We start from the raw sequence: 53,500 nt of genomic DNA on the forward strand, positions 1-53,500 counted from the left end.
CCGTCTTCCGGTTGACCGGAAGGCTCGTTTCGCGGTTCGAATTCGATGGAATCTGGCATCTTTTGGAGGGTATCGAACTGTGTCCGATAAGGCAAGCTTATCACACGTTTTTGTAACTTCACAAGGCGTGCGCTTTTTGTCCATATAGTTGGCATAAAGCGCAAAGCTTCTCTATCTTCCAGAACGATGCGCGCTCCAGATTCGACGCCCGTTCAAACCTATGAGCCACCCGCCGTGCCCGGCTGGGCGGTCCCGCGCGGGCCGGTGACGAGCGACGTCGAGGCCGCCTTCCTGGCTGGTGCTGCGTTGAATTCGCTCGACAATCTCGTGCGCTCCGATCCGCTCTGGATCGGCGCGTGGCGCCAGCGGCTCGCCCTCAAATGTGCAGCCGCGGCCGTCGCGCTGGCCGGACGGACCGAGACCGAAGCGCAGTTGCGCGACGCCTGGCATCTGCGGCAGCCGGGAGCCGAGCCCGGGCCCGCCGGCAACATCTTCGCGGCCTGGCGTCGGATGGCTGCGCGGTCGACTGTCGTCGATGCGGCGGCGCTGCGTGCGGCCGTCGATCTGCTCGGCCTGCGCTGGAGCGAGGATCTCGCGGCGTTGCCGGAACGTCTCGACGACATCGTCCGGACAGGCCGGCCGGCGCCGCTGGTCGCCGCGGCGATCGTCACAGAGGTTCAGCGCTGCCGGCCGGAGGCGAGCCTCCTCGGCTGGTGGCTCGCCGACCAGGCCCTGGCGCGCCGGATGCGCTGGCCGGTGGCGGTGCCGCTGCTGGCAATGCAGGCGCGCGGTTCTGCCTTCCGAAGCCTGAGCGATCGCGGCCGGATTCGTCCGGGAGGGGAGGGGTTCGAGCGGGCGAGCTGCGTCGCGCTCGCGCTGGCGGCGACCGAGGCCTGCCGGATCGCCGGCGACATTGCGCCGCGCGCGGCGCGGCTGATCGAGGTCGCGCCGAAGTTGCGCGCCAAAGGAGCAGGGGAGGTGATCCAGTTTCTGCTCGACGACGACGCGATCTCTGGCACGTTACAGACGAAAAGCCTGACGCGTTGGGGTTCACGCCGGTTGTTTGAGCGGCTGACCGCGCTTGGCGCTGTACGTGAGCTGTCTGGCCGTGCCAGCTTCCGGCTCTACGGGCTCTGACCATGGCGCGGTCGACCCAGACCGAAGAGCTGTTCGATGTCGAGCTCGCCGACCTGCCGCCAGACATGCGCTGGCGCGAATGGATGGGCCGGGTCGAGGCGGTGATCTTCGCCTCGCCCAAGCCGGTCGGCCGTGAAACCCTGGCCCGGGTCGTCGGGCGCGACTGCAGCCTCGACCTGCTGATGGCCGATATCCGTGACGAATTGCGCGGACGCCCCTACGACCTCGTTTCGGTCGCCGGCGGCTGGCAGCATCGGACCAAGAAGAGGTTTGCGGTCGCGATCCGCACCGCGACCGGGCTCGGCACGTCCGACCGAAAGGCGTTGTCGCAAGCTGAGAGCCTGGTGCTGCTGTGCATCGGCTATTTCCAGCCGATCACCCGCGCCGAGCTCGGCGCCGTGTTCGGCAAGGAGATCAGCCGCGATACCATCGGCCATCTGCGCAAGCTCGGTTTCATCGCGGCCGGGCCGCGCAGCCCGCTGCCGGGGGCACCTTACACCTATGTGACGACGCCGGCCTTTCTGTCGGAATTCGGGTTCGAGACCCTGCGCGATCTGCCGGATTTCGAGAAGCTCGAGGATGCTGGACTGCTCAGCAAAGACAGGCTGCTCGCCGGAGAGCTCATGCCGTCTTTCTCAGGAGAAGAGCCGGTCGAACGCGAGCCTGATGACGATCTGAGAGAGGCTTCTGTCGACGAAGACTGAGCCGGGGAGCGAAATAGACCAACGCGCACCTCGAGCCGGTACCGTTGAAAACGTCGGGGTTGCTGCGGGTATGAAGTTCTGATTCAGCCGCTTCTGGATGGAGGGCAGCGCGATGATGAGCGAGCGAACTCAATTCAACCAGCTGGCGCGGGCCAGCGCCTGTGAAGGTCGTCGATGACGATGGTGTGCGAATGGTGCCGGCCATGCTCCACCAGATGAGGGTGGTCACGGGGTAGCTCGGGATGCTTGTGCTCTGCTGCGTCCGCAGTCCCCGCAGGCCAGAGCCAAACGGCGGCCGCTGTCGCGGCCAACGTCGCCAAGCAGAACAACCCCGCCAGCGTTGCCAGGGGCAGGCTGGCCCCGAGCCAGCCGGCAAGCGGATAGGTGATCAGCCAACAAGCATGCGACAGCGCGAACTGCGCGGCGAACACGGCGGGACGATCTTCGGCATGTGCGGATCTGCGCAGAAGACGGCCGGACGGGGTCTGCGTCGCCGAGTAGCCGATGCCGAGCAAAGCCCAGGTCAGGAGCAGTGTCAGCCAACCGGCTGGGGTCGCCGCGGGTGCGAATGCCCAGCCCTCGGCCAGTAGCAGGGCGGAAAACCCGCCGAGGACGACGGCCAGCAGACTTGCGGCAGTCAGCATCACTTTCCGGTCTGCGACGCGCTCCAGGATGCGCGGCAGCGTCAGGGCCGACAGCATCGAGCCGCCGCCAAAGCAGGCCAGGGCCAATGCCACGGCATTGTCGTCGTAGCCGAGCCGCCCCTTCACGATGACGACGGTGTTGACGATCACGAGCGCGCCGCCCATCGCGACAGCCATGTTCAAGGCAAGTAGCCCCCGCAGGCGTGGCGTTGCCAGGTAGATTCGCATTCCGTGTGTCGTCTTGTCATAGATGCCGCCTTCGCGAGGCTTGGCCGGAGACACGGGGAGCGTGACGGAAAGCACCAGCGCGGCCGAGACCAGGAAGCCGACGACTGTTCCGGCGAAGAGCCAATGAAAATTGATGAGTGTGAGCAGGGCAGCGGCGAGCATCGGGCTGACGATGCTCTCAAGGTCATAGGCCAGCCGCGAGAGGGACAAGGCGCTGGTGTAGTCGTCCTCTTTCGGCAGCAAATCCGGGATCGTTGCCTGAAAGGTCGGCGTGAACGCGGCCGAGGCTGACTGCAATAGGAAGACAGCCAGATAGACCTGCCAGACCTCGGAAATGAAGGGAAGCATCAGTGCAATCGCCGCGCGCACCAGGTCCATCGCGATCAGGAAAGCCCGCCGCGGCAGCTGCGCCGAAAAGGCGCCCACGATGGGAGCCACCGTGACATAGGCGATCATCTTGATCGCCAGCGCCGTCCCCAGAACCGCTCCGGCGCGCGCTCCGGCGATGTCGTAGGCGAGCAGCCCGAGCGCGACTGTGAGAAGGCCGGTCCCCACAAGGGCGATGATCTGGGCAGTGAAGAGGCGTCCATAGACGCGGTTCGACAGGACCTTGAGCATTTCTCGGCCTCAGAGGAATTTACTGATCAGCTTGAACTCGTCGATCGGCCGGCGCTGCTCGGGCGGGAGCTCGCCGACGACTTCGTCCAGGCAATGGTCGAGATGGTCCTGGACCAGTGTTCGCTTTGCCTGCGCAATTGCGCTTTCGACCGCCTGCAACTGCGTGGCGATGTCGAGGCAGGAACGCCCGGTTTCGATCATCTCGATAACCTTGGCGAGGTGTCCGCCAGCTCGCTTTAGACGCTTGGCGATGGCGGGGTGGCTGGCGTGGCGGTGGGGCTCCGGCATTCGCTTCCTATATCCCCCTCGGGGGGATATGGATAGCCGGGGTCTTTGCGCAACGCGACGTCCGTAGAGTGCTCTGACATCGGCTTCCGGAGCGACGGCGAGCGTTGAACAATTGGCAGGTCCCACTCCAGCGCTGCTGATATCGCTTCGTGCTCAGTCCTGCGATCCGCGACAACGGATCTGCTGTTGGCCGTACAATATTCTGCATACCAGCGGATGGTGGTTTCGCCGGCGGCAATACCTGAGGAGATCTCTATCCACGCATCGGCAATGGCGTCGTCTCCCATAGCGCCATCTGCCTCGCTCACCGATGGTCGGACCTCAATCGTGCGGCCACGAGCCTCGCAATGGCCGCCGGCGCCTCGTCTGGTATGGCGAAGACCGAGCTGACATTGATCTCGCAGAGCACGTAGGTGTCATCGCCCGTGGCCGTGTGCGGCCCATAGAGGAAGTCCGCATCCCAGATGATGGGCAGGGAGGCTGCGTCGAGACCAAGGACCTCCATCATCTGAGGCGTCCATTCCGCCTCCATCATCGACCGCAGCTTCTGAAACGGCTCGGCCTCCGCCCCATGCATGATCCGAGGGCCAGGCTGCGCCGCTTCCGAATCCGGCCCTTCGGGCGGCGGCGGAACGAGCGCCTTGATGAGTTGATGGCCGAAGCCGACGACCTTATCCGAGCCCATGTAGCAGCGGATCATGCCATCCGGCAGACGAGGCTGAAATGGCTGATCGACGATGCAGCCACCGGCCGCGAAATAGGCTTCGCAACGCGCCATGAAGTCCGGGAGGGCGAGTTCTTCCGGCATGCTCCCCCGTTGCGCATGCAACACCTGCACGCGCTCAGAGCCCTCCGCTCCGCCGATCAGCTCGACCTTCCAGACACCCTGGCCACCATTGCCGCGGTTCTGCTTGAGCACGCGCGGTCCCGCCGTCCTCAAGCGCGCCGGAAACTCCTCTCCGAAGGACGCTGCGGATCGATAGAGATGCGTATCGGTGCCCCATCCGAGATGCTTCGTGCGGTGCAGGACCTCTTTCACCCCCATCTTGAGGATGGTGTCGGGATGGGCGCTGACCCAAGGCCCGCGGGCCGCGACTTCGCGAAGCAAGGCATCGAGTTGATGCCGCGTCTTGCCCGCGTGCAACGGGTCGACCCAGACAAGGACCCCGTCCGCGGCCAGGAGCTGATCACGAACTTCATCCGAGAAGGCCTCGTCATAAACGGCGGGTTCGGCATCGATGCCGATGGCGCTTAACTCTTCGAAGATGCGATGGAAGCGGTTGTTCCGCAGTGTCGCGGTGCTTCTCGCTTCCCTATCGCCTCGCCAAACTATGGCGACCTTGGGCTTTGCAGTCGCCATGCTTTCACCTCGGCGCGGATTGGGTTGACTTCGAAGAAGCTCGGTCAGCCAGTCTATGTGGAGGCGGGGCGGTTCCCGAATGTGGGGCATCGATCAGGACCCCCTCGAAGGGAAAGTCCGTCGAGCCCGGGATCCTCATCTGGATTGCGCGGCCGGATAGCCAGACATCGAAGCAGGCGCTTCCGCCGCCCTCGGGATAGGTTTTGCAGAGCTGGTTCTTCATGATGTGCCAGGAGCCCACACGCGTGTTGCCCATCTCGTCGCTGACGAGCCGTCCGTTCGGCTGGTAGATCTCGCCCCAATGGGATTCGTCGGTCAGTTGCCTGCCGACTAGCTTGGCTCGGATCTGGGCACCGCTGAGCTTCTGGAACACCTCGGCGCCGGCAGCGGTGCTGAACCCGATCGCGATGGCGATCACGGCAAGGATGGGTGCGCGCTTCATGGTTCGCCTGGGCCCTTAAGTTCGTTGGCAGGCATCGGTCAGCGCCGCGCCATGGGCCGCTGAACGATGCCCTCTTCGTAGATGTCGAAGCCAGGCTCCTGGAGCCGGTAGGTCTTTCCCGAGTGCAGGACGGCGTAACATCGCTGCTCACCGGGCGAACGATCGAGGCAAAGCTGATCCCGCTTCACCTGCCAGCGGCCGAGGGTCTTCCTGCCCATTCCCGTGTTCGTGAGGGTTCCGTCCTGCCCGAACAGAAGCACCCAGTGGACCTCGTCGGTGAACTCCATGCCGGTGAACCGGCTGCGGATTTCCGATCCCTTGAGCGGTCGAAAGGTTTCCGCGTAGACGGTGCCTATTCCCAACAGAGCCGCCAGACCCAGGATCGCGCCCGCAGTCGCCGAAGCGCGATGCCAAATGGTGATCATCACGCAGCGGTCGCCTTCGACATCCGCGGCCAGTTATGCGTCTCGCCCTTGCGACGGGACGCCCAAGCGTAGAGCGCGTCGTAGATGATGAACCCGCGCTTCAGCACCTCGTGATCATCTGGCGAGAGATCGCGAAGCCCCATCGAGATCGCCAGGAGCCCGGCCGATTGCGGCGTCAGGTCATGCCTGTCCGTATCGGCGCCGCGAACGATGGCAGCGATCGTGGCGATGGCCGGGTCCTTGGCGAGGTTGTGCTTCTCGACGAAGGTGTCGAAGCTGCATCCCTCGCCGACATGCGTGTATTCGACACCGGGCACGTCATAAGGGATGGCGCCGGTTTCCTCGGCCACCTTCCGGACCTGATCCGGCGGCACGAACAGGAACTCCGGCTCCTTGTCGATGAACCGCGTGATCAGCCAGGGACAGGCGATCCGGTCGATGACGGGGCGTTCACGTGTGACCCATTTCATGGTGTCGGCCTCCCTTCAGCGGTGACAAGTGGAACGGTCGGGGCGCCGATCGCGTGCCAGGCGGCGATGCCGCCCGCGAGTGAATGGGCATCGAGGCCGCGGCGGCGGAGTTCGGCGACGGCGTCGCCGCTGACCTGGAAGCCGTAGACGCAATAGGCGACGATCGGCTTGTCCTTCGGCAGCTCCTTAGCCCAATCGGCGATCAGCTCGGGCGCGCGCAGCTGCGCTCCCGGGATCATGTCGCTGCGCTTCGCCAGGTCTTCTGCCAGGCAGACATCCAGCAAGACAAGATCATCCCGGCGTTGCAGGCGGGCAAGCAGGTCCTCGGCGGCGATACTGTCTCCGGCAGGGACAGGTGCGGCTGCGCCGGTCACAAGACCGCTCATGGCGAGTCTCTGGAAACGGGCGCCGACCCGTTCCCAATGGATGTTCTTCATGAAGGCGTCGACATAGGCGCCGGCCTTCGCCCCGAAGTCGATGTGATAGGCATGCTCGTACATGTCGAGTGCCATGATCGGGATGCTGCCGGCGAGGCAATTCGTATGATCCTGCCCCCACTGGATCATCAGGCGCTGATGCCGTTCCGACCAGACCAGCAAAGTCCAGCCCGAGCCGCCTGCCTGCGCCTTGGCACATGCCGCAAACTTCGAGCGCCAGCCGGCGACGCTGCCGAAGTCGCGCTCCAATGCCAGCGCCAAGTCGCCCGCAGCATCGCCGCTACCGCCGAGGCCGTCGAAATAGATCTCATGCAGGATCGCCGAGTTGGCGGCAATGAGTTCCTCCCGCTTGAGGCCATTGATGTCGAAGACCGGGGCCTGGCTCCAGTCGAGTTCGTCGAGGCGGCGCTCGATGGCGTTGAGGCGCCGCACGGCGCCTCCGTAATTGTTCTCGTAGTGGCTCGCCAGAAGCCGCTCGGAGAGCCCGTCAAGGCGCGGCGGCTTGAAGGGCAAGGGCATGATCCGATGCATGGCATCCTCGTTCGGGATACGTGATGGCAGCGGACGCTACGCTCGAATTTAAAATGATACAAGTGTTGCTTTTGACAGTTTTGATGATACGGTGACGACATGAGCAATGATGCCCCCTCGGCAGAGCAGCGCTGGCTGCTGCTGATCCACCAGTTGCCGAGCAAGCCCGCCTACTTCCGGGTGAAGGTCTGGCGCCGCCTGCAAGGGATCGGGGCCGTCGCGGTGAAGAGCACGGTCTATGCGCTGCCGGCGAATGCCGAGACGCAGGAGGATTTCGAATGGCTGCTCAAGGAGATCATTGAAGGCGGCGGCGAGGCCATGGTCTGCGAAGCCCGTTTGATCGACGGCCTTTCCGACGCTCAAGCGCGCGCGCTCTTCGACGCGGCCCGCGACGAGGACTACGAGGAAATCTCCAAAGAGGCGCGAGCCCTTTCGGCCCGTCCAGTCCAGGACTCGCAGGCGGACGCTGCCGCGGAACTCCGAACCCAGATCAACCGCCTGCGCAAGCGCTTGGCGGATATCGCGGCCATCGACTTCTTCGCGGCGACCGGCCGTCTCACCGCTGAAAGCCTGATCGCGGAACTTGAGCGCAGGCTCGCAAAGGATAACGACATGGCCGAAACGCCAAAGGAAGCTCCACCGCAGGCCGCACCAGACTTCAGAGGCCGGGTTTGGGTCACGCGCCAGGGTGTCTTTGTCGATCGGATCGCCTGCAGTTGGCTGATCCGACGCTTCATCGACCCCAATGCCATCATCCGCTTCGTTCCGGGCAAGAGCTACGAACCCAAGCCTGGAGAACTGCGCTTCGACATGTTCGAAGGCGAGATCACCCATGAGGGCGACCGCTGTAGTTTCGAGGTCCTGCTGGTCCGTGCCGGCCTTGCCGATCCCGCGCTCCAGGCCGTCGCCGAGATCGTCCACGATATCGACCTGAAGGACGGCAAGTTCGGGCGAGAGGAAACGACGGGTATTGCGAGCCTGATTTCGGGCGTCTGTGCTGCCAACCCGCAGGATGAAGAGCGCATCGCGCAGGGCGCGGCGGTCTTCGACAACCTCTACCAGTACTTCAAGTCCAAGCGTGCCTGATCGCCGGGAGGCGCCCATGAACAAGATCGAGGCCATCCAAGCCGCGCCGATCGGCCAGAAGGCCGCCCCTGAGCATGGGGTTTCGTTCGGCGAGGCTGTGCGTGTCTGGGCCCGTGTCGCGGCGCTGAGCTTCGGCGGCCCTGCTGGGCAGATCGCGGTGATGCACCGCATCATCGTGGAGGAGAAGCGCTGGATCGGCGAGACGCGCTTCCTGCACGCGCTGAACTACTGCACGCTCCTGCCGGGACCGGAAGCGCAGCAACTGGCCGTCTATATCGGCTGGCTGATGCACAAGACCAAGGGCGGCCTGGTTGCCGGAACCTTGTTCGTGCTGCCCGGTGTCATCGCCATCATGGCGTTGAGCTGGATCTACGCGATCTTCGGCAATGTCGGGAGCGTCCAGGCGCTGTTCTTCGGCCTGAAGGCGGCGGTTCTCGCGATCGTGCTGGAAGCCGTGCTCCGGATCGGCCGACGCTCGCTGAAGAACGGCGTCATGATCGGCCTCGCTGCAGCGGCCTTTCTGGCCCTCGCCCTGTTTCAGGCACCATTTCCGCTCGTCGTGTTCGCCGCAGGCCTCATCGGCTATGTCGGCGGTCGTGCGGGCTGGTCCGCCTTCCTGGCCGGAGGTGGTCACGGCAAGGTCGGAGGCAAGCAGGTCGCCGACGTCGACTCGGCACTTGGCGAGGGCATTCCCGCGCATGCCAGGCCGCCCTTGAGCTGGTCGCTGAAGGTTGCGGCCGTCGGTGCCGTGATCTGGTTTGGCCCGATCATCGTCCTATTGGCGACGCTCGGCCGCGGCGACGTGTTCACCGAGATCTCCATCTTCTTTTCCAAGATGGCGATGGTGACCTTCGGCGGGGCCTATTCGGTCCTGTCCTATGTCGCCCAGCAGGCTGTTGATCACTATGGCTGGCTGAAGCCCGGCGAAATGCTGGACGGCCTCGGCATGGCCGAGACCACCCCCGGCCCCCTGATCATGGTCACGCAGTTCGTCGGCTTCATGGGCGCCTATCGCGCGCCAGGTTCGCTGAGCCCGCTGCTGGCTGGTACGCTCGGCGGCCTGCTGACCACCTGGGTCACCTTCGTGCCCTGCTTCCTCTGGATCTTCCTCGGCGCGCCGTTCATGGAGACGATGCGCAACAACAAGGCGCTGTCGGCTGCGCTCGGGGCCATTACGGCCGCCGTCGTCGGCGTGATCCTGAACCTCTCGATCTGGTTCGCGCTGCATGTCCTGTTCGCCGAGGTTCACCAGGTTCGGGCTTATGGCATGGAGCTCGATGTGCCGGTCCTGAGCACCGTCAACGTCGCCGCATCGCTGCTGACGATGGCAGCCATGATCGCCGTCTTCCGCTTCAAGGTTGGGATGATCCAGGTCATTGCCGCCTGCTCGGTCGCCGGATTGCTCTATGGCTTGGCCACCGGGATGGTCTGAAGCGGGGCGCGTTGGCACGGGGAGCTGACAGATTTCCGGATTGTTGGATCCGTTCGACGGCGATGAATCTGACGACGACAGCCGCGGTCAGGTTTTCGCCGGGCGCGATCGCTCGCCCGTCGGTCGAGCCTGCGGCCGGCTCGCGATGGCCGCATAGGCTTTCACCAAGCCATGGAGATTGGCCTGCGGCAGTGGCAGTGGCGTCTTGGCGAGCGCGACAATGCGCGGCCTGGCAAAGGTCAGGCAGCGGGCTCGCATCAGCACCGAAAGCTGCGTCAGCGGCCGGGAGGCGGGCGGATCGAGCTCCAGCGGCAGTGACAGGATTTTGGCGCGATCACCGGGATCCGCCATGTGGCCGGCGCGCTCGAGCATCAGTGCGGCGCGCAGGGTCGACGCCCCCAGCCGCGGTGCAGACGCCAGGCGCAGATCCTGACCGCAAGCCGTGCAAGTGATGAACGGAGCCAGCGAGGCTGCGTCACAAACCGCAAAGCCCTGGCGGCAGGCCGGGCAGCGGTCGATCAACCGCCGGCCGTGATGCTGGCAGATCAGCTTGGTTGCAAGCCGCCAGCTGCGGCGAAGATAGGGCGCTTCGTCCCCTTCGAGGCAGTGCGGACAAAGCTGCAGCCAGGTCGCTTGGCGCCGGCCCATGGGTGACGTCGAGACGGTCACCCACGGTGCCAGCATCAGGGCCTTGTCCGTTATCGGATGGACGAGTGTCAGCCATGAAGCGGTCGACAGCGCACTTGCCGTCTCGATGGCGCCGGCGATCGCTGGCGATAGCCCGAATTCGATATTCACGGCCCAATTGCCGCTTCCCAGGCCCAGCAGTGCTCCAAGAGCGCGCGCCGGAACGCCGTTGGCCGCACCAAACCGGATCAGCCAGCCCGGCAGCCATTCGTCGGGGTAGGGAACGACCATGATGGGCCAGTGACCCGATGGCGCCGACCGATAACGCGGCTGCAACGCGATCTCGATGGGCGCGGGTCTCATGCCAGTGCCTCGCGGATCACGGTCTGGCGTCGTTGCGACAGTGGGATGTAGCCGAGATCTCGCAAGCTATTGCGGCTGATGTGTTCGGCTCCGGACCTCACCGCGGCGACCGCGGCCGCCGTGACGATCGCGACGGTCTCGCCGATCAGCCCCTCCGAGAGCTCGAAGATCAAGCGCGCCATCGGCTCGTCGGACAGTCCGGAGGACTTGGCGAGTGGCAGTGCGCCTTCAAGGCTGTCGAGCAGCGAGAGATAGGCCTCGTCATAGCTCCAGCGTGGCACGGGCGCGAGCTGGAAACGGCTCGCCATCTCAGCTGTCACCATGATGTGGTCGAAGATCGTCAGCTCGCCAACCAGCACCGGCGAAAGATCATAATCGCGCCCGAACCGCCGCAGCACCGCGAAGATCGCCTCGATGTCGCGGTTGCGGCCGCGCAAGCAATTATGGAACTCGTCGAAGACGATCACGCGCGGCTTCAGCTGCCGCAGCAGATGGTCGAGTTGTTCGGCCTTCGCTGCGGTGTCGCGCGTTCGGATGAGCGGCGCCTCCAGCGCGGCCAGAATCCCGGCGTAGAAATTGACCAGGCCAGAGCCTTCGCGGGTCTGCACCAGCACGACGCGTCGCGCGTTTCGCTCGGTTTCCGCGCGGCGACGGTCCATGATCGCGAAGCGTTCCGCGATCATGCTCTTGCCGTTGGCGTAGGGGCCGATCAGCATCACCCCGCGCGTGCGCAGCGCCGGCGCGCGATCGAGGCACGCCTGCAGCAGGTCGAGCGCGTTCCGCGCCGCTTGCGTGCCGATCCAGCGTGGCGCCTGCAGATGCGCGATGCGCGCGGCGGCAGGTTGTTGCAGCCAGGGTCGCAAGCTCTCGGCCAGGTGCTCGCTCATGGCTCACCAGTCCTCGACCGGGAGCGGGTTTCGGGCGCGGGCAGGGTGGGGCGCCGGAGGCGCGGATGGCGAAGCCAGCGCCTGATGCGGTTTTGGAGCCGCTTGCGCCAAGGCCGTCCGCGCCGCCTGTCGCCTCTCATGCTTGCTCAGCTTTTTCGTATCGGCCCCTGCACTCGGGCGCGTCGCGCTGTCGGCGATCGCCCGTATCGCCCGCCGGAGCGCAATCCTCGATTCAGGTCCGCCAGCGAGGCTGCGCCGCAAGGCGCGAGCCCGCTCATGCTCCCACAGCGTGATCGCGTCTGTATGACCATCGCGCCGCCCAACCGCCAGAAAAGCGCCGGTGTCGGGATGGCGCAGATAGATGTGGCTCAGATCGCGCGGATCGGTTCGCATCGCGAGTTTGCCGATCCGGTCGCGCCGCGGCACGAGCTCGCCCAGCCATGGCGCATAATAGTCGATCGCATGCACGCTGACGCCCTGGGGCGTGAGCCGCCGGTCTCCGCCAGGCAAGAACGCGATCAGCACCTGGTCGGGGTCGTCCCGACGCGGAAGCAAGGCCGCAGCATGAGCGCGCCAGATCTGATCGGGTATGTCCAAACTCTTCTCATTCGGCTGGGCGTTGTGCTCAAGCACGGCGAGTGCGACGCAGCGTTCGAGTTCCGCGAAGCTGAGGCGGGCGCAGGCCTCGGAAGGATAGTGGTCGCGATCCGTGACTGAGCGGCCGGTCTGGCCCGGCAGCGTCCGCAGCACCATGTTGAGCGTGCCGAGCAGCCGTTCGATCACGCCGCCTTGATGGACGTTTCCCTTGTGCCGCCGCCGGATCGTGATCCCAAAATCATCGCAGCCTCGGGCGAAGGCATGGCCCGTGAACTCCTTGGCGCTATCGACAACCAGGACACGCGGTCGACCGAACATCGGCCAGGCGTGAGCGCCAAGACCATGCGCCGCGAGCCATGGCACCTTGGGCGTCAGCGCTTGCTGCAGGCAGAGCGCAACCGAGAGTGAACTCGGCTTCTCCAAGGTCAGGCAAAACCCCAGAATGGCACGCGAGAAGACATCAACCGCAACCGTGAGATAGGGCCGTCCGGCCACAACGCCGACACTGTCGATCACCTCGACGAACTGAATGTCGGCCGGCGTATGGTCGATTTGGCCGATATCGAGCAGGCCATTCGCTGAAATGTAGCCCGGACGCGCTTTCAACCGCCGCGCATGCGCGAGGTTGGAGGAGCGGCCCTTGGCGATAGCGAGATCGTCGAACAGGATCGGGATGCGTCGCTGCACTGCGCGATACGAGGGCAGGCGCTCGCCGGCCTCGCAGCAGCGCGCCCGGATCTCGGTGACGACGGGACGAAGCTCTGGCGCCTCCTTGACCAGCCACTGCTGACGCAGAACGCCGGCGATGATCGCCTCGACGGCCGCGGTCAGCCGTGTCGCGCGCTGCCCATCCCGCCGCGGCAACAGCACTGTGATCCGCCGCTCCGGCTCATAACGCTTGAGCAGATTGTAGACGTGCCGGGTCGTGAGCCCAAGCTCAGCCGCCGCCCGCGCGATCGACACGTGCCGCGGAGCAGACCCGTCAAGTATCCGATCGAGCTCGCGAGCCTGGCGCTTCGCCTGCGCCCAGGCATCATCTCGCGCGATCGCCACGCGACCAGAAGCCGATGTCGCCATGTGACGTTCCTCACGCGACAGGTCGAAATCGTAAGGGGAAAGTCGAGCCCCAGATTCAGGCTAAACCTCGGCAAGGACGTGACGATCCACAATTGAAATCGGCAAGGGAAAGCGACAGCCGAGGCCGCGGCGATCGCGCTCTCCCGCTGCGACGAGCGCCTGGCCCGGGCCACGCCCGATCTGGCCGAAGGCGTGCGTCAGCGCGGCCACGCCTTCGAGGCCCAGGCCCTGATCGCGCTCGCCGGCGGCCTCTGCCCGCTCGAGGATCTGATCCTGCACGACGCCGGCATGGATGTGCGCAGCCCGACCCGTGAGATCACCCGCGCTGCCGCCATGCTTGACGAGCGCCGGCGCCTGGCGCGGCGCGAGCCGACCGGGATTCTGAGCCCCGATGCCGTGCGGGGGCGGCTCGGGCTCACGCAACCGCGGCGACCGGAAGGGAGCGGGCGATCTGGGGCCGCGCTGGTCTCCACGGATAGGATCTCAGCGCCATGGGAGGAGAGCTATCGCGGTGAAGACGATGATGATCGGATCGGCGAGGACCAGGAGCTGGAGGATGATACCGATCCCGCCACTGACCCGGCCTTCGCCGAGATCGACGCCTTACTGGCGCGCACCCGCAACAAACTCGACAGCTGGAACGACTTGTCCTCCGACGCGGGCCGAAAGAGCCTGACCCTGCGCGATCCTGCCTATGACGGCGCCGGGCGCTGCCAGCGTTGGCTCGCCGTCCTGGAGGAGGGGAGGGGGCTGCCGGCGACGCTCGCGGCCGCGCTCGCCCTCGATGCCTGGCTGGCGCTCGAGCCGTCGGAACGGGCCGGCGAGCTCGGCTTTGCTCTGGCGGCGATCGTGTTGCGTCAACGGGGTCTGGCTCAGGCGCATCTGCCGACCCTCGGGCTCGGCTTGAGGCTAGGACGCTTCCGCTGGGGGCCGCACCAGGCGCTCAGTGTCCGGGTCGGTGGGTTGCTCGGCGCGCTGACGGAGGCGGCTGCCTTCGTTCAGGCGGATTGCGATCGGCTGTCACTGGCGCGGGAATTGATGCTGCGGAAGTGTGAAAATCGAAGGGGGAATTCGAAGCTGGCAGAGCTCATCGTGCTGTTCGTGTCGTCGCCGCTCGTCACCGTGCAACTGGCCGCAGCGAGGCTAAAAGTGACGCCGCAGGCGGTCGAGGCGATGCTGAAAGAGCTCGGCGCCAGCCTGCCGCGCGAGCTCACCGGCCGGAAACGCTATCGGGCCTGGGGGATCGTCTAGGCTTGTGCCGATCGGCGCGATCCGCAGGGGCGCGGCGGCAGGCGATCCCATCCTTGGTCGAGCCTGCAATGGCTATCTTGCGATCCGGATCGGCAGCGAGGCTCGGCCGGATTGCTGGTGGCTTCGCGCTGGAGTCCGCTGCGAAGCGATCGCCTCGTTAAGCCGACAACCGGGCAGTGTCCTATCCCAGCGACGGCTTGCTAAACCCCTCCGACGCATGGGGGGCGGGGAGGACAAATCCGGGCCTGGCGCTCACCGGAACGCTCACCCCGTGGTGCAGCTTCATCGACCGGACAAACCGATCCCAGGCATGAGCCGGCTCCACGTCATGGAAGCAATCGAGACACTGGATTCCCGTCGCGACCTGGTCGGGGCCGGTTTTGTGGACATCCACGCCCCGCCGGGTGAACCGACCGATACAGCAGCCGGTCTCGTCGTTGACCCAGACGCTGCGTCCATCCCAGATGATTTCGTGCTTCGAGCTCACACTGATCATGCTCCAGCGGTGCAGGCGCTGTTGGCGGGGAGCCCGCTCTCATCCGCAGTGACAGTGCTTAAGGTAGATTTGGATCTCGGCCAATTCGGGTGCTTCGGCGGCTGCTCAAATTCAGGAGGAAACCGTGAGCTAGAGACTGAAGCGCGTCCGGCAATGCGCGAAATGCCCCTGGAAGGTTTCGACCGACCGCACGACATCCCTCATGGCTACAGCGAAGACCAACATCGCACGCTCGCGGCCACCATCGCGAGCCCGGGATGCCTCGTCGGGACCGGCAGAGCCATGGCTTGCCACGAACATCCGCCGGGCGATGAGGCTCACTGTGTCGGTTGGTTGATGAACCAGCTTGGTCCGGGCAACAACATCCCGCTGCGGCTGCAGGTGCGGGACTGCGAGAATATCGGCGCGGTTGTGCTTGACGGCCCGCAACACGAGTGTTTCGAGGACACGCTTCCTATCCCGGCCGATGAAGGCGGCTGAACCGCGACCTCGAGCAAATCGACGCTTCGATTGGCCGAATGGATCCCCGTCCCAATCTACGCCAATTCTGTCGAAGGCAAGAGCGACATGCTGCTCATCTGGTCTCGACCCCGGTCCCACCACAATGCAGGGCCTTTCGGCGCCCCTTGCCTCGGCGACACCCGACCGTCGCATCACCGGCTCGGCAACTGCCCGCCGTTGGTGAATCGATCCAAGACGTCGGGCTCTTCCTCTTCCCCTTGGAAGCGCGGGCCCTCGGACTCAAATTGGAGCAGGGAGATCTCCTGATCGTATCGATCGGAGCGAAAGCACATTTCATGCACCGGCTCAGGAAACCACACGCCCGCGGTCTGCATCGTTCCCGTGAGAGCACTGTCCGAGTAATCGCCGCGAGCGGCGAAGGCCTGGGCGGGCAGCTCGAACACGGTGTTCTTCGTACGGATGAACCGTCCTGACTTCAGCGCACGGTCACTCGGTTTTGCCCAATGGGCAAAACCCTCGTTCGAGACGACCACCATGGCCCGCGTTTCCGTGTATTCGAGCCAGCGCAGGATCGCGGCGGTCATGGAGACGCCATAGCGCTTCGCGAGGCGCCCGAGGATGTCGAAATCGACGCGAGCGTTGGCAGGGTGCTGCCGACGGAAGTCGTGAAGCGGCATCAACAGTGCCGCCGCGAACTCGTCCGCCTCCTGTTCGATACCGGATCCACCGCGGCGGACCACAGCGTTCTCATCGCAATAGATGCCGCCGTCGAAGCGCCCGTCCTCCTCGATCAGCTGCCGATGGAGAATGTAGTGGGCGAACTCATGTCCGACCGTGAAGGAGCGGCGGCCGTTGGACTGGCCGACATGGTACATGATCGCCCATTGGCGCGGTCGCGCCTCGCCATAGACCAGGGCGCCGACGCAACCGGAGATGTCGCGCTCGACGACCTCATGGATAGGGCTTTGCGGCGCAATCTTCCGTGAATATTCCAGCGCGAGCCCGACCATGTCGACCGGCGCGCGATCAAAACGGTCCGCTCCGAGGACCAGGTCCAGCATCTGGGTGATGCGAGCCGCCTCTTTCAGCGGCCGGAGGCGGCTTGGCTCGTTCATTTACGCGGCTTGGTATCGAGGATGCGAGCCATCTCTCGGATCTGGCGGCGGGTCTCCTCCGGCAAGCCGCTATATTGCCGGAAGAAGGCGGTATCCTCTGCGTCACTCAGGGTCTGGGTGTCGGCGCCGATCAGATAGTCGACGGTGACCCCCAGGGCACTCGCAATCGAGGATAGCTTCTCGGCAGACGGTCTAGGGGGATTCTTGTTTTCGAGCTCCCAAATGTAGCTCTTCGAGGACGCGGTTTCCTGGGCGAGCTGATCGAGCGTCAGGCCTTTCTGAGTTCGTAACTTCTTGATCCGCTCACCAAATTTCATAACCGGCCCTTCCAAAATCGTACCTCCGACGCCTGTTCGGAGTAGCGATAGTCTACGACCCTTGACAGGCGCATTCAAGCTTCCCATCTTGTTCGGAGTAGACGGACAGAGACTCGTATCATCCCGAACATCGCGCGGGCGGTGACGAGATGCACAGCACAGATGCAATCCGAGCCGCCACGGAGATCGATATGAACATGCAGCTTGCGCCGACCGGTCTCAATCCGTTCGACGATCCTCTCGACCGCATCCTCGCGGAGATCGCGCTCAGCATTCAGCTGCCGCCTTCGCTGCACGACAAGGCGAAATCGCGCTACGACGCCGTGCGACGCCACCTCGAAGGCACGGCAGCCTTCTTCGACCAGATCGAGCATTTCTATCCGCAGGGCTCCATGGCGATCGACGCCACGATCTCGACGCGTGGCACGGACGACGAATACGATCTGGATATCGTCTCACAGCTGGGCGGGCGTTTTCGCGGGATGACGCCGCTTCAGATCCTGATAGAGCTGGAAACGGCCCTCGCCGACTATCCCGTCCAGAAGGTGTTGCGGCAGACGCGCTGTGTCACCCTCTACTATGCTGACAAGATGCACCTCGATGTGACGCCTTCGCTGCGCGTCATTGGCACGCTCGATCGCGAGAGCCTGATCACCCACGCCAAGGGGCCGCATCGCTCCGCCGACGATAGGTTCGTCGACATGAATGCCTATGGCTTTGCGCAATGGTATGCGAGCAAGACGCCGCTCGAGCCGCGCATGGCGCGCGAATTCCACCGTCGGTGGCTCGACCATGCCGGCCTTGCCGCTCGTGCGGACGCCGAGGTCGATGACGTGCCGGATCAGTGCCACTTCATCGTCAAGAACACCGCGACGCTTGCCCTTCAGCTCCTCAAGCGGTTCCGCAATATCCGCTACGCGGCCGACAGCGGGCGCATCCCGCCGTCGGTGATGCTCTCCTACTATGCCGGGCTCGCCGCGCAGCCGAACATGTCGCTCAGCGCCATGCTCGCGCGCATCGCCAGCTGGATCATCCGCGAAATCGAACAGGCTTCGCTCTACGGTCGTCGTCTGCATGTCGCCAACCCGGTCTGCGAGGATGATATCTTCACGGATCGGTGGCCTGAATCGATCGCGCAGCAGAACGAGTTCGCCGACCATCTGCGCGACCTCGTCCGCTCGCTCGACGCGATGCGCAAGGGCGAAATCTTCCCCAACACCATGATGGAGATGCTGCGCAGCGACTTCGGCGACCGCGTCGTCACCCGCGCCGCCGATCAGATCGCAATTGAAATCGGCGGGGACATTCAGCAATCGCGCCAGCTCTATACGCGGCGTGGCGGCGTGCTGTTGCCGAGCGCCGCGGCCGTCGCCGCGCCGCTGGTCGTGCCGTCTGTCGCGGCCGCGCGGCCGCACACATTCTTCGGCCGCAAGATCTGATGAACACGCTGATCCTTTCCATCGACGCGCAGGTTGCCGCAATGAAGGCGACCTGGCCGCTGTTCGCCGCGCGTCGGATAGACCGCCGCGCGCAGCAGGCACGATGGGTGGGGAGCGTGAGGCCGCAATATGCGAGCTACTCCCTGGAAATCCGCTACGAGCTCGGCTCATGTCCCGAGGCGCGCGTGCTCGCCCCCGAGCTGGTCCGGCTGCCGGGAAACGTCGAGGGTCAGTTGCCTCATGTCTACCCGCCGGCCGAGGATCCGACCCTTTGCCTGTTCGATCCGCGCGAGCAGGAATGGACGGCAGCGATGACCATCGCAAGCACGACAGTACCTTGGGCTCTCGATTGGCTTGTTTGCTACGAACTCTGGCTCATGACCGGGCGCTGGACCGGGGGGGGCCGGCACCCGGAACCCCCGCCACCCGAAGCGATGGAGACGACGCGATGAACTACATTCCGCCGCGCCGATCGGACGGCACGATCCAGCATGCGCGCGTGAAGCAGCCGTGGCCACAGGGTCGCCCGTTCCGCATCCTGTCGATCGACGGTGGCGGCATTCGGGGAGTTTTCCCGGCCGCCGTGCTGGCGGAACTCGAGTGCCGCTTCCTGCGCGGTGCCTCGATTGCCAATCATTTCGATATGATCGCCGGCACTTCGACAGGCGGCATCATCGCGCTCGCTCTTGCGCACGGCATGACAGCGCGGCAGGCGCTGGACATCTATCTCGAACGCGGCGAGCGCATCTTCCCGCCGGCGGCTGGCTTCAGCGGGATCGCAAGGGCGCTGCGCTGGCTGTTCAAGCCGAAGCATAACCAGGCCGTTCTCAAGGATGAGCTGCTCAGGATCTTCGGCGACAAGGTGCTCGACGATGCCGTCACGCGCCTGGTGATCCCGAGCTTCGAAGGACGTCACGGCGAGCCGTTCCTCTACAAGACGCCCCACCACCCGGACTACCAGAAGGATCGCCACAAGAGATTCGCGCATGTGGCGCTTCACACGACCGCGGCTCCCTCCTACTACCCGGGCGTCGAGGATGATGGCTACGTGATGATCGATGGCGGCATCTGGGCCAACAACCCCGTCATGAATGCGCTGGTCGATGCTCTCGCCTGCTTCGACATCGCCCGTGACGACGTGCGCATCCTGAGCCTGGGCACGGGGCAGGCCACCTTCAACGTGGATGAACGGGCGCGCAACGGCGGCATCAAGGATTGGGCATTCCTGCGTTCGTTCAATGCGGCCGCCCGTGCACAGTCGCACAACGCCCTCGGCCAAGCCTATCTGCTGGTGGGCAAGAACAATGTTTCGCGCATCGATGTGCCAGAAAGCGACGCGCCGATCGCGATGGATGACGTGCAACGGTCGGTCCGGGAACTGCCGATGGTGGCACGCAGTCTCGTCGAAGGAGCCGGGCATCACATCGAGCGCGTGTTTCTCGACGGCGCCGTCGAGAAATTCATCCGCTGCCCGATGGCCTGAGCTTCGAGTGGCCCGGGCTGGCTATCGAGCTGTCAGCAAGCGGCACGCAAGCTCACGCTCGCCCCAGCGCGTTGAGAAGGTATCGGAGATATCGAACCAGGTCCCGTCGCTGCCGGTGCCATGGTTGGCTCCCATGCAGGAGCACTGGCATTCGTGTCCGACGGCTTCCCGACAGGCTCGCGCGCAGATCTCCTGCTCGCGATAGGGCTGGATGATATAGACCTTGCCGTAGCGCCGCAGGGCTCGATCAACGAAGTCGTTGAACCACGATTTAGGGAGCTCCCAGTAGGACTCGTCGCCGCCGAACCATTCGGGTGGCGTCCGCCGTGCGTTCTGAAGCCATTGCCGATTGTCGTCCGCGAATGGCAGCCGCACTCGTAGCTTCTCGCCACGTCCGTCGCGACGGAGAATGACCGGCACCTGCTTCTGCTTCCAGACGTAGCGAAGACCGGGCTGATCCATCTGCCGATAAGCCCTCAGGTGGCCGGCGCTATCGATTTGCTGCCGCGATCGAGGATCGTCGCGACTTCATGCAGGACGCTTGCCGAATTCGTCGCACCGTCTGCCGCGGAGTCAATCATCGCACGATAGCCAACTCAAAATCGTCGATGATCCCGGCCATCTCCTCGCGGCGCTCCATCATCGGCCGCACATCGCTGACGCCCAGCTTTGAGAGCGCGCGATCATAAACGGCAATGTTGGCTTCTCCGTTTAGCCGCGACTCGTAGATGATGCCGTCCGGCCGCGCATCATTGAGCCAAAAGGCGCGCGACCACTGCTGGCCAAGGCGATGGTCGCGCGCCCGCGCGGCGTCGGTCGGCATGCGCATCTGAACGAGACCATCGCCGCGCAGATCGACGAGATAAAGGTCCGTCGTCACCACGACCTCGGCGCAGGCGTAGCGCTCGAGCTCGCCCATCTCGAACGGAATGAGCCCCGACATTCCAACGCCGGCATCGCGCAGGATCGCTTCGGCGAAGCACACTTTCATGCTGCTACCGAAATAGACCACGCCGAAGCGATCCACTACAGCCGATCCGGCCTCCGGGGCGCTGAATCGGCTCGATCCATACCCGAAGCCGAGAGCATCCGGGTGCCGGCTCTCATAAAGCCGATACCACGGGCGCCCGGGGCCGAGCGTCGTGAGCTTGAGCCTGCGCGATGCGAAGTCGAGCGGTGGCAGATCGTGCGGTGCAGCAGTCAGGAGAAGTCACCCCTGCCGGTCGCCTTGGCGACCTCAACCGCTTCATCGACCCGGCCGGCCCGCACCGCAGCAAGGCCCGTGCTTCCGTCGAGCTCGCGATGGGCCTGCACCAGGAACCGGTACACGGCCCACGGATGGTCACCCACCGCCTGGAAAAGCTTCGGCAAGTCCGCAAGCAATCGGCCGCTGTCGTCGAGCTGCCAGCGAGGGAAACGCAGACCGCGCTTTGGTCCTTCAAGGCCAAGGACCTCATGCCGCTTGCGCTTTCGATTGACCGTCTCGCGGGTAGCTCCGATCTCCTCGGCGAACTGATCGGCTGACAGCATCTGCGGATCCTTCAGGATCTCGGCGACGCGCTGTGCGCCGCGAGCTGCCGCGCTGGCGAGCGCCCGATCGAGCGCGTCGCCTGTGGCCGGCGCAGCATCTTCGACCTGGACCTCAGGCGCCATCCCCGTCGATTTTAAGGTGACGGTCATCCGGACCGGCTTGCCGGTATCCTCGAACCGTTTGATCGCCTTGGCATAGGCAGACAGCACGCGCTTGGTGCGCGGGATGCTTGTCTCGGTGAACAGCGGCTCCAGCGAGGTGGCGAGGCCGACCGTCAGGTACTTTCCGCTGCGCTCGCTTCTCCTGCTGGCGGCGCTGCCCTTCTTGCGTGTTGCTGGCATGGTGCACCTCCTGACCCGAAATATGGAGACACCCGTCACGTTCGTCAACTTCGTCAGATGCAGGCGAGGGCGAATTGCGCGAGCGGATCGCACGCATGGAAGGTGTAGGGGTCCGTGTCGTTTCTTGCTCATTGTATCGTGGGCAGCCGGTCGAGATAGCCAGTGTCGGCTAAAGTGGCTTCAAGTTGGAGATCCGGTGACGTACCGCTTTGTTCATGCTGCCGATATCCATCTCGACTCACCGCTGCGCTCCCTCGCGCTGCGCAATCCCGAGTGTGATTCAGCACCGAAGCTTCAACGCGATTTGACACACGAGTCGAGCGAGACCACGCAAATCTATCTTCATGCTCACATCGCACTTAAAGAGGCAGCATTGGCAAGAGTCACGCCGATGAGCGGGCAAGGCGGCATCCGCTTTGAGCCAGACGACAAATTGCAGGCATTCTTGAACGGGCTCTGATCGCTCAACGTCGGCTCCGGGGCGCCGATAGGTCGGGTGTCGAGCGCTTCGTGGACAAATAGTCGTGAGGTCACTGGACTCCCTCAAATATGTCGATTAGTCTCGACATATGGAAAATGAACAAGTCATCCTCGCCCTGGCGGCGCTGGCGCAGAGCACGCGCCTCGATGTCTTCCGCTTGCTGGTGACTGCGGAGCCGGAGGGTCTGCCCGCCGGTGAGGTCGCGCGCCGTCTCGAGGTTCCCCACAACACGATGTCGTCGCACTTGAGCATTCTCAGCCGGGCAGGACTCGTTCGTTCGGAGCGCTTCAGCCGCTCGATCGTCTACCGGGCCGATCTCGACGCGCTTCGATCGGCCATCGCCTTCCTCCTCAAGGATTGCTGCGGCGGCCGCCAGGAGATCTGCGCGCCGCTCCTGGCCGAGCTCGCTCCCTGCTGTCCACCGAAGGTCACGACCGATGCCTGATCGCGTCCACAACGTGCTGTTCCTCTGCACGCATAACTCCGCCCGGTCGATCATGGCTGAGGCCTTGCTCAACCATCTCGGGGAAGGGCGTTTCCGAGCCTTTTCCGCCGGCAGCGAGGGCGGTCCCGGGCCGAAGCCGATGGCGCTCAAGGTGCTGGATGCCGAAGGCATCCCGACCGAGGGCCTCTCGTCGAAGACCTGGGATGTCTTCGCGAAGCCCGGCGCGCCCGACATGGATCTCGTGATCACCGTCTGCGATCAGGCGGCGGGCGAGGCCTGCCCACTTTGGCCGGGTCAGCCGATCACGGCGCATTGGGGCATCGAGGACCCGTCCAACGTCCAGGGCAGCGAGATCGAGCGCGAGCGGGCCTTCGTGACGGCGCTGCGCTATCTCAGGAACCGGATCAACGTCCTCTTGTCGCTACCCGTTGCGAGCCTCGACGAGATGGCCTTGGCGCAGCAGGTCCGGCGGATCGGCGGCCTCGAGGGCGCGAGCGGCGGTCGCCCGGAGGTCGCGTGATGGACGTGATCATCTATCAAAACCCGGCCTGCGGGACGTCCCGGAACACCCTCGGCCTGATCCGCAATGCGGGCGTCGAGCCGCACGTCATCGAATACCTGAAGACGCCGCCGATCCAGGCGCTGCTTAAACAGCTTCTCGACCGTGCCGGCCTGGCCGTCCGAGACATCCTGCGCGAGAAGGGAACGCCCTTCGCCGAACTCGGCCTCGGCGACCAGAGCCTAACGGATGAAGCCCTGCTCGACGCGATCGAGGCCCATCCCATCCTGATCAACCGCCCGCTGGTCGTTTCGCCCAAGGGCGTGAAGCTGTGCCGGCCGTCCGAGGCTGTTCTCTCCCTACTGCCGCCGCAGCGCGGGGAGTTCCGCAAGGAGGATGGCGAGCTCGTCGTCGATGCCTCCGGTCGCCCTGCCGCTCTCGCCTGAGGTCACTATGTCCACCTTCGAACGCTACCTGACCATCTGGGTCGCGCTGTGCATTGTCGTCGGCATCGCGCTCGGCCACGTCATGCCGGGCGTGTTCCAGGCCATCGGCGCGGCCGAGGTCGCCAAGGTCAACCTTCCCGTTGCGGTCCTGATCTGGATGATGGTCATCCCGATGCTGCTGAAGATCGACTTCGCGGCGCTCGGGCAGGTTGGCCGGCATTGGCGCGGGATCGGCGTCACCCTCTTCATCAATTGGGCCGTGAAGCCGTTCTCGATGGCGGCGCTCGGCTGGTTCTTCATCGCCTGGCTGTTCCGGCCATGGCTCCCGGCCGACCAGGTCAACAGCTACATCGCCGGGCTCATCATCCTGGCCGCGGCGCCCTGCACGGCGATGGTCTTCGTCTGGTCCAACCTGACGAAGGGCGAGCCGCATTTCACGCTCAGCCAGGTCGCGCTCAACGACGCGATCATGGTCGTCGCCTTCGCGCCGATCGTCGGCCTGCTACTGGGATTGTCGGCGATCATGGTGCCATGGGGAACGCTCGTCCTCTCGGTCGTCCTCTACATCGTCATTCCGGTGATCGTCGCGCAACTCGTTCGTAGCCGCCTTCTGGCGAAGGGCGGACAGGCTGCGCTCGACAGGCTGCTCGGTCGCCTCGGGCCGGTTTCGCTCGTTGCCCTGCTTGCCACCCTCGTCCTGCTCTTCGGCTTCCAGGGCGAGCAGATCCTCGCCCAACCGATGGTGATCGCGCTGCTGGCGGTGCCGATCCTGATCCAGGTCTACCTGAACGCCGGGCTGGCCTACCTGCTGAACCGGATCGCCGGCGAGCAGCATTGCGTCGCGGGGCCGTCCGCGCTGATCGGCGCCTCGAACTTCTTCGAGCTCGCTGTCGCCGCGGCGATCAGCCTGTTCGGTTTCAACTCCGGAGCCGCGCTCGCCACGGTCGTCGGCGTCCTGATCGAGGTGCCGGTCATGCTCACCGTCGTCTGGATCGTGAACCGGTCGAAGGGTTGGTACGAGCGCGGCGGCAAGGCGGCCGCAATTCCGGTCGGAGAATAATTCGATGTTCATGGAAATATAGCTTGACGCTGCCTTTGGCTGACCGCATTGTATTTCCATGAACGTCGAAGAAGCAGCGAAGCAGCTTGAGGCTCTCGGGAATCCAACCCGGTTGGAGCTCTACCGGACGCTCGTCCGGGCGGGTCACGGTGGCCTGCCCGTCAATCAGGTGCAGGAGCGTCTTGGGATCCCGGCCTCGACCTTGTCACACCACCTTCAGCGGCTGATCCGTAACGGCCTCGTCTCGCAGGAGCGTCAAGCCACCACGCTGATCTGCCGTGCTGTCTACCCTGCCATGGATGCCCTTCTCGGCTTCCTCGGCGACGAATGCTGCATCGAAGAGGGTTACTCTCGAGCGCCGGAAAAGGCCGCCTGACAAGCCCTTTTTATTTGCCGAATAATTCTATCATTCTAGAAACAGTGGAAAACAGAATGACCGAGCTTCCCGTCGCCGTCATCGGAGCTGGGCCAGTCGGGCTCGCTGCGGCGGCAAACCTCATCGAACGCGGCATCACGGTGAAGGTCTATGAGGCAGGCCGCGAGGCGGGGGCGAATATTCGCGCCTGGGGTCATGTCAGCCTGTTCTCTCCGTGGGAGTTCAACATCTCGCCCGCGGCCCGCGACCTGCTCGCCAATGCCGGGTGGAAGGAACCGGACGGGCAGGCCTACCCGACCGGGGCCGAGCTGGTGGATAGCTATCTCGCCCCGCTGGCCGCCACGCCGTCGCTCGCCTCCGTGATCGAATACGGCGCCCGTATCGCCGCGATCGGACGCCACGGCATCGACAAGGTGGTCAGCCGCGATCGAGAGCAGCGTTCTTTCGTGCTCACTGTCGTCGGGGATGATGGGGCAACGCGGCGCGACCAGGCACGAGCGATCATCGATGCATCGGGAACCTGGACATCGCCCAACCCGATCGGCGCCGGTGGACTCGCGGTGGATGGCGAGGAGGCGCACCAGGATCGCATCGCCTACGGGATACCTGATGTATCGAGCCGCGATCGATCGACCTATGCCGGGCGGGCGACGCTCGTCATCGGTGCGGGCCACTCGGCGGCGAACGTCCTACTTGATCTCGAAGAGCTTGCGGTCGCCGAGCCCGGCACCAAGGCAATCTGGGCTACGCGCGGACGTGATCTGTCCCGGGTGTTTGGCGGCGGAGCGAATGATCAGCTTGCCGCGCGTGGCGAGCTCGGGCAGCGCCTGCACCGCCTCGTCGCGGAAGGCCGCATCGAACTGATCTCGGGCTTCGGGGCCACCGGAGTTCGTGAGGACGGCACCCACCTGTTCGTAGACGGGGAGGTCGACGGTGTTGGCCGGACGATTGGACCGGTCGATCGCATAGTAGGCTGCACGGGTCAGCGGCCGGATTTCTCGCTGACCCGGGAGCTACGGGTCGAGTTCGATCCCTGGCTGGAAAGCGCCAAGGCGCTCGGCCCGCTGATCGATCCGAACCTGCATTCCTGCGGCTCGGTGCCGCCACATGGTCACCGCGAGCTGTCGCACCCGGAGTCGGGGTTCTACACCGTCGGAATCAAGAGCTATGGGCGGGCGCCGACTTTCCTGATGCTGACCGGCTATGAGCAAGTTCGGTCGATCGCAGCCGCGATCGCTGGCGATCTGGCTGCAGCCGATGACGTGAAACTCGTTCTGCCGGAGACCGGCGTGTGCAAGGCGGCGCCTTCGGGCGATTGCTGTGGCGGGCCGGCTCCCGCCCAGGCCAATGCCTGCTGTGTGGCGGATGCCGAGGCGAAGGCTGAAGGGCAGCCCGGCTGCGGCTGCGGACCGGCGAAGCAGCCCGAACCGGCGACGTCCTCCTGCTGCGGCAAGGCAGCGTGACCGAGCGGAACCGGCTGACGGTCATCTCGGCCCTGGGCGTGGTGCAGATCCTCGCCTGGGGTTCCTCCTATTATCTCCCTGCCGTCCTTGCCGCACCGATCGCGAACGACACGGGCTGGCCGTTGTCCTGGGTCGTCGGCGCGCTGTCGATCGGGTTGCTCACCGCCGGGGTCGTCGCGCCCTACATCGGTCGCGCCATCGGCGAGACGGGCGGACGACCGGTTCTGGCGACGGCGGCCATCCTCCTCGCCGCGGGGCAATTCATCCTGGGCATGGCCCCGAACTTGCCGGTCTTCGTATTTGGATGGATCGTGCTCGGAGCTGGGATGGCCGCGGGTCTCTACGATGCGGCGTTCTCGACGCTCGGGCGTCTTTATGGCGGTACCGCTCGGTCAGCGATCACGATGCTGACGCTGTGGGGTGGTTTCGCCAGCACCGTGTGCTGGCCATTGTCGGCCTACCTCGTCGCTCATTTTGGATGGCGAGGCACCTGCTTCGCGTACGCAGCCATCCAGCTCTTGATCTCCCTCCCGGTCGTCCTTATGGCCCTTCCGAAGGCTCCACCGGAGCTTCTTAGGGCGAAGGTTGGAGGCGGTGGTCCAACAACTGAGCTGCTTCCGTCGGAGAGCCGTGCGTTCCGGCTTCTCTCCGGGATCATGATCATCGGAGGCGCCATCGGCGCGATCGTCGGCGTCCACTTGCTGACGCTGCTCCAGGCACAGGGGATCGGCCTGGCAGCGGCCGTGGCCCTCGGAGCTCTTGTTGGGCCGGCCCAGGTCGGTGGCCGCATCGTCGAAATGGCAGGCGGAGGCCGCCACCATCCGATCTGGACGATGAGCGCGGCCCTCGGCTTGATTGCTCTGGGACTTGCGATGCTGGCGCTCGGGGTTGGCCCGATCGCCCTGGCTCTGATCCTCTACGGTGCGGGGAATGGCGTCTTCTCGATCGCGAAGGGCACATTGCCGCTCGCTCAATTCGGATCCCAACGTTATGCGCCTCTCGTCGGAAAGCTCGCGCGGCCGAGCCTCATCGCGCAGGCGCTGGCGCCGACGTTGGGCGCCCTGCTGCTTGAAAAGGTTGGGTCGAGCGCGACCTACGCTGCCCTCATCCTACTGGTGACGATCAATGTCGTGCTCGGCGGATGTTTGTGGAATGCCAGCAACCGGAGATGATAAACGTCGCACTCATTCTAGGATTGCGAGCTTGGATGCTCCCGTCCTGTTGGAGTCCAGCGTGCTCGCAACACGGCACTTGATGTGCGCATGAGTGTGCATATATTGTGCGGGAATGGTAGCGGAGTTTAACCATGGCACATGCTGAGAGACTTGGTCCGGCGATTGTGTCGGGCTTTATGCAGAAGCTGCAGGAACCGAAGACCCCCTATATTTCTCCAGGGCGCTTCTCGAAGGTGCTGGGCATCCAGGTTTCCAGCCTGGCAAAAATGACAGGCGTTCATCGGAACACGCTTCGCAAGCCAAGCTCGGAGAGGCTTCAAGGTCGGTTTCGCGAGATGGCAAAGGTCATAACGGCCGCAGCTGAACTCGCAGGCGATCTCGACAAGGCGATTTATTGGTTCATGAATGAACCGATTTCCGACTACGATCATAAAACGGCTGCGGAACTGGTCGCCGAAGGTCATAGCGAAGCTGTATTGAGGTATCTGCAAGCCCTCGAAATCGGAGCGAGCGGATGAAGCTTGTCCGGCTTGGACCGGACGAGGTCTTCCATCGCTATCTGACGCCAAAGTGGGCATTCGTGCCGACCAGCGGAGCTGGCGCAGCTATGGTCGGCGGCCGCTTCAATCGAATTGGTGTCGAGGCGCTTTATCTTTCGCGCGCGCCGCAGACTGCTCTGGAGGAATATCGCCAGGGTTCGTCATTGACCCGACCCGCGACGCTTGCTGCATACATGATCGACCTTCAACAAGTCGTCGATTTCTCCGCCGGCTATGATCCGAATGTCTGGGCAGCGGCCTGGGCGTCATGGGACTGTGACTGGCGGAAAATCTACAACATCCTAGGCAAGATCCCGCCATCCTGGCCGCTTGCAGATGCTGCGATTTCCGCGGGCTATGGGGGGATCTTGTTCCCGTCACTCCGGCATCCGGGTGGAACCAATCTGGTCGTTTTCGGCGCAAACCTGAGCGCTTCTGATTCCGTCGCAGTCCACGATCCAGACGAGAGCCTTCCCAAAGATCAATCCTCCTGGTCCAAGGCCTGACGTTCAAGCGATGATGCGAGCACGCCGGTGAAAAGCCAAACGGCACAGGATCGTCCCTTGCTCAGGCCAGGGCGGTAACGAGGCAGCCAGCGACGGCTCTCGTTGGCGTCTCGTGCGACGAACGGGAGTGGGACGAGACCGCGCCCGCTGCCGCGATGCCAATCCACAAGACGTCAAGCGTCATCACGGCTCCTTCAGCGCGCGACGAGCAGGATGAGCATCGCGGTGCCGAGCGCGATGCGATACCAAGCAAACGGCGCGAAGCCGTGGCGCGAGACGAAGATGACGAGCGTCCGAACAACCAGCAGGCCCGCGATGAACGCAGCTGCGAATCCGATCGTGATGACCAAAATTCCGCTCCCCTCAAGGCTCATGCGGTTCTTGTAAAGGTCGAAGATCGTTGCCCCGAACATGGTCGGGATCGCGAGAAAGAATGAGAACTCCGCCGCCGTCGGGCGATCCACCCCGAGAAGACGTGCGCCCATGATTGTGGCGCCCGAGCGCGACACGCCCGGGATCATGGCGAGGGTCTGAAACAGGCCGATCTTGAACGCGGTGCCGTAGCTGATCCTCTCAAGCGCAGGGCTGACCGCCTCATCTGCCACGATGATCCGCTCAATCGCGAGGATGGCGAATCCTCCAAGAAGAAGGCTGACAGCCACGACCCATGGGGAGAACAGTACCGTCTTGATAAAGCCGTGTGTGAGAGCGCCGACCGCGGCAGCTGGAAGGAAACCGATCAGGACGATGAGCGCAAAATGCCGTGCCCGCCGCTCGGAAGGCAGCCCACTGATCATCTCAAGCAGCCGCCTCCTATAGATCCAGCAGACCGCCAAGATCGCTCCGAGTTGGATGGCAATCTCGAAGACCCGACCGGGCGGACCATGAAACTCGAGCAGATCGACGAGGAGGATCAGGTGACCGGTAGAGGACACCGGGATGAACTCGGTCAAGCCTTCTACAAGGCCTAAAAGGGCGGCAAGCACAAAGGTGGACATCACAGAAGGCCCTCGATACCGAACGGCGCCGCGCTGAAGCGCTGGAGAAGGTCACGCATCATCGCGACTTGCCCGTTGCACCGCATTAGGCTCGTCATCACCGTCCTTCGAAACTTGACCGTGCTCACCGGCATGGGGGCCATGTCGCGGATGATGCAGGGTACGTGCTCATCCGTCGCTGCGTAAAAGACCTGTTTGTCCAGCTTTTGGCAGCGCGCGGCGCGCAGGAGCCGCAAGTGGTGGCTGACAAGCGTAGGCGAGATGCCGACACGCCGAGCGATGTCTCCCACGCATTGCGGGTCATCCAGACATGCGACCATGATGTGAAGTCGGTTCCCGTTGCCGAGCACGCGAAAGATCTCGGCGAGATCAGCGGTCTGTTCTCTCACTAGAGCTGGCATAACGTCCCAGACGTTGAGCATCCCTTCATCAAGGTTTCATGCTTTCGTCAAAGACCGACGATGACGTAGCTGCCATCATGACGCTCCATTCAAGCTTCATGATGGTGCAAAGCCGGGGTCGATTGGAAGATGTAGGCGATTTGATCTGGTTAGCCCGGACTGGCGCCAGCGTGTGCCTTACAGGCCGAGAAGGCCGCCGAGCAGGCGCTTATAGATCGGCTTAGCCGCTGGTTCTGCTACCTGCAGCGGCGGACCAGCCGGCAGCGACGCGGCCTCCAAACTTGCAATGTGGGTTTTGACAGGCTTGGCCACTGCGGCCGGAGTAGAAATGACGACTGGCATTGACGAGGATTGCTCCATAGTCGTCCCGGGTCGAGCGGGAGCTGCCACCGCAACGGCGGTTGACCGGGTCGTCGGATTGGGTTTACCGGGCGCCATTTCTCCGATCGAGATCACCTCCGGGTCCCGCGCTAGCGCATCGGGTCGACTGACGTCTCCGATCGACCGTCGGGTGCGATCGTCGAGGGCTGTGTAGGTGCTTGCGCTGGCCGCAGCCATGGCGACCTCGCGGAACGATTGATGCCCCCCGCCATCCTCGTAGACGAGACGGATCGACGGCGTACCCTTGCTTACGAGCTCTGCAACCTCACGCTCATCGCGGGCTTGCTTAATTGCGACTGCAGCAATTGTCGCCCGGTCGGCCTCGTTAAAGGCGTAGCGCCCGCCGACGACAGTCCAGACGGGCTCCCGCTTCGCCACCTCAAATCGGTCCGAGCCCTCTTTCAGGTTCTTCCAAAAGGCGATGTGAGGGTCGGAGCGGTGCTTCGCCAAGTTCTCCGCCGTCATACGAAAGGGATAGGACTGGAATTGGAACGTACGCTGTCCGCCGGCGAACGCCTCGCGTGCAACGGCATAGACTTCCGCAATCGCCTCGTCGGTCATGGCAAAGCAGCCCCGGGACGAGCAGGTGCCATGGACCATCAGATGCGAACCGGTTCGACCGTGCGAGCGGTCGTAAGCATTCGGGTAGCCTAAGTTGAATGACAGGAACAAGCTGGAATTCGGGTTCATCGCCCCAGGCGTCACGTCATAGAAGCCCTCGGGCGCCTGTCGGTCACCCTCGCGGATCTTCGGTCCAAGCTGGCCTGACCAGCGACACATGGGGTAGGTCTTGAGCAAGGTGTATTGCCCATCAGGCTTCCTCTTCCAGATCTCGACCTCCGACTCCTTTTTGTAGGAGCGCATTAGGATCGGGTCAGACGCGGACACACCCTTCTCGGCCATCAGTGACAACGTGGTCGGCGGAATCGGGGTGCGGTCGCGCGTCGATCTGTACCTCTCGTCAACACCCTGGCAAGCCACAAGCGAGAGCGCGAGGCCCACGGCGACGACAAACCGGCTCATGAACACTCCGTAAACTATGTGCCACGCCCCGCTGGCAGTTTGGCGCCGTGATGTTGTTTACTGCAGTCGAGGTTGACCGACAATGAACGATCGTTAGTGGCACTCTGATGGCTCGGCTGTCCGGCTCCGTGTCACCCCTTGGAAATCGGCATGCTTCACCTTCAGCGTCACCGTGTGGGCACTGACTTGCTTGGCCTCGCAATGTCGTCAGACTTACGCGACGAGAGGAGCGATCTCGGGGCGAGCCGCCTCGCGCTCGGAGATATCGATCGCGAACGTGTCCTGGGGACCGAGCGATTTTCAGACTCGGTCCGGTTCCACTGGTGGCTCGTCGATCCCGCGCGCGATCCGATAGTACCAGCCACCCCACTTCCCGAAATGCTCCTGTAGGAATCCCAGCAGGCCTTCAGGTCGGCGCCCGTCGGGCACGAGCCTTTCAGTCTCGGCGTGAGTCGCCGGCCCGGCATCGAGGAGTTTCTTCACGGCGAGGGCTTCGACGAAGGCCGCTTTGCCTATTTCCTGAACTCAATCGCCGGGAAACAGCACTGCGTCGCCGGTCCGTCCGCGCTTCTCAGCGCTTCGAACCTCACCGAGCTCGCCGTCGCCACTGCAATCAGCCTGTTCGGGTTCAATTCCGGGGCGGCGCTCGCGACCGTCGTCGGCGTGTGGATCGAGGTGCCGGTCACGCTGAACGTCGTCTGGATCGTGGACCGGCCAAACATTGGGCGTATCGTGCACTCCGTAGCTCCTACAGGCTCAAGTGGAAAAAGCGCCCCGATGATGCAAAGCCTGACGATTGGCAAACTGGCGGAGCTCGCGGGCGTCAATTTGGAGACGATCCGCTACTACCAGCGCATCGGCCTTATGCCGGAGCCTGGGCGAACGCCGAACGGCTATCGCATCTACGGGGGAGGGCACCTACGGCGATTGTCCTTCATTCGGCGCTCGCGCGAACTCGGTTTCAGCATCGAAGAGATCAAGGCGCTCCTTGCATTGGCGGAGCCTGGGCAGGCCTCGTGCATCGAGGTTCGCTCGCTGACGCTGGCCCATCTGGATGAAGCGGGCCAAGATTGCCGATCTCCGGCGGCTCGAAAGCATTCTCGCCCAGACTGTCGATCAATGTTCCGGAACGAGGGCGCCAGCCTGTCCCGTCCTCGAAATGCTGCAGGATTCCTAGCCCGCGAGGTAAACGGGTCGACATTGATGTCCCGCCTCCGAGCCGATCGCACTGCAACAGCGGGACGGAGCTGCCTGTATCGTCGCCCGCATGGCAAAGCTAAAAACCACGATCGTTTTCGGTTCCGGTGCCCGGATCGGTCCAGGCACGATCGCGCTGCTCAAAGGCATCCGCGATACCAGGTCGATCTCAGCCGCCGCCCGCAGCAGGGCATGGATTACAAGCGCCTGGACGCCGCTCGAGAGCGTCAATCAGGCGTTCAACGAGAGCGTCGTCGTCGCTTCGCCCGGCGGAACGCGGGGCGATGGAGCCCCGCTCCCACCCTTCGGCCTGGAATTGTTGGAGCGGTACCGGCGCATCGAACAGCGCGCGACCGCTGCAGCGGCGGAAGATAGCCAAGGCGCGAATGCGCATATTGGCCAGATCGCGTTAGATGGACTCTTGAGAACTATTCGCCGCGATGACGATGTCTTGAAATCGCCAGCCTTTCGCAATCGGCACGATTGTGACATTTCTGATGTCATGAAGCTCCGGCTCCTCGCGCACTCTCTAGTTCTGGCCCTGTTCGTCACGGCCACCGTACTGGCTGCCTTCGTCAGCCCGGCGGGGGCTCGCCATGGCCGGATGGATGCTGCGGAAACAGCGATGCCGATGGATGCCGACATGTCGTGCTGCCCACCGGATCAGGGAAAGAAGAAGGACTGCACCACGAGCTGCCCGGCGTTGAGCTTCTGCCTGGCCAAGTGCTTCGCGAGCGAGCCCACGGCCTTCGTCACGCTCGTTCAGCCGGTCGTCACCGTTCTCGGACTGGCCGGCGACGATGCCGCCCACGCCTCGCGGCCGTTCGAGCCGCCGGCGCGACCTCCGCGAACCTGAGGCATCGCCAGCGCGACAGCGCTGGTTTCGTCCGCACGGCAGTTCCGGGCGGACGGTGAGCCGTGGCCATCGCCACGTTCAAGGCTGTGCGCACGCGCGGCAGCCTGATGCATTCAGGATTTTGATCATGACCCCTATCAACATGTTGCGCGCGTTCGCCGCAGCGCTTCCGCTCGCCGCCATCTCGCTCCCAGCGTTGGCGGACATCAAGGATTATGAATTCCGGCTCGTGCAGAGCGAGCTCAAGCAGGGCAACGGCGTTACTGTCGCCGTCCAGCTTATCGATAAGCGCTCGGGCAAGCCGGTCCCCGACGCCGTGATCTTTGCTCGGCGCATCGACATGGCGCCCGATGGCATGGAGATGATGGCGTCGACGATCGAGGGGATGCCCGCGACCGAGCCCGGAACCTACCGCTTCAAGACCAACCTGACGATGGCCGGAGGCTGGCGCCTGTCGCTCAGCGCCAAGATCCAAGGCGAGACCGGCACGCTCGAAAACAAGCTGATCCTCAAGGTCGTGCCATGAAACCCGTCGCCCTCACGGGCCTCGCTCTCGCCGCCATTCTGGCGGCGGGAAGTGCAGGCTATTGGGCCGGGCATCGTGGTATTGCGTCGGCGGGCCTGCGCTCCTGGTTCGGCATCGAAGGCTCGCTCGCGGCGAACGAGCCCGTCGGAACCGGTCCGGTCGTCTACTATCAGGACCCGGACCGGAGGCCCGTCTATTCGGCGCAGCCGCGCCAGACCGAGGACGGCAGGCCCTTCACGGCCGTCCGCGCCAGCCAGGACATCAGCTTCGAGGAGAAGCCCGCGACCGGGGAACGGACGGTGCAGGCCGACCCGAAGCGTGTCCTCTACTACCGCAATCCCATGGGGCTCCCGGATACCTCGCCGGTTCCGAAGAAGGACTCCATGGGCATGGATTACCTCCCGGTCTACGAAGGCGAGGGAAACGAAGACGGCGTCATCAAGCTCTCGCCCGGGCGCATCCAGCGCAGCGGCGTGCGTTCCGAACCAGTCCGGCGGCAGAGCATCGTCCAGACCATTCATGTGCCCGGCGTGGTCCAGCTCGATGAGCGGCGGGTTTCGGTGGTGACGATCCGGGCGGATGCCTTCGTCCAGGAGGTCGCCCCGATCACGACGGGCGACCGCGTCACGAAAGGCACGCGACTGGCGCGCATCTACTCGCCGGAGATCAGCACGGCGGGCGCGCAGTTCATCACCGAGCTCAATGCCGTGGCGCGCGGCGTACCCGAAGGCGGCGCACGACAGCGGCTCGAAAACCTCGGCGTCCCTTCGGAAGTCATCGCCGAGATCGAGCGAAACCGGAAAGTGCCGCTCACGATCAACTGGTCGGCACCGCGTGACGGCATCGTGCTGGAACGTTCGGTCAGCGACGGCATGAAGATGACGGCCGGCGGCAGTCTGTTCCGGCTCGCCGACATCTCGACGATCTGGGTTCTGGCCGATGTTCCGGAACGCCAACTGGCTGCCGTCGGCATCGGGGCACCAGCCACGGTGCGGTTGCGCGGCCGTCCCGGGAGCTCCTTCGAGGGACGCGTCAGCGTGATTTACCCGGAGATTGCCGAGGCAACGCGGACGGCCAAGGTCCGCATCGAGATCGGCAATCGCGACGGCATGCTGCTGCCGAACATGTATGCCGACGTCGAGATCGGCTCCGGTGACGCAGGTCCGCTGCTCGCCGTTCCCGACAGCGCCGTGATCGATAGCGGTACGCGCCGCGTCGTCATTCTCGACCTGGGCGAGGGTCGGTTCGAGCCGCGCGAGGTCAAGCTCGGCCGCCGCGGCGATGGCAGGGTCGCGATCACCGAGGGTGTCGCCGAGGGCGATCGCGTCGTCGTCTCGGCCAACTTCCTGATCGATGCCGAGAGCAACCTTAAGGCCGCCCTGAGCGGCTTCGCCCAGCCGGAGGCCAAGCCATGATCGCCCGCCTGATCGCCTGGTCGGCGCGCAACCTGATCCTCGTCTTCGTTGCCGCTGCCTTCGCCGTGGCGGCGGGTGTCTATGCGCTGAAGACCTTGCCGCTCGACGCTATCCCCGACCTCTCCGACGTCCAGGTCATCGTCTACACCGAGTATCCCGGCCAGGCGCCGCAGGTGATCGAGGACCAGGTCACCTATCCGCTGACGACCTCGATGCTGACGGTGCCGAAGGCGCGCGTCGTCCGTGGCTTCTCCTTCTTCGGGGTCTCCTTCGTCTATGTCATCTTCGAGGACGGCACCGATCCCTATTGGGCGCGTTCGCGGGTGCTCGAATATCTCAATGCCGCCGCGCGGCGTTTGCCGACGGGTGTCTCGCCGACGCTCGGACCGGACGCGACCGGGGTGGGCTGGGTCTACCAGTACGCGGTCATCGCCAAGAACATGACCCTGGCCGAACTGCGCTCGCTACAGGACTGGGTCGTGCGCTTCGCGGCTTCTCGTGCCGAGGGGGTGGCCGAGGTCGCCAGCGTCGGCGGCTTCGTCAAGCAATACGCGATCGTCGTCGATCCCGTGCGGCTGCGCGCCCAGGGCGTCTCGCTCGCGACGCTTCGGGAGGCGGTCCGCAGCAGCAACATGGACGTCGGCGGACGCACGGTCGAGCTCAGCGAGTTCGAGTTCATGGTTCGCGGCCGCGGCTACCTGAAGTCGATCGCCGATATCGAGAACATCGTCCTGAAAAGCGATCGGGGCGTGCCGCTTCGCCTCTCCGATGTCGCCCGCGTCGAACTCGGTCCCGATGAGCGGCGCGGCATCACCGAACTCAACGGCGATGGCGAGGTCGCCAGCGGCATCATCCTGCAACGCTTCGGCGCCAACGCGCTGGCAGTGATCGAACACGCCAAGGCGCGCCTTGCCGAGGTCGCGGCGAGCCTGCCGGGCGGGGCCGAGATCGTGCCGGTCTACGACCGCTCCGGGTTGATCGAGCGGGCGATCGAGACGCTGAAGGGCACGCTGATCGAGGAGAGCATCATCGTCGCCCTGGTCTGCATCGTGTTCCTTCTGCATCTGCGCAGCGCCCTGGTGGCGATCATCATGCTGCCCGTCGGCATCCTGATGGCCTTCGCGGCGATGAAGGCGCTGGGGCTTGGCTCCAACATCATGAGCCTCGGCGGCATCGCCATCGCCGTCGGCGCCATGATCGACGCCGCCATCGTCATGATCGAGAACGCCCACAAGCACCTGGAACGGGCTCAGCCGGACAAGCCTCGTATCGACATCCTGATCGAGGCGGCCAGCGAGGTCGGCCCGGCGTTGTTCTTCAGCCTGCTCGTCATCACCGTCTCCTTCCTGCCGATCTTCACGCTGGAGGCGGAGGAAGGACGCCTGTTCGGGCCGCTCGCCTTCACCAAGACGTTCGCCATGGCGGCGGCCGCGCTCCTGTCGGTGACGCTCGTCCCGGCGCTGATGGTCATCTTCGTCAAGGGCAGGATCATTCCGGAGAGCCGCAACCCGATCAATCGCGGCCTGATCGCGCTCTACCGTCCGATGATTCGCGGCGTTCTCGGGGCCAAGACCCTGACGATCCTGGCTGCGGTAGCCGTCCTCGGGCTCAGCCTCTGGCCAGCGCGGCAGCTCGGCTCGGAGTTCATGCCGTCCCTTGATGAGGGCACGCTGATGTACATGCCGACCACCTTGCCCGGGATCTCCGTCACCAAGGCGGCCGAGCTGCTCCAGACCCAGAACCGGATCATCCGCTCGTTCCCGGAAGTTGCCTCGGTCTACGGCAAGGCCGGACGCGCCCAGACGGCAACCGACCCGGCGCCGACCGAGATGTTCGAGACCATCATCAACCTGAAGCCCAAGACGGACTGGCGCGAGGGTGTCACGCTCGACAGCCTCAAGGCGGAGATGGACAAGGCTCTCCAGTTCCCCGGCATCTCCAACGCCTGGACGCAGCCCATCCGCGCACGCATCGACATGCTGGCGACCGGCATCCGCACGCCGATCGGGGTTAAGGTCTTCGGCACCGATCTAGCGCAGATGGAGTCGATCTCGCGCCAGGTCGAGACCGTGCTCAAGGCCGTCCCGGGAACGAGCAGTGCCTATGCCGAGCGTGTCATCGGGGGCTACTTCCTCGACATTGTGCCGGATCGGATTGCGCTGGGGCGCTACGGGCTCTCCGTCGGCGACGTCCAGAATGCCGTGGTGATGGCGATGGGCGGCGAGACCGTGACGACGACGGTCGAAGGCCGCGAGCGCTATGGGGTCGCCATCCGCTACCCTCGCGACCTGCGTTCGGATCCGCAGGCTATCGCCCGCGAGGTCCAGATCTCGACGCCGTCCGGCGCCAGCGTCCCGCTCGGCGAGGTTGCGAGCATCGAGCGCAAGCGTGGCGCCACCTCGATCCGCACCGAGAATGGTGAGCTCGCGGTCTATATCTTCGTGGACACTGTCGGGCGTGACCTCGGCGGCTATGTCCGCGATGCCCAGGACGCGATCGCGCAGAGCATCAAGCTGCCCGCGGGCTACCGCATCGCCTGGAGCGGTCAGTTCGAGTATCTCGAACGGGCCGAGGCGCGTCTCAAGCTGGTCGTGCCGGTGACGCTCGCGATCATCTTCCTGCTGCTCTACCTGAACTTCCGCAGGCTGACCGAGACCTTCATTGTCATGCTCTCGCTGCCCTTCGCGCTGGTCGGCGGAGTCTGGCTGCTCTGGTGGCTCGGCTTCAACATGTCGGTCGCCGTTGCGGTCGGGTTTATCGCGCTCGCCGGTGTTGCGGCCGAGACCGGCGTGATCATGCTGATCTATCTCGACCACGCGCTGAAGGAGGTGCAGGCGCGCTGCGCGGCGGAGGGGCGAGCATTCACGCGAGCCGATCTGCAGGAGGCGATCATGCTGGGCGCGGTCGAGCGCGTGCGGCCCAAGATCATGACGGTCATCGCGATCATGGCCGGCCTGCTGCCGATCCTGTGGAACACCGGCACGGGATCGGAGGTGATGCAGCGCATCGCCGTGCCGATGATCGGCGGCATGGTCTCCTCGACCGTGCTGACGCTGCTGGTGATCCCGGCGATCTACGGCCTGATCAAGGGCTGGCGGCTGCCGGCGGCCGCTGTGACCGATAAGGCAACATCGGGATCCGCGCCGGCAAGCTTCGCTGCGGCTGTCGAATGAGGGAGGAGCCAATGATGCACAACATGATGAGCGGTATGGGCTGGGGCATGGGCCTCGTCGGCCTACTCGGCATCGCAGTACTGGTGCTCACGATCGCAGCGCTCGTGAAATACGTCTTCTTCCGGTGACGGCGCTGGATGCGCGCACGACCGGAGGAAGACACAGCCAAGGCAAAGGAGACAATTATGCCAACCGAGCTCTATCCATCCCGCCGCGCGCTGATGATCGGCGCTGCGCAGGCAGCCGCGGCGCTCGCGCTGTCGCCTCCGTCACTGGCCGCCGAGGCGCTCCCGAAGATGACCGTGACTCGTGACCCGAACTGCGGCTGTTGCAGCAACTGGATTGCGCATGTGAAGGCCGCGGGCTTTCCGGTCGAAGTGGTCGAGGTTCCCGACGTCATGCCGCTCAAGACCAGGCTTGGCGTGCCCGATGCCCTGGCATCGTGCCATACCGCCGAGATCGACGGCTATGTCGTCGAAGGTCATGTTCCGGCCGAGGCGATCAAGCGATTGCTGGTCGAGCGGCTGCGGGTGAAGGGCATCGCTGTCGCGGGCATGCCGGTCGGCTCGCCCGGAATGGAGATCCCGGGCCAGGCGCCTCAGATTTACGAGGTCGTCCTCTTCGCCTCCGGAGAGCAGCGCCTGTTTGCCCGCTATCGCGGGCTGCAACAGATTTGATCTATACGCGTTAGCGATGACCCCGCGGCAAGAGAGAGAGAATGCCATGGTCGGTTGAGTCGGACGGGACGAATCCGCAGCCGGTACAAGAAGGGTATTCGCAACCTTTGCTGAGCTTTCATTCGGTGGGCGATTCACGATGCGTCTTGCGGGATAGTTGGATCAGCGAGGACTTCCACAATCCGACACGATGCGACGCTCCCGTTGTCGCACGATTTTATCATTCGAATGAGCTCGCCCTTAAGTCCCAGAAGCCGACCTATCCTGATCTCGACGGCTTCAAGCTGATCCGTGGCAATTCGGCTGACCTGGTCACAAGAGGCCTCCGGGCTTTCCTGCAGAGCAAGCATTCTCTTAATGGCCGGGATATCGAAGCCGAGGTCCCGGGAATGCCGGATGAATGTCAAACGTCGTACGTCCTCGGCTCCGTAAAGCCGGCGTCTGCTTTCCGTGCGGGGCGGCTTTGGGGTGAGGTTGATCCGCTCGTAGTAGCGGATTGTTTCAATATTGACGCCTGTCCGTTGTGACAAAGCTCCGATGGTGATCATGGCGGATTCATTCCGTAGGGGCGATTGACGCCATCAGCGCGACACCTGGCATGCGCCGTCGCGCGGTGGGCCGGAGCGTCTCAGCGACGTTGTCGCCGGGATGGCGGACGAACCCGTGCTGACAGATGGAATAGAAGCTCATCGACGGTCTTATCTCCATTCTTGCGCTGCGCGATTTCAACCAAGAGCGCGGCGGCCTTGATCGCCGCCGCGTCGGGATAGTCCAGCCATGGATATAATCGAGGGTTGATCCTGTAGCCACTACAGGATGTAGATATAGCAAATGGCTGGAGACGTGTGAACACAGGCGCGGCTATCGGCCGCTTCCCGGTACGTCACCTGATCGCGCCACTCAGCGGAGGGCATAAGAGGAGCAGGAGAATGGCCAGGGCCTTTAGTTCGGACCAGATGGGCATCATCCGTGGCTCCGCCGCCGCGCTCACTCTTGCGGCGATCGTCCTTACGGCCGGGTATGTTTGGCTGCCTCCTGGGTTGCTCCGCCTCAACCCGGAGATGGGCCTCGGTGAGCGGGTCGCGTTCACGCTGAAGGCTGATATTCTCATGTTCCTCTGGCTTGCTGGCTGCGTCGGCGCGGTGAGCAGAGGACGGTTCTATTCGCCAGCAGATATACGGGGCTCGGCATTTGGCCAACCCAGCCCAGCAATCGCCGTGCGAGCTGCGGTGCTGCAGAATTCATTGGAGCAGACGGTTCTGGCCTTTGGCGCCCACCTAACACTTGCAGCGCTGTTGCGAGGACCCGAGCTGGTACTCATCCCTCTGCTGGTCGCTCTGTTTTTGGCCGGTCGGGTGGCCTTTGCTTTCGGCTATGCCAAAGGAGCATCAGGTCGGGCTTTCGGCATGGCCCTTACCGCCGCGTCTATCATCGTGAGCTACGGAGTGGCGGTCGGCTTGGTGGCTGTCGGACGCTGACATCTGCCGCTCGTGAGACGGCCATAAATTCGGCTCATGACCTCTTGATCCTGTAGCGACTACAGAATGTATGGTGCGCTAACAGGCTTGAGCTAAGCCCAGATAATTTAGCAGTCGAGGAGACCGAAATGGCCACTGATGCCGGGACGAGAAGCACCTCAAGCACGTTGCGCTTCAAGGTCGAGGGCTTGGACTGTCAAAACGAGGTTCGCCTGCTTCGCGCTGCGGTCGGCCCGGTCGTGGGTGGTGAGGACAGGTTGTCGTTCGACACCAAAGGCGGTGTCATGGAAGCAACCGTCCCGAGCCTTCCAGCTTGCGATGCCATCGAGCAGGCGGTCGCCTCCACCGGGATGCGGGCGCAGCTGCTGGCTGAGCCGGACACGTCCTCGGCGTCCGCGTGGCTGTTCAAGGTCGATGGGCTCGATTGCAAGAACGAGGTCGCGATGCTCAAGCGCGAAATCGGCCCGCTCGTTGGTGGTGAAGACCGGCTCGCCTTCGATACGGCCAAGGGGTTGATGACGGTTGCGCCTCAGCAGCGTGCCTCGATCGACGAGCTCGTGAGCGGCATCTCAAAGACCGGAATGTCCGGCTCTCTCATCCGAAATGGTTTGGCCGAGGCCATGCTGCTGCGCGTGCGTGGCCTCGACTGCAAGAATGAGGTGGCCGCCCTGACGAGGGAGCTGGGGCCGCTCGTCGGTGAGGACAATCTTGCCTTCGACACTTCGCAGGGCGCGATGACCGTTGCGCCTCAGAGCGGGGCAACACTCCGTCAGATTGAGGAAGCAGTCGCGCGAACGGGCATGCGAGCTGAGCCGTGGTCGCCGCCGGCGGTTTCTGAGGCTGCCTGTTCCGAAACTGCCGGATCCGGATGCGGCTGTGCGGGCCAAGCTCAGGAGGCGCTTGCACCGCCACTTCCGACCAATCAGCCTGGCGGCGTTGTCTATCGAATCCACGGGATGGATTGCGCCGACGAAATCGCGGCCTTGAAGCGCGAGGTTGGTCCGCTCGTGGGCGAAGATAAACTCGCCTTCGACCTCCTCAACGGCCGCATGTCGATCGACATGGTGCCAGACGCTGCGCTGGAGGCCAGCATCGAGAAAGCCGTCGGGCGCGCCGGCTTGCGAGCCGAGCCCTGGATCGAAGGGGCGAGCAGCGAAGCGGCACAGGCAGAAGAGCGTCGCAGGCGCATACAGTCGTGGCTGACCGCCGCGAGCGGCGTCTTCGCCGCGCTCGGCTTTGCGGTTCACGCCTGGCTCGGCGGCGGCATCATCGCGGCGTTCGAGGCTGGCGAACATGCTGCGGGCTCGACGCCGCTGCCGAGCATTATCCTCTATACCCTCGCAGTGCTCTGTGCGGTGCGCTACGTCGCGCCTAAGGCCTGGCTCGCGGCGCGACGGTTCCGCCCGGATATGAACCTCCTGATGGTGGTTGCCGTCGTGGGCGCGATCGGGATCGGCGCGTGGTTCGAAGCCGCTACGGTTTCCTTCTTCTTCGCGCTTGCCCTGGCACTTGAGGCGTGGAGCCTCGGTCGCGCGCGGCGAGCGGTGGCTGCTTTGATGGAGCTGGCGCCGCCGACAGCACGGGTTAAGCTCGACGATGGATCTGAGCGTGACGTACCGGCCGCCGAGATTCGCGTCGGCTCGCACATCATTATTCGTCCCGGCGACAAGCTCCCCCTTGATGGTCGCGTCGCAGCTGGTGAGAGCGAGGTCAATCAGGCGCCCATCACCGGCGAGAGCGTTCCGGTGTTCAAAACCGTGGGCGATGAGGTGTTCGCCGGCACCATCAATGGCGAGGGCGCCCTCGACGTCGTGACCACCAAGGCGGCGAACGATACGACCCTTGCGCAGATCATCCGCATGGTCGGCTCCGCACAGAGCCGGCGCGCACCGAGCGAGCAGTGGGTCGAGAAGTTCGCGCGCGTCTACACGCCTGTCGTGATGGTTCTCGCCATCGCAGTTTTCCTCGTCCCGCCGCTGCTGCTCGGCGCTGGCTGGGAGGTCTGGTTCTATCGCGCGCTCGTGCTGCTCGTGATCGCCTGTCCCTGCGCCCTCGTGATCTCGACACCGGTGACCATCGTAGCCGCTCTCGCCGGATCCGCGAAGCAGGGTGTCCTGGTAAAGGGCGGAGTCCACCTCGAGACTCCGGCCAAGCTGAAGGCCATCGCTATGGACAAGACCGGAACCCTTACTGAGGGGCGTCCGCGAGTGGTTGACGTGGTGCCGCTCGTCGGCCGCAGCGAGGATGACGTTCTCCGGTTGGCCGCAGCCCTTGAGGCGCGCAGCGAGCATCCGATCGCGCGCGCCATTCTGGCTAAAGCCGCGGAACGCGGCCTTGCTGCCCAGCCAGCCGACGCGGTGCAGGCCATCACCGGCCGGGGTATGACCGGTCGGATTTCCGGTCGCGAGGTCTGGCTTGGGTCGCGCCGCTATCTCGATGAACGGAAGATCGGCTCGCCAGCCGTTCTGGATCAAGCCGACACCCTGTCTGGCGCCGGTCGTACTGTCGTGGCGGTCGGTGACGGCGAAGAGGTCTGGGGGCTGATCGCCGTTGCTGATGCCGTGCGCGCAGAAGCCAAGGATATCGTCACCGCGCTGCATCGGGCCGGCGTCGAAAAGGTGGTGATGCTCACGGGCGACAATCAGGCAACCGCCGATGCGATCGCCAAGCAGACCGGCATCGATGAGGTTCGGGCGGAACTGCTACCCGGCGACAAGGTCACAGCCGTCGAGGATCTCGTACGGCGTTATGGTTCTGTCGCCATGGTCGGCGATGGGGTCAACGACGCACCGGCGATGGGCCGTGCCAGTCTCGGGATTGCCATGGGCGCAATGGGCAGCGACGCGGCAATTGAGACGGCCGACGTTGCGCTCATGTCGGACGATCTCTCGAGGCTGCCCTGGCTGGTGCGCCATTCGCGCGCGACGCTCGCAGTCATTCGGCAGAATGTCGCATTCTCGATCGCGGTGAAGCTCCTCTTCACGGTCCTGACAGTGCTCGGCCTGGCATCGCTTTGGGGCGCCATCGCTGCGGATGTCGGCGCCTCCCTGCTGGTTGTTCTCAACGGGTTGCGCCTTCTCAATCGCGACCAAGGCGGACCAAAGGCCGGTCCATCAGTGGGGACCGGTTCTCCTGCCAGTGAGCGCCATCAGCCAGGGATGCGCCCGGCATCTGCCCACTGAAAACGCATCGACGGTCGTCAAGATTGGGCGACCGTCGTCACCAGGACGTCAATGAAAAATGACCTGCAAGGAAAGTAATACCGTGGCGGTAGCGTCCGTTGGACAGCGTGCGATGTGGTTGGGCTTCGCATTCGTCCCCGCTCTTCTCGTCGATGTCGTCACGAAGTGGCTGATCGTGACGGTGGTGATGGCGCCTCCGCGCGTCATAGAGATTACGTCATTTTTCAACCTGACGCTTGGCTTCAACCCCGGAGTCAGCTTCGGGATGTTCCAGGACGTCTTTCTTGAGCGTCCGTTGGTACTGGGTGCCATTAAAGTGGCGATCACAGCCGGGCTTCTCGTCTGGGCATTGCGCGTCGAGAACATGGTCGAGACGGTCGCCCTCGGCTTGATTGCCGGCGGAGCCGCCGGCAACGTCGTTGACCGCGTGCGACAAGGAGCCGTGACCGACTTCCTAGATTTTCATGTCGGCGATTGGCATTGGCCTACCTTCAATATGGCGGATGTGGCGATCAGCATCGGAGTTGCGCTGCTGCTGGCGGGGTCCCTGCGGCCGTTCCGATCGGTGTTCGGCGTCCAGAAACCATCGGGTGAGACGGAGCGCTGACATGGCCTCTGAGCGTCGCAACGAGGAAGCCGAGATCGAACTTGACCCAAGCGACGTGGCCGAACGTCGAACATTGATCTGGGTGCTGCTTATCAATTGCTTGCAGGTGGTCGTAGCGGGGACGGTGGGCGTTGTTGCGGACTCGACTGGTTTGCTGGGCGCGGCGCTCGACAATCTGGCGGATGCCGGCGTCTACGCGGTGAGCCTTTACGCCGTCGGACGGAGCGTCGCGGCTAAGTCGCGTGTTGCCGCTTTGTCCGGCGCGCTTTTGATCATTTTAGGCGTCGGGTTGCTGGCCGAGGTCCTGCGCAGGTTTTTCGTTGGCGCCGAGCCGATCGGTCTTGCCATGATAGTCGCGGCCGTCGCGAATGCGGCGACAAATCTGATTTGCCTTCGGCTGCTGCGCTCGCATCGAGACCAGGGCGTCCATATGCAGGCGTCCTGGATCTTTACGACCAACGACATGCTGGCCAATGCGGGCATAGCGGTCTCCGGCGCTGCGGTGATGTTCTTCGCATCTCCGCTGCCGGACCTGATCATCGGCCTGGTCGTCGGCGGGCTCGTGCTCAAGGGTGGCTGGGAGATCTTGCAGGAAGCGCGCGACGCGCGGCGCGCGAGTGTGTTGACTCAAAAGGACTAGAAGACCACCAACCCTCACCCCAGTCAGGATTGGGCTCGGAGTCTCCGGGACACCCAGAGGCGGCGTACGCCAAGATGATCCTGACCCGTGCCATTTGCCGGGGCTGGCGCATATGGGTCAGAGCTGCTGCCACGCGACCATCAGAAGGTTGCTCATCAGAGTGTCGGTGGCAGCGCAGGCGGTGCCACCTTGATTTCCATCATTATACATTATATGTAATCGTATAATGTTTGATGATCAGGAGCCTGCGCTGATGAACACCGTGACCATTGATGATCGTCTGACGGTATCGGCCCAACCAGATCCCGCTGCCTTCAGTGACCTCGCAAGACAAGGCTTTGCCGCCGTCATTAACGCCAGACCGGATGGTGAAGAGGCAGGGCAACCGGGCAACGCCGCCGAAGCCGCCGCCGCGCGTTCGGCCGGCCTCGGCTATGCCTTCGTACCAGTCACCGGCCCGACCATCACCGAGGCCGACGTCCGTGCATTTCAGGAAGCGATGAAGAAGGCGAAAGGGCCGACCCTTGCCCATTGCAAGAGCGGGATGCGGGCGCTCACCCTCTACGCGATCGGTGAGGTGCTCGACGGGCGAATGCAGCGCGGGGAGGTCGAGATCTTCGGAAAGGGCCACGGCTTCGACCTGTCCGGCGCCGCAGTTTGGCTTGATCGGCAGGACGCCAAGGTTCCGCGCGTCGTGGGTTTCCACGACGCGCGTACGGGCAGCATTCAGTATGTCGTCTCCGATTCGGCGACAGGCGCCTGCGCCGTGATCGATCCTGTACTCGATTTCGACGAGAAGTCCGGCGCGACCGCGACTGTTCATGCCGATGCGATCCTGGACTATGTGCGGGCCGAAGGACTGACGGTCGAATGGATTCTCGACACCCACCCGCATGCCGACCACTTCTCGGCCGCCGCTTATCTGAAGGAGAAAACCGGTGCGCCGACGGCGATCGGCGCGCGCGTTGTCGAGGTACAGAAGCTCTGGAAGGACATCTATAACTGGCCGGAACTGGCGACAGACGGATCGCAATGGGACCAACTGTTTTCGGACGGCGACACATTCAGGGTCGGCAGTCTTGAAGGCCGCGTGATGTTTTCGCCCGGCCACACGCTCGCCTCCGTCAGCTACGTCATCGGCGACGCCGCCTTCGTCCATGACACGATTTTCATGCCGGACTCGGGCACGGCCCGCGCCGATTTTCCAGGCGGTAGCGCCAAGGTTCTGTGGCATTCGATCCAGCGGATTCTCGCGCTTCCCGATGAGACCCGCATCTTCACGGGCCACGACTACCAGCCGGGCGGGCGACATGCGAAATGGGAGAGCACGGTGAGCGAGCAAAAGCGCTCCAACCCGCATCTCGTCGATATGACCGAGGACAGCTTCGTGGCGCTGCGCGAAGCGCGGGACCGGACATTGCCGATGCCGAGGCTGATCCTCCATGCACTTCAGGTGAACGTGCGCGCCGGCCAGCTCCCCGAACCGGAGGACAACGGCCGGCGCTACCTGAAAATTCCGCTCGACGCGCTAGGGGCGACACGGTGACTGCAATCGAAAAATCGGTGTCCGCCACCATGCCGCCGGAGGAGATGGCAAGCCGGGCAGAAGAGGTCGCGTCCCTTCTGAAGACGATGGCACATCCCGTGCGGCTGATGCTCGCCTGCACCCTGGCCGAAGGGGAGCACTCGGTCGGTGAGTTGGAGGAGGAGCTCGGCGTCCGTCAGCCGACCCTTTCGCAGCAGCTCGGCGTGCTTCGCGAGGCGGGTGTCGTGCAAACGCGCCGCGAGGCCAAGCAGATATTCTATCGCCTGTCGGAGGAAAAGGCGGCTCAGCTCATCACGGCACTCTATGCCATTTTTTGCAGTCCGGAGGGGCGGAGATGACGCCTTACCTGCCCGCGCTTTTTGGCGGCATGCTGCTCGGTCTCTCCGCCGTCCTGCTGCTCGTCGCCAACGGTCGGATCGCCGGCATCAGCGGCATCCTGGGAAACCTGCTCGGCGGCAGACCCGTTTGGGCCGATGCAGCCTTCGTCGTTGGTCTTCTCGCAGGGCCATTCTTCTACGCAGCAGCCTTCGGCCGATTCCCGGCCGTGACCATCGCAACCACCTGGCCCCTTGTCCTTGCCTCCGGTTTGCTCGTGGGCATCGGCACCCGTATGGGCTCGGGCTGCACGTCCGGCCACGGCATCCTCGGCCTTGCCCGCTTCTCGAAACGCTCCTTTGCCGCGACCGCTACCTTCCTCGCTGCTGGGATCGTCGCGGCAACAAGCATGGGGTTGCTGAGATGAGCGGTCCCATTTTTGCCCGCCCCGCCATCGCCCTGCTTGCGGGCGCGATATTCAGCTTCGGCCTGTCGCTATCCGGGATGGTCGACCCCGCGCGCGTCCTCGGCTTCCTCGACATCGCGAGTGGCGATTGGGACCCGAGCCTGATGTTCGTGCTCGGCGGTGCGGTGCTCGTCGCGATGCCAGGCGTCGTGCTCCAGCGCAGCATGACGAAGCCGGTTCTGGATGCACGATTTCATTTGCCGGAGAAGACGCAGATCGACGCGCCCCTTCTCATAGGATCGGCGATTTTCGGCATCGGCTGGGGGCTCGCCGGCTTCTGCCCGGGACCGGCCATTTCCGCCTTTTTGATGGGGCTGCCGCTTGTCCTCCTGTTCGTCGCCGCCATGGCCGCGGGCATGGTCTTGTACGACCGGGTCCTAGCAGTCGGCTTTAACATGCCACGGTGAAACGGCCCCCGAATTCCCCGGACAGGTCTCACCCTTAAAATAAGGGTTGGGAGTAATGTCGTGTCTATGACTGGTTCTTATCCGAAGGTTGAGGTCCTGACCGGGCCTGAGCGGCGTCGCCGGTGGTCGGTTGCGGAGAAGTTGGAGATCGTCGCGCAGACGCGCGAGGCGGGTGTCACGGTCAGCCTTGTGGCACGCCGGTGCGGCGTGTCGCCGAACCAGCTTTTCACGTGGCGGCGGCTTGCCGAGCAAGGGGCGCTGACCGCGACGGCGGCCGAGGAGGAAGTGGTCCCGGCCTCCGCCTTCCGGGCGCAGCAGGAGCAAATCCGCGAATTGCAGCGGCTCCTGGGCAAGAAGACCCTGGAGGTGGAAATCCTGAAGGACGCCCTCGAACTGGCGGAGGATATAAAACGTATGGCCCGCCCCGTCTGCAAGAGGATTCTACGGCGTTCTGATCTCAGTCTGCGTCAACGTATACGGTCTTGTGAGCACGCTCACAGCCAAGATGGACATCCGCGCGTTCAGAGCCCCATAAAAACGACGGCATTTAATGCCATTTTTATACTCGGGCTTTCCAAACGCCGATCGACTGATCAGGCCATCTTCACGATCCTTCCTGCAAACCTCGTTGGGCTACATGCGCGGTTGCACGTGGCCGATCAGATCATGCTGCTGCTGCCAAGTAGCCACGTTCAAAGCGCGTCTCCTTGCGCAGGGTAGCCCAGGCAATCCTCGCCAGCTTGTTGGCCAGGGCCACCACCACGGCATTGCGGTGAACGCCTCGCTCGATCATGGCCTTGAGCCATCGCCCCATGGGTGTGTCGCTGTTTGAAAGCGACGGTAATGCCGCACGCGCACCGTGGATGAGCAAAGTGCGCAGATAGGTGTTGCCGCGCTTGGATATGCCCAGCAGTCGAGCTTTGCCGCCCGTACTGTACTGCCGGGGAACCAACCCGAGCCATGCGCCCAGGTCGCGGGCCTTGGCAAAGCTACTCGCATTGCCCACCGCAGCGATCAGGGCCGTCGCGTTGAGCGCGCCGACGCCCGGGATCGATGTCAGCCTTCTCGCCGCCGCGTCGTGACGCGCCAATTCGACGAACTCGCCATTCAGCGCCGTGATCTTCGCGTCGAGTTCCTTCCATTCGACGCAAAGCTCGCCGACCAGTTGGCGCACGCGCGGGGACAACAGGCCGTCATCCTCGGCCAGCAGGTCATCGACACCCAGCTCAAGTTTGCGGCGCCCTGCCGGAAATGTCACTCCGCGTTCCAGCAGGATCGCGCGCAGTTGATTGATGAGACTGGTTCGCTCGGCAACCAGGCGCGAACGCACCCGGTGCAGCGTCTGGATGTCCAACTGCTCCTGGCTCTTGAGTTCAATAAAACGCATCGTCGGCCGCGACGCGGCCTCGGCGATCCCCTCGGCATCGCGATCATCGTTTTTCTGGGCTTTGATATAGGGGCGAACATACTCAGGCGACATCAGCCGGATCTCGTGCCCTTGCGCCGCGAACAGGCGACCCAAATGATGGGCACCGCAGCACGCTTCCATCGCCACCACGCAGGCCGGTAGCTTCGTCACATAGTCGATCAGCGTCTGCCGACGCATTGTTCGACGCACGACTACTGCACCGGCCGCATTCACGCCGACCACACTGCAAGAGTTCTTGCCCAGATCAACGCCGAGGATCACAATAGACATTGGCTCGCTCCTTTCCTTCCTTCATCGACGGCATCATACAAGAGGCCGGGATTAGGGCGGGCCATTCCATAAAAACGGAGATTGCGGTCGCTGTCGCTGCCCAAGGACGGTTTGCCATGAACACCGTCGCCGCGACGCTGGACGTGGCCCGTTCGCATCTCGCCGCCCGGCTGGCGCAGCGGACGGCCGGGCGCTCTCCCCAGCGCAGAGGCCGTCCGCCCCTGCCGGAAGAGGCGCTCCTGGCCGAGATCGAGACGGTCATCGAGGACATGCCAACCTACGGCTATGCTCGCGTCTGGGCCAGATTGCGCCGCAAAGCCCTGACCGAGGGCCGTGCGCCCGCCAATCGCAAGCGCGTCTATCGGGTGATGAAGGTCCATGGCCTTCTGCTCGAACGCCATGCTGGCGGGGTCGAGCGCCGTCACGACGGCCGCATCGCCGTCGAACGCTCCAACCTGCGCTGGTGCTCGGACGGCTTCGAGATCGGCTGCGACAACGGCGAAAAGGTCCGCGTCGCCTTCGCGCTCGATTGCTGCGACCGGGAAGCCATTGGCCATGTCGCCACCACCGAGGGCATCAAGGGCGAAGATGTCTGCGACCTGATGGTCACCGCCGTCGAGCACCGCTTCGGCAAGGTCAACCGCCTGCCGCAGACCATCGAATGGCTGACCGATAACGGCTCCTGCTACATCGCAGGTCCGACCCGCCGCTTTGCCCGCGATATCGGCCTGGAGCCGCTCACAACTCCGGTCCAGAGCCCGCAGAGCAACGGCATGGCCGAAGCCTTCGTGCGAACCTTCAAGCGCGACTACGTCTCGGTGAATCCCATCCCCGATGCCAAAACCGTCATGCTCGCCCTGCCGGAATGGTTCGACCACTACAACGAGCTTCACCCGCACAGGTCGCTCGGATATCGTTCACCCCGCGAGTTCATCGCGGCCCATGCAGCACCGTGAGAAATGTCCGGGCTTTTGGGGGCTACAACACACGGAGCCTCAAGCGCCGGCACACAAGCGAATGAGCGGAGCTTCGGCGCCTGCGCGTAGGGGCTTGGCGCGATAGAAACAGGAACACCGGCCAGTATGGCAGCAACCGCCATCGCCGGCGACATTGACCTTAAGCCAGAGCGCGTCCTGGTCGCAATCGATGCGCATCTCGACGATCGTCTGGACCTGGCCCGAAGTGTCGCCCTTGTGCCAAAGCTGCTGGCGTGAGCGCGACCAGTACCAGGCTTCGCCGGTCTCGATGCTGCGCCCCAGGGCGTCCGCATTCATATGCGCGACCATCAGTAGCTCGCCGGTCTCGGCATCGGTGGTGACGCAGGTGATCAGGCCATTGGTGTCGAAGCGCGGCGCGAGTTGCGTGCCGTCCTCGAGGGCGTGCTTGTCCGAGAGGACGGGGAAAGCTGTCATTGGTGGCTAGCCTCTCGCGTTCAACAAGAGCCGGATCTTCTCCAGCGCCGCCGCGTCGTCCTCATGATAGTCGATCATACTCTTGAAGCGGCCCTTGGCGTCCATCAGGTAGACCGACGCCGTATGGTCCATGGTGTAACCATTATCAGTCGGAATCCGCTTGGCGTAGGCCTTGTAGGCCGAGAGCGCGGCATCGACCTGCGCCTGGGTGCCGGACAGGCCGACGATCCGGGAATCAAAAGATTGCAGGTAAAGCGCCATCTGCGCGGGTGTGTCGCGTTCCGGGTCAACCGTGACAAAGAGAACCTGCAGGCGATCCGCGTCGGGGCCGAGCTTGCCGAGCTGGTTGCTGATCTCGAACAGCGTCGTCGGGCAAACCTCCGGGCAATGGGTGAACCCGAAGAACACCAGCGTCGGCTTGCCCAGATAGGTCGCTTCCGTGACGGTCTCGCCCTTGTGGTTGACGAGCGTGAACGGGCTGCCGGCGGCGAATGCAGCGACCTCGATCTGCTTTCGGCCGGGGCCGTCGACCTGCCACCAGCCGATCAGGATCGCGGCACTGACGAAGGCCAGGATGGCGACGGCGGCCCAGCCGCGAGATGTGCGGTCCGGCGGCAGTAGGGCCGAACCTAGCGAGAATCGATCTTTGCCCACCATGCCAGCGGTCAAGCGGACCTGCTTACGGGTCCCGGCATACGTCGCGTCAAGTCCGCCGGCCGACAGCGAGCTTGGCCGCCTCCACGGCGCCGGTGCACTGCGGAGCAATCTCGACGAGGACGACGTCCGGGCCAGCCGCCCCAGTCCAGAAGCGGATCACCTGGGTGACGCCCCAGACCGGATTCTCGCTCACACGTGTGACGACCACGGGCGCTGCGGCGCGGGCGCAGGCAACGACTTTCTCAGCGTTTTCGCGCGGGATGCCGAGCGCCGAGAGCTGGCGGGTGATGGCCCCCTGGACCGGATCGAGGATCAGGAGCGAGACCAGCGCGGCGATGAATGTTTGCATGACGATTGATCTCCATAAGGTCGCCCACTTCTGAGCGCTAGCCACGGATCGTCTTCGCTGGTTGGCGATGTGACCTCACCTTCTGTACAAGCTGAGGTCGCTCGAGGTTCAAGAGAAAAGTCCGGCGTGCTTTCCGAGCAGACCGGCATCCTGAAGGAAGCATTCGCCATGCGCGCCGCCGCATCCCTCGTACGATGGAACACCACGATGCGTCGGCCTGGCCAGCATTATCCTCACAGTGATCTTGTCGTCGAACGTGCAACGGAGCATCAGGCTCTTATCCGCGCATTTCTACGTTCGCTTTGTCCCATGCTACGGGACGAAATCGTTCATGCGAATGGTGTCCAACTGCAAGCTGATCACTCTCTTCAAGAAGTCTAATCGCCCCTTCCGGACATAGAGCTTGTAGCTCGCGACCGCGAACGCATCAGGGTTCAATTCGTACGTCGTATCGTTAACCTCCAGCGTATTCACGAAACCTTCTTCGGAGCGATACGGCTCAAGAACTCGCGCCTTGAGATTAGGAGGCATAAGATCAATCTGTACCGCGTAGGCTAGGGCTTCGTGCCATGAGCGTGGAAGCTTATCATAGCTGCCCGCCATAAGTTGAGCCAGCTCCGCATGAACAATCTCGTGCTGCAGGATTGAATGAGCGAATTCCTGGTCCCAGGCGAGTCCCCAAGGCCTTCGCTGGGAGATCCAAGGCGAATGAGAGCTCGTCATCTGCAGTTCTTTGGTTCCAGCCCGATAGATGCCGCTGACGCGGATGAGGCTGGTTTCGTTGGTTAGCGGGTTGACCACATCGACGTAGACTTCGCGTTGAAATCGGATCGTCAGCTCGGGATCAATCCTCAACTCGCCTCGCTCGAAATAGTGAAGGACTTCCTCGATAGCGCGACACGCTTCATCACGTTCGTCCAGAGAACCATCGACAAAAAGCCGTGTATGACCACAGGCGGCCTGGACGGAAGTTAAACCGAATGTCGATGCGAGCAAGCCGGCCCAAAGCCAAATGGAAAAAAATCGAGCTTTGCGTCTCACCGCAACATCCATCACGAGGCCCGCCTTGGCGCGCTGCTCAACCTAAAACAACGGCGAGGCAAGAAAAACCTTAGTGCATGTGAACCTGTCGTACCAGCCCCTGCGCCTCCAACTTGGCGCTTGACACATCGTCCGTCTTTTTACTTGTGCCGCCTCATGCGGATCGATTGGCTTCCGTGCGAGCTTGCCTTCCGAAGAAGGCACCTCGCCGCTGACGAAACTGTCCTCCAGGGGCCAGGCCGCGCCACACAGGATCCCGACATCGGCGACATTCGA

55 protein-coding genes and 6 pseudogenes are annotated in these 53,500 nt (G+C 63.9%); 36 read left to right on the forward strand and 25 right to left on the reverse strand.

What is annotated here, in order from left to right; translation table 11 throughout:
- Positions 1–234 precede the first annotated feature (234 nt).
- Together ACFPOB_RS28650 and scpB are read left to right on the forward strand one after the other, a co-directional pair.
- Entirely contained in the window at positions 235–1,137 is a 903-nt protein-coding gene (locus ACFPOB_RS28650) for a DUF1403 family protein (RefSeq protein WP_377801664.1), read from the forward strand.
- 2 nt (positions 1,138–1,139) lie between these two features.
- On the forward strand, positions 1,140–1,841 hold the full coding sequence (scpB, locus tag ACFPOB_RS28655) for an SMC-Scp complex subunit ScpB (RefSeq protein WP_254985778.1): 702 nt from the start codon (positions 1,140–1,142) through the stop codon (positions 1,839–1,841).
- Positions 1,842–1,975: 134 nt separating this feature from the next.
- Here scpB and ACFPOB_RS28660 read toward each other — a convergent pair whose 3' ends face one another.
- The 7 genes from ACFPOB_RS28660 to ACFPOB_RS28690 form a co-directional block, all read right to left on the reverse strand.
- On the reverse strand, positions 1,976–3,331 hold the full coding sequence (locus tag ACFPOB_RS28660) for an MFS transporter (RefSeq protein WP_191126080.1): 1,356 nt from the start codon (positions 3,329–3,331) through the stop codon (positions 1,976–1,978).
- A 9-nt stretch (positions 3,332–3,340) separates the two neighbouring features.
- Entirely contained in the window at positions 3,341–3,619 is a 279-nt protein-coding gene (locus ACFPOB_RS28665; RefSeq protein ID WP_191126081.1) for a metal-sensing transcriptional repressor, read from the reverse strand.
- Positions 3,620–3,923: 304 nt separating this feature from the next.
- A complete protein-coding gene (locus tag ACFPOB_RS28670) occupies positions 3,924–4,979 on the reverse strand; it encodes a Cj0069 family protein (protein ID WP_191126091.1) in 1,056 nt (351 codons plus the stop codon).
- A gap of 4 nt (positions 4,980–4,983) precedes the next feature.
- Positions 4,984–5,421, reverse strand: a complete 438-nt coding sequence (locus tag ACFPOB_RS28675) for a hypothetical protein (protein WP_191126082.1) — start codon at positions 5,419–5,421, stop codon at positions 4,984–4,986.
- A 38-nt stretch (positions 5,422–5,459) separates the two neighbouring features.
- On the reverse strand, positions 5,460–5,849 hold the full coding sequence (locus ACFPOB_RS28680; RefSeq protein WP_191126083.1) for a hypothetical protein: 390 nt from the start codon (positions 5,847–5,849) through the stop codon (positions 5,460–5,462).
- Entirely contained in the window at positions 5,846–6,316 is a 471-nt protein-coding gene (locus tag ACFPOB_RS28685) for a chromate resistance protein ChrB domain-containing protein (RefSeq protein WP_191126084.1), read from the reverse strand. Before ACFPOB_RS28685 ends, ACFPOB_RS28680 begins: the two co-directional genes overlap by 4 nt.
- Positions 6,313–7,284 (reverse strand): Fe-Mn family superoxide dismutase, encoded by a 972-nt coding sequence (locus ACFPOB_RS28690; protein WP_191126085.1) that lies wholly within the window; start codon positions 7,282–7,284, stop codon positions 6,313–6,315. The genes ACFPOB_RS28685 and ACFPOB_RS28690 overlap by 4 nt, the downstream gene beginning before the upstream one ends.
- A 99-nt stretch (positions 7,285–7,383) precedes the next feature.
- Here ACFPOB_RS28690 and ACFPOB_RS28695 point away from each other — a divergent pair, with 99 nt between their 5' ends.
- Complete coding sequence (locus tag ACFPOB_RS28695; RefSeq protein ID WP_191126086.1) at positions 7,384–8,370, forward strand: chromate resistance protein ChrB domain-containing protein; 987 nt, start codon at positions 7,384–7,386, stop codon at positions 8,368–8,370.
- A 16-nt stretch (positions 8,371–8,386) separates the two neighbouring features.
- Positions 8,387–9,802, forward strand: coding sequence for a chromate efflux transporter (gene chrA, locus ACFPOB_RS28700; RefSeq protein ID WP_191126087.1), 1,416 nt, complete (start codon positions 8,387–8,389; stop codon positions 9,800–9,802).
- An 87-nt stretch (positions 9,803–9,889) separates the two neighbouring features.
- Here the strand turns inward: chrA and ACFPOB_RS28705 are convergent, their stop codons facing one another.
- From ACFPOB_RS28705 to ACFPOB_RS28715, 3 genes are read right to left on the reverse strand one after another with little or no spacing between them, the layout of a single operon-like run.
- Entirely contained in the window at positions 9,890–10,792 is a 903-nt protein-coding gene (locus tag ACFPOB_RS28705) for a TniQ family protein (RefSeq protein WP_191126088.1), read from the reverse strand.
- On the reverse strand, positions 10,789–11,679 hold the full coding sequence (locus ACFPOB_RS28710; protein WP_191126089.1) for a TniB family NTP-binding protein: 891 nt from the start codon (positions 11,677–11,679) through the stop codon (positions 10,789–10,791). Before ACFPOB_RS28710 ends, ACFPOB_RS28705 begins: the two co-directional genes overlap by 4 nt.
- A 3-nt stretch (positions 11,680–11,682) precedes the next feature.
- Complete coding sequence (locus ACFPOB_RS28715; protein ID WP_191126090.1) at positions 11,683–13,353, reverse strand: Mu transposase C-terminal domain-containing protein; 1,671 nt, start codon at positions 13,351–13,353, stop codon at positions 11,683–11,685.
- A gap of 129 nt (positions 13,354–13,482) precedes the next feature.
- Between ACFPOB_RS28715 and ACFPOB_RS28720 the strand changes: the two are divergent.
- Both ACFPOB_RS28720 and ACFPOB_RS28725 read left to right on the forward strand, forming a co-directional pair.
- Positions 13,483–14,604, forward strand: a pseudogene (locus tag ACFPOB_RS28720) (RHE_PE00001 family protein); the annotation flags it as partial.
- A 310-nt stretch (positions 14,605–14,914) separates the two neighbouring features.
- On the forward strand, positions 14,915–15,580 hold the full coding sequence (locus ACFPOB_RS28725; protein ID WP_157732848.1) for a hypothetical protein: 666 nt from the start codon (positions 14,915–14,917) through the stop codon (positions 15,578–15,580).
- 173 nt (positions 15,581–15,753) lie between these two features.
- Here the strand turns inward: ACFPOB_RS28725 and ACFPOB_RS28730 are convergent, their stop codons facing one another.
- Positions 15,754–16,677: an ImmA/IrrE family metallo-endopeptidase gene (locus tag ACFPOB_RS28730; RefSeq protein ID WP_089172780.1), complete on the reverse strand. Its 924-nt coding sequence runs from the start codon at positions 16,675–16,677 to the stop codon at positions 15,754–15,756.
- The gene (locus ACFPOB_RS28735; RefSeq protein WP_191124812.1) at positions 16,674–16,994 is read right to left on the reverse strand and encodes a helix-turn-helix domain-containing protein; all 321 of its coding nucleotides are present in this window, start codon (positions 16,992–16,994) and stop codon (positions 16,674–16,676) included. Before ACFPOB_RS28735 ends, ACFPOB_RS28730 begins: the two co-directional genes overlap by 4 nt.
- A gap of 191 nt (positions 16,995–17,185) precedes the next feature.
- On the opposite strand from ACFPOB_RS28735, the gene ACFPOB_RS28740 reads away from it, so the two are divergent.
- Genes ACFPOB_RS28740 through ACFPOB_RS28750 form a run of 3 tightly spaced genes read left to right on the forward strand, consistent with a single transcriptional unit; the run spans position 17,186 to position 19,916 of the window.
- A complete protein-coding gene (locus tag ACFPOB_RS28740; RefSeq protein WP_089172901.1) occupies positions 17,186–18,433 on the forward strand; it encodes a nucleotidyltransferase domain-containing protein in 1,248 nt (415 codons plus the stop codon).
- Complete coding sequence (locus ACFPOB_RS28745; protein WP_191124813.1) at positions 18,433–18,885, forward strand: type II CBASS E2 protein; 453 nt, start codon at positions 18,433–18,435, stop codon at positions 18,883–18,885. Before ACFPOB_RS28740 ends, ACFPOB_RS28745 begins: the two co-directional genes overlap by 1 nt.
- On the forward strand, positions 18,882–19,916 hold the full coding sequence (locus ACFPOB_RS28750) for a CBASS cGAMP-activated phospholipase (protein WP_089172781.1): 1,035 nt from the start codon (positions 18,882–18,884) through the stop codon (positions 19,914–19,916). Before ACFPOB_RS28745 ends, ACFPOB_RS28750 begins: the two co-directional genes overlap by 4 nt.
- Before the next feature lie 21 nt (positions 19,917–19,937).
- Here the strand turns inward: ACFPOB_RS28750 and ACFPOB_RS28755 are convergent, their stop codons facing one another.
- The 3 genes from ACFPOB_RS28755 to ACFPOB_RS28765 all read right to left on the reverse strand — a co-directional run bounded on the left by ACFPOB_RS28755 (position 19,938) and on the right by ACFPOB_RS28765 (position 21,788).
- Positions 19,938–20,378 carry a hypothetical protein gene (locus tag ACFPOB_RS28755; RefSeq protein WP_089172782.1) on the reverse strand — a complete coding sequence of 147 codons (441 nt, stop codon included), beginning with the start codon at positions 20,376–20,378 and terminating at the stop codon, positions 19,938–19,940.
- 115 nt (positions 20,379–20,493) lie between these two features.
- On the reverse strand, positions 20,494–21,120 hold the full coding sequence (locus tag ACFPOB_RS28760) for an RES family NAD+ phosphorylase (protein WP_318652277.1): 627 nt from the start codon (positions 21,118–21,120) through the stop codon (positions 20,494–20,496).
- Positions 21,117–21,788 (reverse strand): hypothetical protein, encoded by a 672-nt coding sequence (locus ACFPOB_RS28765; RefSeq protein ID WP_089172784.1) that lies wholly within the window; start codon positions 21,786–21,788, stop codon positions 21,117–21,119. The genes ACFPOB_RS28760 and ACFPOB_RS28765 overlap by 4 nt, the downstream gene beginning before the upstream one ends.
- Before the next feature lie 196 nt (positions 21,789–21,984).
- On the opposite strand from ACFPOB_RS28765, the gene ACFPOB_RS28770 reads away from it, so the two are divergent.
- The 10 genes from ACFPOB_RS28770 to ACFPOB_RS28815 all read left to right on the forward strand — a co-directional run bounded on the left by ACFPOB_RS28770 (position 21,985) and on the right by ACFPOB_RS28815 (position 28,778).
- Positions 21,985–22,248, forward strand: coding sequence for a hypothetical protein (locus ACFPOB_RS28770; protein ID WP_157732849.1), 264 nt, complete (start codon positions 21,985–21,987; stop codon positions 22,246–22,248).
- 109 nt (positions 22,249–22,357) lie between these two features.
- On the forward strand, positions 22,358–22,714 hold the full coding sequence (locus ACFPOB_RS28775; RefSeq protein WP_089172785.1) for an ArsR/SmtB family transcription factor: 357 nt from the start codon (positions 22,358–22,360) through the stop codon (positions 22,712–22,714).
- Positions 22,707–23,234 (forward strand): arsenate reductase ArsC, encoded by a 528-nt coding sequence (locus ACFPOB_RS28780; protein ID WP_089172786.1) that lies wholly within the window; start codon positions 22,707–22,709, stop codon positions 23,232–23,234. The genes ACFPOB_RS28775 and ACFPOB_RS28780 overlap by 8 nt, the downstream gene beginning before the upstream one ends.
- A complete protein-coding gene (arsC, locus tag ACFPOB_RS28785) occupies positions 23,234–23,659 on the forward strand; it encodes an arsenate reductase (glutaredoxin) (RefSeq protein WP_089172787.1) in 426 nt (141 codons plus the stop codon). The genes ACFPOB_RS28780 and arsC overlap by 1 nt, the downstream gene beginning before the upstream one ends.
- 7 nt (positions 23,660–23,666) lie before the next feature.
- Entirely contained in the window at positions 23,667–24,719 is a 1,053-nt protein-coding gene (gene arsB, locus ACFPOB_RS28790) for an ACR3 family arsenite efflux transporter (RefSeq protein WP_089172902.1), read from the forward strand.
- A gap of 58 nt (positions 24,720–24,777) precedes the next feature.
- Positions 24,778–25,095: an ArsR/SmtB family transcription factor gene (locus tag ACFPOB_RS28795; RefSeq protein WP_089172788.1), complete on the forward strand. Its 318-nt coding sequence runs from the start codon at positions 24,778–24,780 to the stop codon at positions 25,093–25,095.
- A 56-nt stretch (positions 25,096–25,151) separates the two neighbouring features.
- Positions 25,152–26,558 (forward strand): NAD(P)-binding domain-containing protein, encoded by a 1,407-nt coding sequence (locus ACFPOB_RS28800; protein WP_191124866.1) that lies wholly within the window; start codon positions 25,152–25,154, stop codon positions 26,556–26,558.
- The gene (locus tag ACFPOB_RS28805) at positions 26,555–27,730 is read left to right on the forward strand and encodes an MFS transporter (protein ID WP_318652272.1); all 1,176 of its coding nucleotides are present in this window, start codon (positions 26,555–26,557) and stop codon (positions 27,728–27,730) included. Before ACFPOB_RS28800 ends, ACFPOB_RS28805 begins: the two co-directional genes overlap by 4 nt.
- 134 nt (positions 27,731–27,864) lie before the next feature.
- On the forward strand, positions 27,865–28,251 hold the full coding sequence (locus ACFPOB_RS28810) for an antitoxin Xre/MbcA/ParS toxin-binding domain-containing protein (protein WP_089172790.1): 387 nt from the start codon (positions 27,865–27,867) through the stop codon (positions 28,249–28,251).
- Positions 28,248–28,778: an RES family NAD+ phosphorylase gene (locus ACFPOB_RS28815; RefSeq protein ID WP_089172791.1), complete on the forward strand. Its 531-nt coding sequence runs from the start codon at positions 28,248–28,250 to the stop codon at positions 28,776–28,778. Before ACFPOB_RS28810 ends, ACFPOB_RS28815 begins: the two co-directional genes overlap by 4 nt.
- A 194-nt stretch (positions 28,779–28,972) precedes the next feature.
- Here the strand turns inward: ACFPOB_RS28815 and ACFPOB_RS28820 are convergent, their stop codons facing one another.
- The 4 genes and pseudogenes from ACFPOB_RS28820 to ACFPOB_RS28835 all read right to left on the reverse strand — a co-directional run.
- Complete coding sequence (locus tag ACFPOB_RS28820) at positions 28,973–29,776, reverse strand: undecaprenyl-diphosphate phosphatase (protein ID WP_089172792.1); 804 nt, start codon at positions 29,774–29,776, stop codon at positions 28,973–28,975.
- Complete coding sequence (locus ACFPOB_RS28825) at positions 29,776–30,198, reverse strand: ArsR/SmtB family transcription factor (RefSeq protein ID WP_198302109.1); 423 nt, start codon at positions 30,196–30,198, stop codon at positions 29,776–29,778. Before ACFPOB_RS28825 ends, ACFPOB_RS28820 begins: the two co-directional genes overlap by 1 nt.
- A gap of 156 nt (positions 30,199–30,354) precedes the next feature.
- Positions 30,355–31,581 (reverse strand): L,D-transpeptidase family protein, encoded by a 1,227-nt coding sequence (locus ACFPOB_RS28830; RefSeq protein ID WP_377801665.1) that lies wholly within the window; start codon positions 31,579–31,581, stop codon positions 30,355–30,357.
- A 93-nt stretch (positions 31,582–31,674) separates the two neighbouring features.
- Positions 31,675–31,770, reverse strand: a pseudogene (locus tag ACFPOB_RS28835) (DinB/UmuC family translesion DNA polymerase); the annotation flags it as partial.
- A gap of 321 nt (positions 31,771–32,091) precedes the next feature.
- Here ACFPOB_RS28835 and ACFPOB_RS28840 point away from each other — a divergent pair.
- The 7 genes and pseudogenes from ACFPOB_RS28840 to ACFPOB_RS28870 all read left to right on the forward strand — a co-directional run.
- Positions 32,092–32,295: pseudogene (locus tag ACFPOB_RS28840) on the forward strand (arsenical-resistance protein); the annotation flags it as partial.
- Positions 32,296–32,361: 66 nt separating this feature from the next.
- Positions 32,362–32,580: pseudogene (locus tag ACFPOB_RS31180) on the forward strand (MerR family transcriptional regulator); the annotation flags it as partial.
- A 268-nt stretch (positions 32,581–32,848) separates the two neighbouring features.
- Positions 32,849–33,634 carry a winged helix-turn-helix domain-containing protein gene (locus ACFPOB_RS28850; RefSeq protein ID WP_089172794.1) on the forward strand — a complete coding sequence of 262 codons (786 nt, stop codon included), beginning with the start codon at positions 32,849–32,851 and terminating at the stop codon, positions 33,632–33,634.
- Positions 33,635–33,761: 127 nt separating this feature from the next.
- Entirely contained in the window at positions 33,762–34,160 is a 399-nt protein-coding gene (locus tag ACFPOB_RS28855; protein ID WP_089172795.1) for a FixH family protein, read from the forward strand.
- A complete protein-coding gene (locus ACFPOB_RS28860; protein ID WP_089172796.1) occupies positions 34,157–35,575 on the forward strand; it encodes an efflux RND transporter periplasmic adaptor subunit in 1,419 nt (472 codons plus the stop codon). The genes ACFPOB_RS28855 and ACFPOB_RS28860 overlap by 4 nt, the downstream gene beginning before the upstream one ends.
- The gene (locus ACFPOB_RS28865; protein ID WP_191124816.1) at positions 35,572–38,748 is read left to right on the forward strand and encodes an efflux RND transporter permease subunit; all 3,177 of its coding nucleotides are present in this window, start codon (positions 35,572–35,574) and stop codon (positions 38,746–38,748) included. The genes ACFPOB_RS28860 and ACFPOB_RS28865 overlap by 4 nt, the downstream gene beginning before the upstream one ends.
- Before the next feature lie 185 nt (positions 38,749–38,933).
- Entirely contained in the window at positions 38,934–39,425 is a 492-nt protein-coding gene (locus ACFPOB_RS28870; RefSeq protein WP_089172797.1) for a DUF411 domain-containing protein, read from the forward strand.
- Positions 39,426–39,559: 134 nt separating this feature from the next.
- Here the strand turns inward: ACFPOB_RS28870 and ACFPOB_RS28875 are convergent, their stop codons facing one another.
- Positions 39,560–39,973 (reverse strand): MerR family transcriptional regulator, encoded by a 414-nt coding sequence (locus ACFPOB_RS28875; protein WP_191124817.1) that lies wholly within the window; start codon positions 39,971–39,973, stop codon positions 39,560–39,562.
- 381 nt (positions 39,974–40,354) lie between these two features.
- Between ACFPOB_RS28875 and ACFPOB_RS28880 the strand changes: the two genes are divergently transcribed.
- The 9 genes and pseudogenes from ACFPOB_RS28880 to ACFPOB_RS28920 all read left to right on the forward strand — a co-directional run.
- Complete coding sequence (locus ACFPOB_RS28880; protein WP_089172798.1) at positions 40,355–40,903, forward strand: MAPEG family protein; 549 nt, start codon at positions 40,355–40,357, stop codon at positions 40,901–40,903.
- Between the two features lie 128 nt (positions 40,904–41,031).
- The gene (locus ACFPOB_RS28885; protein ID WP_191124818.1) at positions 41,032–44,085 is read left to right on the forward strand and encodes a heavy metal translocating P-type ATPase; all 3,054 of its coding nucleotides are present in this window, start codon (positions 41,032–41,034) and stop codon (positions 44,083–44,085) included.
- Positions 44,086–44,143: 58 nt separating this feature from the next.
- Positions 44,144–44,692, forward strand: coding sequence for a signal peptidase II (gene lspA, locus ACFPOB_RS28890; RefSeq protein ID WP_318652273.1), 549 nt, complete (start codon positions 44,144–44,146; stop codon positions 44,690–44,692).
- Between the two features lies 1 nt (position 44,693).
- Positions 44,694–45,332 (forward strand): cation efflux transmembrane domain-containing protein, encoded by a 639-nt coding sequence (locus tag ACFPOB_RS28895; protein WP_089172799.1) that lies wholly within the window; start codon positions 44,694–44,696, stop codon positions 45,330–45,332.
- Between the two features lie 253 nt (positions 45,333–45,585).
- Positions 45,586–46,878, forward strand: a complete 1,293-nt coding sequence (gene blh, locus ACFPOB_RS28900) for a bifunctional sulfur transferase/dioxygenase Blh (protein ID WP_089172906.1) — start codon at positions 45,586–45,588, stop codon at positions 46,876–46,878.
- Between the two features lie 29 nt (positions 46,879–46,907).
- Positions 46,908–47,216, forward strand: a complete 309-nt coding sequence (gene bigR, locus ACFPOB_RS28905; RefSeq protein ID WP_089172800.1) for a sulfite-sensing transcriptional repressor BigR — start codon at positions 46,908–46,910, stop codon at positions 47,214–47,216.
- Positions 47,213–47,620, forward strand: a complete 408-nt coding sequence (locus tag ACFPOB_RS28910; protein ID WP_089172801.1) for a YeeE/YedE family protein — start codon at positions 47,213–47,215, stop codon at positions 47,618–47,620. The genes bigR and ACFPOB_RS28910 overlap by 4 nt, the downstream gene beginning before the upstream one ends.
- Positions 47,617–48,066 carry a YeeE/YedE family protein gene (locus tag ACFPOB_RS28915; protein WP_089172802.1) on the forward strand — a complete coding sequence of 150 codons (450 nt, stop codon included), beginning with the start codon at positions 47,617–47,619 and terminating at the stop codon, positions 48,064–48,066. The genes ACFPOB_RS28910 and ACFPOB_RS28915 overlap by 4 nt, the downstream gene beginning before the upstream one ends.
- A 66-nt stretch (positions 48,067–48,132) precedes the next feature.
- Positions 48,133–48,459, forward strand: a pseudogene (locus ACFPOB_RS28920) (transposase); the annotation flags it as partial.
- Positions 48,460–48,730: 271 nt separating this feature from the next.
- On the opposite strand, the gene ACFPOB_RS28925 reads toward ACFPOB_RS28920, so the two are convergent.
- Entirely contained in the window at positions 48,731–49,765 is a 1,035-nt protein-coding gene (locus ACFPOB_RS28925) for an IS110 family RNA-guided transposase (RefSeq protein WP_377801666.1), read from the reverse strand.
- 32 nt (positions 49,766–49,797) lie between these two features.
- Between ACFPOB_RS28925 and ACFPOB_RS28930 the strand changes: the two are divergent.
- Positions 49,798–50,721: pseudogene (locus tag ACFPOB_RS28930) on the forward strand (IS3 family transposase); the annotation flags it as partial.
- A 39-nt stretch (positions 50,722–50,760) separates the two neighbouring features.
- On the opposite strand, the gene hisI reads toward ACFPOB_RS28930, so the two are convergent.
- From hisI to ACFPOB_RS28950, 4 genes are all read right to left on the reverse strand, one after another.
- Positions 50,761–51,177 carry a phosphoribosyl-AMP cyclohydrolase gene (hisI, locus tag ACFPOB_RS28935; protein WP_089172804.1) on the reverse strand — a complete coding sequence of 139 codons (417 nt, stop codon included), beginning with the start codon at positions 51,175–51,177 and terminating at the stop codon, positions 50,761–50,763.
- 6 nt (positions 51,178–51,183) lie between these two features.
- A complete protein-coding gene (locus tag ACFPOB_RS28940; protein ID WP_377801667.1) occupies positions 51,184–51,834 on the reverse strand; it encodes an SCO family protein in 651 nt (216 codons plus the stop codon).
- A 46-nt stretch (positions 51,835–51,880) separates the two neighbouring features.
- Positions 51,881–52,183, reverse strand: coding sequence for a hypothetical protein (locus tag ACFPOB_RS28945; RefSeq protein WP_089172826.1), 303 nt, complete (start codon positions 52,181–52,183; stop codon positions 51,881–51,883).
- A 312-nt stretch (positions 52,184–52,495) separates the two neighbouring features.
- Complete coding sequence (locus tag ACFPOB_RS28950; protein WP_089172827.1) at positions 52,496–53,236, reverse strand: hypothetical protein; 741 nt, start codon at positions 53,234–53,236, stop codon at positions 52,496–52,498.
- Positions 53,237–53,500 lie beyond the last annotated feature (264 nt).

Origin of the sequence: Allobosea eneae, assembly GCF_042657265.1 — a bacterium.
In the GTDB taxonomy this organism is placed as follows: Bacteria; Pseudomonadota; Alphaproteobacteria; order Rhizobiales; family Beijerinckiaceae; genus Allobosea; species Allobosea eneae.

What these genes read in the sequence shown, in the direction of transcription:
- scpB (WP_254985778.1), top strand. Translation starts at nt 1,140, where the DNA reads ATGGCGCGGTCGACCCAGACCGAAGAGCTGTTCGATGTCGAGCTCGCC.
- ACFPOB_RS28660 (WP_191126080.1), bottom strand. Translation starts at nt 3,331, where the DNA reads ATGCTCAAGGTCCTGTCGAACCGCGTCTATGGACGCCTCTTCACTGCC.
- ACFPOB_RS28665 (WP_191126081.1), bottom strand. Translation starts at nt 3,619, where the DNA reads ATGCCGGAGCCCCACCGCCACGCCAGCCACCCCGCCATCGCCAAGCGT.
- ACFPOB_RS28670 (WP_191126091.1), bottom strand. Translation starts at nt 4,979, where the DNA reads ATGGCGACTGCAAAGCCCAAGGTCGCCATAGTTTGGCGAGGCGATAGG.
- ACFPOB_RS28675 (WP_191126082.1), bottom strand. Translation starts at nt 5,421, where the DNA reads ATGAAGCGCGCACCCATCCTTGCCGTGATCGCCATCGCGATCGGGTTC.
- ACFPOB_RS28685 (WP_191126084.1), bottom strand. Translation starts at nt 6,316, where the DNA reads ATGAAATGGGTCACACGTGAACGCCCCGTCATCGACCGGATCGCCTGT.
- ACFPOB_RS28690 (WP_191126085.1), bottom strand. Translation starts at nt 7,284, where the DNA reads ATGCATCGGATCATGCCCTTGCCCTTCAAGCCGCCGCGCCTTGACGGG.
- ACFPOB_RS28695 (WP_191126086.1), top strand. Translation starts at nt 7,384, where the DNA reads ATGAGCAATGATGCCCCCTCGGCAGAGCAGCGCTGGCTGCTGCTGATC.
- chrA (WP_191126087.1), top strand. Translation starts at nt 8,387, where the DNA reads ATGAACAAGATCGAGGCCATCCAAGCCGCGCCGATCGGCCAGAAGGCC.
- ACFPOB_RS28705 (WP_191126088.1), bottom strand. Translation starts at nt 10,792, where the DNA reads ATGAGACCCGCGCCCATCGAGATCGCGTTGCAGCCGCGTTATCGGTCG.
- ACFPOB_RS28710 (WP_191126089.1), bottom strand. Translation starts at nt 11,679, where the DNA reads ATGAGCGAGCACCTGGCCGAGAGCTTGCGACCCTGGCTGCAACAACCT.
- ACFPOB_RS28715 (WP_191126090.1), bottom strand. Translation starts at nt 13,353, where the DNA reads ATGGCGACATCGGCTTCTGGTCGCGTGGCGATCGCGCGAGATGATGCC.
- ACFPOB_RS28725 (WP_157732848.1), top strand. Translation starts at nt 14,915, where the DNA reads ATGAGCCGGCTCCACGTCATGGAAGCAATCGAGACACTGGATTCCCGT.
- ACFPOB_RS28730 (WP_089172780.1), bottom strand. Translation starts at nt 16,677, where the DNA reads ATGAACGAGCCAAGCCGCCTCCGGCCGCTGAAAGAGGCGGCTCGCATC.
- ACFPOB_RS28735 (WP_191124812.1), bottom strand. Translation starts at nt 16,994, where the DNA reads ATGAAATTTGGTGAGCGGATCAAGAAGTTACGAACTCAGAAAGGCCTG.
- ACFPOB_RS28740 (WP_089172901.1), top strand. Translation starts at nt 17,186, where the DNA reads ATGAACATGCAGCTTGCGCCGACCGGTCTCAATCCGTTCGACGATCCT.
- ACFPOB_RS28745 (WP_191124813.1), top strand. Translation starts at nt 18,433, where the DNA reads ATGAACACGCTGATCCTTTCCATCGACGCGCAGGTTGCCGCAATGAAG.
- ACFPOB_RS28750 (WP_089172781.1), top strand. Translation starts at nt 18,882, where the DNA reads ATGAACTACATTCCGCCGCGCCGATCGGACGGCACGATCCAGCATGCG.
- ACFPOB_RS28755 (WP_089172782.1), bottom strand. Translation starts at nt 20,378, where the DNA reads ATGGATCAGCCCGGTCTTCGCTACGTCTGGAAGCAGAAGCAGGTGCCG.
- ACFPOB_RS28765 (WP_089172784.1), bottom strand. Translation starts at nt 21,788, where the DNA reads ATGCCAGCAACACGCAAGAAGGGCAGCGCCGCCAGCAGGAGAAGCGAG.
- ACFPOB_RS28775 (WP_089172785.1), top strand. Translation starts at nt 22,358, where the DNA reads ATGGAAAATGAACAAGTCATCCTCGCCCTGGCGGCGCTGGCGCAGAGC.
- ACFPOB_RS28780 (WP_089172786.1), top strand. Translation starts at nt 22,707, where the DNA reads ATGCCTGATCGCGTCCACAACGTGCTGTTCCTCTGCACGCATAACTCC.
- arsC (WP_089172787.1), top strand. Translation starts at nt 23,234, where the DNA reads ATGGACGTGATCATCTATCAAAACCCGGCCTGCGGGACGTCCCGGAAC.
- arsB (WP_089172902.1), top strand. Translation starts at nt 23,667, where the DNA reads ATGTCCACCTTCGAACGCTACCTGACCATCTGGGTCGCGCTGTGCATT.
- ACFPOB_RS28795 (WP_089172788.1), top strand. Translation starts at nt 24,778, where the DNA reads ATGAACGTCGAAGAAGCAGCGAAGCAGCTTGAGGCTCTCGGGAATCCA.
- ACFPOB_RS28800 (WP_191124866.1), top strand. Translation starts at nt 25,152, where the DNA reads ATGACCGAGCTTCCCGTCGCCGTCATCGGAGCTGGGCCAGTCGGGCTC.
- ACFPOB_RS28810 (WP_089172790.1), top strand. Translation starts at nt 27,865, where the DNA reads ATGGCACATGCTGAGAGACTTGGTCCGGCGATTGTGTCGGGCTTTATG.
- ACFPOB_RS28815 (WP_089172791.1), top strand. Translation starts at nt 28,248, where the DNA reads ATGAAGCTTGTCCGGCTTGGACCGGACGAGGTCTTCCATCGCTATCTG.
- ACFPOB_RS28820 (WP_089172792.1), bottom strand. Translation starts at nt 29,776, where the DNA reads ATGTCCACCTTTGTGCTTGCCGCCCTTTTAGGCCTTGTAGAAGGCTTG.
- ACFPOB_RS28825 (WP_198302109.1), bottom strand. Translation starts at nt 30,198, where the DNA reads ATGCTCAACGTCTGGGACGTTATGCCAGCTCTAGTGAGAGAACAGACC.
- ACFPOB_RS28830 (WP_377801665.1), bottom strand. Translation starts at nt 31,581, where the DNA reads ATGAGCCGGTTTGTCGTCGCCGTGGGCCTCGCGCTCTCGCTTGTGGCT.
- ACFPOB_RS28850 (WP_089172794.1), top strand. Translation starts at nt 32,849, where the DNA reads ATGGCAAAGCTAAAAACCACGATCGTTTTCGGTTCCGGTGCCCGGATC.
- ACFPOB_RS28855 (WP_089172795.1), top strand. Translation starts at nt 33,762, where the DNA reads ATGACCCCTATCAACATGTTGCGCGCGTTCGCCGCAGCGCTTCCGCTC.
- ACFPOB_RS28860 (WP_089172796.1), top strand. Translation starts at nt 34,157, where the DNA reads ATGAAACCCGTCGCCCTCACGGGCCTCGCTCTCGCCGCCATTCTGGCG.
- ACFPOB_RS28865 (WP_191124816.1), top strand. Translation starts at nt 35,572, where the DNA reads ATGATCGCCCGCCTGATCGCCTGGTCGGCGCGCAACCTGATCCTCGTC.
- ACFPOB_RS28870 (WP_089172797.1), top strand. Translation starts at nt 38,934, where the DNA reads ATGCCAACCGAGCTCTATCCATCCCGCCGCGCGCTGATGATCGGCGCT.
- ACFPOB_RS28875 (WP_191124817.1), bottom strand. Translation starts at nt 39,973, where the DNA reads ATGATCACCATCGGAGCTTTGTCACAACGGACAGGCGTCAATATTGAA.
- ACFPOB_RS28880 (WP_089172798.1), top strand. Translation starts at nt 40,355, where the DNA reads ATGGCCAGGGCCTTTAGTTCGGACCAGATGGGCATCATCCGTGGCTCC.
- ACFPOB_RS28885 (WP_191124818.1), top strand. Translation starts at nt 41,032, where the DNA reads ATGGCCACTGATGCCGGGACGAGAAGCACCTCAAGCACGTTGCGCTTC.
- lspA (WP_318652273.1), top strand. Translation starts at nt 44,144, where the DNA reads ATGACCTGCAAGGAAAGTAATACCGTGGCGGTAGCGTCCGTTGGACAG.
- ACFPOB_RS28895 (WP_089172799.1), top strand. Translation starts at nt 44,694, where the DNA reads ATGGCCTCTGAGCGTCGCAACGAGGAAGCCGAGATCGAACTTGACCCA.
- blh (WP_089172906.1), top strand. Translation starts at nt 45,586, where the DNA reads ATGAACACCGTGACCATTGATGATCGTCTGACGGTATCGGCCCAACCA.
- bigR (WP_089172800.1), top strand. Translation starts at nt 46,908, where the DNA reads ATGCCGCCGGAGGAGATGGCAAGCCGGGCAGAAGAGGTCGCGTCCCTT.
- ACFPOB_RS28910 (WP_089172801.1), top strand. Translation starts at nt 47,213, where the DNA reads ATGACGCCTTACCTGCCCGCGCTTTTTGGCGGCATGCTGCTCGGTCTC.
- ACFPOB_RS28915 (WP_089172802.1), top strand. Translation starts at nt 47,617, where the DNA reads ATGAGCGGTCCCATTTTTGCCCGCCCCGCCATCGCCCTGCTTGCGGGC.
- ACFPOB_RS28925 (WP_377801666.1), bottom strand. Translation starts at nt 49,765, where the DNA reads ATGTCTATTGTGATCCTCGGCGTTGATCTGGGCAAGAACTCTTGCAGT.
- hisI (WP_089172804.1), bottom strand. Translation starts at nt 51,177, where the DNA reads ATGACAGCTTTCCCCGTCCTCTCGGACAAGCACGCCCTCGAGGACGGC.
- ACFPOB_RS28940 (WP_377801667.1), bottom strand. Translation starts at nt 51,834, where the DNA reads ATGGTGGGCAAAGATCGATTCTCGCTAGGTTCGGCCCTACTGCCGCCG.
- ACFPOB_RS28945 (WP_089172826.1), bottom strand. Translation starts at nt 52,183, where the DNA reads ATGCAAACATTCATCGCCGCGCTGGTCTCGCTCCTGATCCTCGATCCG.
- ACFPOB_RS28950 (WP_089172827.1), bottom strand. Translation starts at nt 53,236, where the DNA reads ATGGATGTTGCGGTGAGACGCAAAGCTCGATTTTTTTCCATTTGGCTT.